This is a genomic window from Photobacterium kasasachensis (assembly GCF_050336885.1).
GTDB lineage: Bacteria > Pseudomonadota > Gammaproteobacteria > Enterobacterales > Vibrionaceae > Photobacterium > Photobacterium kasasachensis.
Window position 1 is genome coordinate 57,672 of the sequence record NZ_JAKJSH010000016.1, and the last position, 54,638, is coordinate 112,309.

The following is a 54,638-nucleotide window of genomic DNA, read 5'->3' on the forward strand; positions in this document are numbered from 1 at the left end:
GGTGCTGATTGAGAATACCAGTATGAAAGAGCTGCTGGGCAAGCTGGAGGTGGAGACCTTTATTCTTGATATCAAGCTGAACGGGAAGCGGCCGGTGCTTGACGATGTGATGTGGAAGATGCCGGACAACCATACCCTGGAAATCGATATTCCCAAGGGAACAGGGCTTAATACTGTGTTTAATCAGCTGACCAGCCAGGGGGTCGAGGTGCTATCGATGCGAAACAAAGCCAACCGCCTGGAGGAGCTGTTTGTCAATTTGGTCGCCGCCGAAAAAAGGGAGCAGGCATGAGACATCAATTTTGGATTGCCTTTAAAAGCTTGATCAACAAAGAAGTTAACCGCTTTGCCCGGATCTGGGTACAAACCCTGGTGCCGCCAGCAATCACCATGACCCTGTATTTCATTATCTTTGGCAGCCTGATCGGTAGCCGGATTGGCGAGATGGGCGGTTTTACCTATATGGAATACATCGTGCCGGGCTTGATCATGATGTCGGTGATCACCAACTCGTATTCCAATGTGGCGTCGTCGTTTTTCAGTGCCAAGCTGCAGCACAATATCGAGGAGTTGCTTGTCGCACCGGTGCCGAGCTATATCATCATTGCCGGTTATGTTGGTGGTGGTGTGCTGCGTGGACTGGCTGTCGGTTTTATCGTTTCGGTCGTCTCGTTGCTGTTTGTGGATTTGAATATTGCCCACTTTGGCGTGATTGTGGCGACGGTCGTGATGACTTCGATTGTGTTTGCGCTGGGTGGGCTGATCAATGCCGTGTATGCCAAGACGTTCGATGATATCAGTATTATTCCGACCTTCGTACTGACGCCGCTGACTTACCTTGGCGGGGTCTTCTATTCGCTGAGCCTGCTGCCTGAGTTCTGGCAGGGAGTCTCCAAGCTCAATCCGATCGTGTATATGGTGAATGCGTTCCGGTATGGTTTCCTCGGGGTGTCAGATGTCGGTATCGGGACATCCTTTGCAGTACTCGGGGTGTTCATTGCCGCGCTGTACGGGTTCGTCTATTACCTGATCTCGCGAGGGATTGGCTTACGTTCATAATCATATCGGCGTGCCTTTACGCTAAATCGTCAGCAACGCCCAGTTTGTCGCTGGGCTTTTTTGTGTGTTTGCTCTAACAAAAAGGCCCGGCATCATTGATGCCGGGCCTTGTACATTTCTGCTATGGGGATTATTCAGAAGCTTGCTGCGGTGCAGCCAGATCAACTACCTGGTTGTCGATCAGTCGTGCCTTGCCGAGGATGGCCGACATCAGGATCACTGCCTGCTGGGTCTCTTCGTCGATCAGCTGGAGGCTGACAGCATCGCGGATATAGATTTCGTCCGGCTGCAGGCCGGCAGCACGCAGCTGGTCGCTGGCGTCGACAACGATTTCGGCATAGTCGGTACGTCCGCCACGCATCTGGCTGTTGATCCAGCGCATGGTGCGTGCCAGTACAGGTGCGCGCTGACGTTCGTCGACAGTGAGGTAACCGTTGCGCGAGCTCATAGCCAGACCGTCCATTTCACGGACTGTCGGAACACCGATGATTTCGATATCCATGGCCATGTCGATAACCATCTGGCGGATAAGCGCCAGCTGCTGGTAGTCTTTCTCGCCAAAGCATGCGACGTCCGGCTGGACAATGTTAAACAGCTTGGTAACCACGGTAGAAACGCCACGGAAGTGGTTAGGGCGCAATGCTCCCTCAAGCATTGTCGATAGTTCAGGAACATCAACAAACGTCTGGCGATCCAGGCCTTTCGGGTACATGACATCCGGCGTCGGCGTAAAGACCATATCGACGGCTTCGCCATTTAGCTTGGCTAGGTCATCTTCCAGCGTGCGCGGGTAGTTGGCCAGATCATCGGCTTTGTCGAACTGCATCGGATTGACAAAGATGCTGACAACAACCACATCAGCGTGCTCACGGGCTTTGCGAACCAGCGTAAGGTGACCTTCATGCAGATTGCCCATGGTTGGAACAAAAGCGATACGGCGGCCTTCTCGGCGCCATACTCGAACTTGTTCGCGAATCGGAGCGATCTCAGCGAATGTTTGCATTTTTATTCCTTACTCAAAGGTATGTTCTGGGCCCGGGAATACACCGGCCTCGACATCTTCTAGGTATTTGGTGACTGCCGCGCGCATCTCGCCGGTTTCAGCCAGGTAGTTCTTTGAGAAACGTGGCATATAGTTAGCTGAGATCCCGAACATATCGTGCATGACTAGGATCTGGCCGTCGGTGACATTACCGGCACCGATACCAATAACAGGTACCTCGACGGCTTTGGTTATGCGCTCGGCAAGGCTGGCTGGTACGCACTCAAGTAAAATGATCTGGGCACCAGCGTTTTTCAACAGGATAGCATCTTTCACCATCTGCTCTGCGTGGTCAGAGTCACGTCCCTGAACTTTATAGCCACCAAAAATATTGACTGACTGAGGAGTTAGCCCCAGGTGAGCACAAACCGGTACGGCACGCTCGGTTAGTTTGGAGACCGTTTCGGCCAGCCAGGCTCCGCCTTCCAGCTTGACCATATTGGCTCCGGCTCGCATCAGCTCGGCAGCGCTTTCACAGGCCTGTTCTGGGGTGCCATAGCTCATAAATGGCATATCGGCCATTAGCAGTGCATTCGGGCTGCCAGCGCGGACACAGCGCGTGTGGTAGGCAATATCCTGAACACTGACTGGCAGGGTATCGGGTTTGCCCTGAAGGACCATACCCAGCGAATCGCCAACCAGCATGACCGGGACTTCCTGTTGCTCAAACAGCTGAGCAAAGCTTGCGTCATAGGCTGTGACAGACGCAAATTTACGACCTTCCTGCTTCCATTTCATCAGGTCGTTGATAGTAATCTTTTTCATAATTATCTCTCCCTAAAACAATGCCTTAAGCATGCCAAATGGCGAGGCCATTGCGATCTACCTGACGAAGCAGCGTCTGTAGTGCTGTCTGGTCAGGCAGGATTAAATCAGGGGCAATTTCTGCCAGCGGATAAAGTACAAATTCACGTACCTTCATCCCGTAGTGCGGAACGGTCAGCCGTTCACAGTTATGTACCAGATCACCGTACAGAATAATGTCGAGATCCAGTGTTCTCGGTCCCCAGCGCTCCGCCTTGCGAACCCGGCCATGTTCAAGCTCGATTGCCTGAGTGCGATCCAGCAGGTCAAGCGGGGACAGGGTGGTATCAATCGCCACCACCGCATTGATGTAGTCGGGCTGATCCTGAGGTCCCATCGGGGTACTGCTGTAGAGCGATGATTCTGCAACCACCTGGATTTCAGGAACCTCTTTCAGCGCTGCAATGGCTTTTTTCGCCTGGGCGACGGGATCGCCCAGGTTACTGCCGATCGCGATATAGGCTCGGATCATGACGATGACTTCACTTGCGGCTTTTTACGACGCTGAGGACGGCGACGGCGAGGACGGCGCTGACCACTCTCGTCGTTGATTTTCTGTACCATCTTGCTGCGTTTGTTTCGGTCGGCGGACTGGAATTCGTTCCACCAGCTGGCCAGCTCGGCAATGTCGGCGCTCTCGAAGTTGCCGCGCATTTCCAGAAAATCGTATGCCGCCCTGAATTTAGGGTGTTCCAGCATCTTGAAGGCACGCTTGCCGCTGCGGCGGCTAAAGCGCATCTGTTGCTGCCAGATATCGCGAACTGTGGTGGTAAAGCGACGCGGGATCGCAATTGACTTCACTTGCTCGTCGAGGACATCGTTCGAGGCAACCATAAAGGCATCATAGTATGACAGGCCGCTGGTAATCGAAATTTCCTCGGCCCGGGTCACCATCGGGTACCACAGCATCGCTGCATACATAAAGGCCGGATTGACACGCTTCTCATCGAGGATACGTTTATCGGTCGCAGCGAGAATGTGCTCAATCATTAATTCGGTTTGGCTGCCGTGATCCTCGGTAAAGTGTTCAGACAGTAGCGGGAACAGCTGCTGGAACAGGTTGTACTCGCGGAGCAGCTTATAGGTTGCCAGTCCGTTGCCTGATTGGAGTAGCTTCAGGCTTTCTTCAAACAGGCGGGCAGGCGGAATGTCCTGTAGCAAGGTGGCAAGCCCGTGGATAGGGTCGGCTGTCTTGCTTTCGATCGTCATGTCGAGCTTGGCTGCAAAACGGACTGCACGCAGCATGCGTACCGGATCTTCGCGGTAGCGGGTTTCCGGATCGCCGATCAGGCGAATAATGCGGTTCTCCAGATCGTGGACACCGTTGGCATAGTCGCTGACGGTAAAGTCTTTGATGCTGTAGTAAAGGGCATTGATCGTGAAGTCGCGGCGTTCGGCGTCTTCATCGATAGTGCCGTAGACATTGTCGCGCAGCAGCATGCCTTCCTGGTTTTGCGAGGCAATTGGTTGTTTGTCCCTTGGATTCGGCTTGGCATCGGCATGGTGGCCACGGAAAGTTGCCACTTCGATAACATCGCGGCCAAACAGAATATGTGCCAGGCGGAAGCGACGGCCGATTAGTCGACAGTTGCGAAAGAGCTTCTTGATCTCTTCCGGTGTGGCGTTAGTTGCGATATCAAAATCTTTCGGCTGTTTGTTTAGTAACAGATCGCGGACGCCGCCACCGACAAGGTAGGCGTCAAAACCGGCCTTATTGAGACGATAAAGTACCTTCAGCGCATTTTCGCTGATATCTTTACGTGAAATACCGTGCTCTTGGCGTTGAAAAATTTGCAAGGTTAGGTCCTCGGTAACGAGAGTACTACTGTCGCGATTCAATACCTTACGGCAAAAGCTGGCTACTCGATTAAAGATAATACACCTCATAAACGTGGATCGGGTTCAACAAACAGCCGCATATCATATATCACGGCGGGCCATTTTAGAATCCTAGTGTGATAGCTGTGGTTTGCGGCAGCCTGTCAACCTGCCAGTGCATGCAGCCCCAGCGGAGGATATCTTCCAGACTGGAGGCAGCCAAATCAGCAGGCGGCTGCATGCCGAGAAACATCATTGCCCTAATTAAAGCAGGCTTCGGGTTGGCCTTGTCGATTGCCGGGGCATGGTTCTGCTTCGATAGCTTGTTGCCGTTGTCGGTGACAGCCAGCGGCAGGTGCAGATAGCTGACTTCAGGCTGTCCTAACTGGCGATACAGGCCGATTTGTCTGCCCGTCGGCTCAATGAGATCTGCGCCGCGAACGATCTCGGTAACACCTTGTTCGATGTCATCCAGGACGACGGCGAGGTTGTAGGCATACAGTCCGTCACGGCGGTGGATAATGAAATCCTCCCGGGCCAGGGACTGCGGGATCTCAATGTGGCCGTGCAGCACATCATTAAAAAAGGTAACTGGTGTATTAACTTTAAGTCGAACGGCGCTGTTATTGGCGCTGCAGTTCAGTTCGCGGCAGGTTCCGGGATAAAATCCACCGGCAAGTTTGATTTGTTTACGGGTACATTGGCAATAGTAGGCTTCTCGGCTGTGGAGCCAGGCATTAATCTGGGCCTGGTAGGCGTCATGGCGCTGGCTCTGATACATGATGCTGCCGTCCCAGGTCAGCCCGTAGGCTTCCAGCGTATATAGGATATCGTCCGCGGCACCGGGCATTTCCCGGGGCGGATCGAGATCTTCCATACGTACCAGCCAGGCGCCCTGCCGGGATCTGGCCTGCAGGTAGCTGCCGAGGGCAGCGACAAGAGAGCCAAAGTGCAAGGGGCCTGACGGAGAGGGCGCAAAGCGGCCGATATAGTGGCTTTTTGTACTCATAAACAAATCATAAAAAATGAAAGAGGGAGCTGCTGCTCCCCCTTAAAACAGTTGATGTATAATACCGAAGTATTAGCCTGCCATCTGCTTTTCTTTGATTTCTGCAAGCGTTTTACAGTCGATACATAGTTCGGCTGTCGGGCGGGCTTCAAGGCGGCGGATGCCGATCTCGATACCGCAAGAGTCACAGAAGCCAAAGTCATCGTCTTCGATGCGCTGAAGCGTTTTTTCGATCTTCTTGATCAGTTTACGTTCGCGGTCACGGTTACGAAGCTCCAGGCTGAATTCTTCTTCCTGTGCAGCACGATCAACAGGATCAGGGAAATTTGCCGCTTCATCCTGCATGTGGTTAACGGTGCGATCAACTTCTTCACGAAGCTGGTTACGCCAAGCATCAAGAATTTTACGGAAGTGCTCTAGCTGAGCTTCACCCATGTATTCTTCGCCGGCTTTTTCCTGATATGGCTCTACCCCAGCAATAGCCAGGATGCCTAGCGATTTTTTAACGTTGCTCTCTGGCATATAGCATCTCCTAATATACCTAATAACCGTCACTGGTTAATTTTGGGCGGTATCTATAGCAGAAAGGGGTATGTGTGGCAATTGCTGCATATATTCAATTTTATACCAATGTGAAGAAAGCATCATTTTTCACAATTGTTGATGAAATTTTATACAGTTGTTTAAATAGAGTTCATCCTGGTTCAATACCGCTTTGTAACAGATGATCTCAACGCCTGCCCGTTCTGCCTGTTGAATTAAAGTATGATAGTCCGGGTCTATATGGTGTGCCGCGGATACATTTTCAATCCCTGAATGTAAAATAGCGAAAAAAAGTACGGCTCTGTCTCCGTTCTTAGCTACCTCCATCAGCTCCCGCAGGTGTTTCTGGCCCCGAGAGGTGACTGCGTCGGGGAAAAAGCCTTGTCCATCCTCCAGCAGGGTAACGCTCTTTACTTCAATATAGCACGGTGGTTTGTCACCGGCAGTCAGCAATATATCTATCCTGCTGTTTTCACAACCATACTTTACTTCAGTACGGAGTGATGAATAGCCTTGTAATTCTGTGATGACATTCTTGTTTATTGCTTCTTCGACCAGGCGGTTGGCCCGAGCCGTATTGACGCAAATCCAGTCTCCGTCAAGGGTGTGAGTAAGCTCCCAGCTGTTGGGGTATTTACGCTTCGGGTTATCTGATGTGGAGTACCACACCGTACTTCCTGGCTCGGCACAGCCGGTCATCGCACCGGTATTGGCACAGTGAATGGTGCGTACTTCGCCGTCTGGGAATTCAATGTCAGCGAGGAAGCGTTTATAGCGTCTGATTAATTTAGCAGCCTGTAGCGGTGGGTCAAATTTCATTCAAGATCCTGGTTGTCCGGTTGGGTTGGGGTCAGCGGCCACTGGCGAAGACACCTATATCGGACGCCGGAGCCACGGGCTGTGTTGACCTGCTCTGAAATATACAGCCCGAAGTGCTGGAAATAAAAGCTGAAATCCACATTTTCCGGCATCGGATCAGGTCGCTGTCGGACCTGTTTTTTGAGAGTGATGTGCGGTTTATAGCTTCGTTCTTCCTGTTCTAGCCCGGTTTGTATAGCCGCTTCTTTCAAATCGGAGGCCAGCTGCGCCAGCGGGACCGGGATGATATTGCCCCCTAGCCATATCAGCCGGTTTCGCTTGCGGTACTTCAGCACGGAGGCGTGGAAGGTAAACGACGGAACAGCGACTGCGTTAGTCAAATCAATGAGGTGCGCTTTCTGTTGTTCGTCGACAGGCCCGAGAAAGGCCAGGGTCAGGTGGAGGTTGCTGTCCGGCACCTGACGTCCCTCGCCGGGCAGGATCTGTGCCAATTGGCAAAGTTGCAGAAAAGCGCGCTGATTGGCCGGGGTATCCAGTGCCAAGGCAAAGAAAAGACGCTCTTGCTTATTCGCATTCATCGATAGTCGCCCCATAAAAACCGATTTTCACCTTAGTGAGCCCGCAGGATAAGGAGATGGCGGATAATTGTTCAGTTTGCCAAATGACTTTCTTGTACAATAGCTTTCAGCATAGTTTGAATATGACACAAGGTTTTCACATTGTCACAGCTGCCTATCGATACCGTTTTATCTCCGTTGCTTGATCAGCTCACGTCTTGCTCTCAGCTTATTTTGAAGGCACCGCCCGGGGCGGGTAAGTCGACCCGGCTACCCTTGGCGATTTTGCGGCAGGGCGGAATTGAGGGGCGAATCGTCATGCTGGAGCCGCGTCGTCTGGCGGCGCGCAATATTGCCGGTTACCTGGCTTCGCAGCTGGGGGAAAGTGTCGGACAGACCGTTGGCCTGAGGGTGCGGGGCGAGACTCGGGTCAGTGCGGCTACCCGGCTGGAGATTGTGACTGAAGGTGTGATGACCCGAATGCTGCAGCAGGATCCCGAGCTTGAGGGGATCGGGCTGCTGATTTTTGATGAATTCCACGAGCGAAGTATCCATGCCGATACGTCACTGGCACTGGCACTGGAGGTGCAGGAGGCCTTACGTGACGATCTCAAGTTGCTGGTGATGTCGGCGACGCTTGATGCCGAGGCGCTTACCTCCTTGCTACCCGATGCGGCATATATTGAATCCGAAGGGCGCTGTTTTCCGGTGGAGCACAGATACAAAACGGTCGCCGATAGCCAGCAGGTTGTCGACAGCGCTGCGCGGGAAGTGGTTCAGCTGCTCAATGGCGAGCAGGGCTCTATTTTGGTCTTTTTGCCGGGTGCTGGCGAGATCAAGCGCCTGGCAACATTGCTTGAAGAGAAAGTGGGGAGTGAGGTCGAGGTTTGTCCGCTCTACGGACAGCTGACGACAGCCCAGCAACAGCAGGCGATCACCCCGGCCCCGAAAGGCAAGCGAAAGGTGGTGTTGGCGACTAATATTGCCGAGACCAGTTTGACCATCGAGGGGATCCGGATCGTTGTTGACAGCGGGCTGGAGCGAATAGCACAGTGGGATCCCAAGACCGGGATCAGCCGGCTGGAGCTAGTCCGTATTGCCCGCTCGTCTGCCGAGCAGCGCGCCGGTCGTGCCGGACGTCTTGAGCCGGGGATCTGCCTGCGTTTATACAGTGAAGAGTTGCTGATCAGACAACCTGCCACACCGCAGCCCGAGATCCTGCGGGCCGATTTGACTGCGTTGGCGATGGAGCTGGCCCAGTGGGGCTGTATGGAGGCCGGGGAACTGCGTTGGCTGGATATTCCTCCAGTTCAGGCGCTTCGTCAGTCTCGAGGCCTTTTACAAAGCCTGGGGGCGCTGGATGCCGATAACAAGCTCACTGCCAGGGGCAAGCAAATTCAGCAGTTGGGCGCCGATCCGCGTCATGCCGCGATATTGATGATGGCTAAGGGCGAGAAGATGCCGGCAATGGCGACTGCCGCGATGCTGGTGGCGCTGCTGGAAGAGCCGCCACGGGGTATGAATAACCCGGATCTGCATTTTCAGCTCAACTTGCTGGAAGGCGGAAAGCTCCCGCGAAGCAGGCAGTATATGCAGCGTGCCAGGCATCATCTGAGTAAATTAACGACCACGGCAGCGGCAAGTTTACAGGTGGATGCCGAATGGATCGCTCCCTTGATGGCGGCGGGGTTCCCAGACCGTATAGCTCTGTCGCGCGGCAAGGACGGACGCTATCAGCTAGCCAATGGTCAGGGAGCGATGTTGTTGCCTGACGAGCCGATGGCGGATGAAGCCATGCTGGTGGTGGCTGATGTCGTCAAGACTCGACAGGGTGACAGCCGTATCTTCTCGGCGATTGCGGCAGATGCCGACCAGCTGCAACAGTTACTTCCACAGTTGTTCGATGAGCGTGAATGGCTGGACTGGGATGACAAAAAAGGACGTTTGAGTGCCGAGAAGCATTTGTGCTGCGGTCAGCTGATCCTGAAGCGCAGTCCGATGGCCGAGCCGGATCCGGCCAAGGCCAGCGAAGCCCTGCTCAATGCGATTATACGCAAGGGGGTGGGTGTACTGCCGTGGAATAAACGCGCGGAGAGTTTGCTCAACCGTGCTTGCTGTGCGGCCGAGTGGCTGCCTGAGCTGAATCTGCCGGCTATGGATGAGGAGAGCTTGCTTGCCGATGCCGAGCAGTGGCTGCTGCCGTTCATGAATGGTATAAAAACGCTTAAAGCGATTGATAGAATTGACCTGGTGGCGGCATTGGAAGCCCGTCTTGGCTGGGAGCAGGCGAAAGCATTGGACTCGATACTGCCCACGCATTATCAGGTGCCGACAGGATCGCGTTATCCGATCCGTTATCAGTTGGGTCATAAACCGGTACTGGCGGTACGAATGCAGGAAATGTTCGGAGAAAAATCCTCACCACTGATTGCCAACGGGAAGGTTGCTGTTGTACTGGAGCTGCTTTCCCCGGCGCAGCGACCGTTGCAGATCACCCAGGATTTGGCCGCTTTCTGGCAAGGCTCCTATCGGGAGGTCCAGAAAGAGATGAAAGGGCGCTATCCCAAACATGTGTGGCCGGATGACCCTGCAAACCATGCGCCAACCAAAAAAACCAAGAAGTATATGTAATTGTATTGTCAGCTGTCGCAAATTGTATGACAGCTGACAGAAGCCTTTTGATCCCGGTGTTCAGGCTATAGCCATACGGGGATTGAATTTCGGGAATGATGAACAGCATGAAGATTAAGTTGCCAGTTCGCCTTACAGCGCCAGCCCCAAAGAAACCGGGAGGCAAAAAGCCTGTGGCGAAGAAGCCTGCAGAGAAGAAAACCGGTACCCGGCGCAAGACAGCGGCCAAAGCCCCCGCTAAAAAAAGCACGGCTAAACCTCGCCGTAGCAAGAAAAAAACTACCAAGAAGCATTCCCGGTTACCGCGTTGGCTGAAATGGCTGATAGGGTTCGGGGTCAAAGTTGCTATTGCTGTAGTGGCTGTATTGCTGGTGGTCGGGATCTATCTGGACAATGTGGTACGGGATAAGTTTGATGGCCAGTTGTGGAACCTGCCGGCCGTTGTCTACGGGCGGGTGCTGACGTTGCAGCCAGAGCAGGCGACGACTTTGCAGGAAGTTCGTAGGGAGCTAGATCTGTTGCAGTACCACAAAGTCAAAACGCCGCAGCGGATTGGGGAGTATTCGTCATCGTCTACCCGTATTGAGCTTATCCGTCGGCCTTTTGAGTTCGAGGATGGCCACGAGGGCAAGCGGCATGTGATGTTGACTTTTGCCGACGGAACGCTGAGCAGGATCCACGAAGTTGGCAGCAAGCGTCAGCTGGGCTATCTGCGTATTGAGCCGAAAATGCTGGGGATGCTGGGTGCCAATGAAGGCGAGCAGCGAATTTTCCTGCCGCGTGAGCGCTTCCCAGAGGTGCTGGTTGATGCGTTGCTGGTGACCGAAGACCGTGATTTTTATCATCACGACGGTGTTTCCCCGCTGGCAATTGTCCGTGCTCTTTTCGTGAACCTGAAAGCCGGCAGGACAGTACAGGGGGGGAGTACCCTGACGCAGCAGCTGGCAAAAAATATTTTCCTTTCCCGCGAGCGTACTTTGCTGCGGAAACTGAGTGAGGCCTATATCGCCCTGATCATCGACTATCGTTACAGCAAAGATCGGGTCCTCGAAGCCTACCTCAATGAAATCTACCTTGGTCAGAACGGCGGCAAAGAGGTACACGGTTTTGCCCTGGGGGCACGACTGTACTTTGGCCGACCGCTGCAGGAACTGCGTATCGATCAGCAGGCATTGCTGGTCGGGCTGGCAAAGGGCCCGTCCTATTACAACCCGTGGCGTAACCCTGAGCGTGCCCGCCAGCGCCGGGATCTGATCCTGCGGCTGATGATGGACAACGGTATTTTGGACGGTGACCAATACGAGCAGGCAGCATCCCGTCCGCTGGATGTGCAGAGCCGTCCGATGATTGCCAGTCGCCAGCCAGCGTATTTCCAGCAGTTGCAGCGAGAGCTGAAGCAGAAAGTGGGTGATAACTTTACCCCGGGTGTGGGCCTGAGAGTGTTCAGTACCCTGGATCCGCTGTCGCAGCAAGAAGCCGAAAAAGCGGTGATGGCGATGGTGCCGAAGCTAAACAAGAAGGCTGGCGTAAAAGTCGAGACGGCCATCGTTGCCGTTGACCGCCGTAGCGGAGAGGTTCGTGCGATGGTCGGGGGCAGTAGGCCGGGCTATGCCGGATTCAACAGGGCGCTGGACGGAAGCCGTCAGATAGGCTCACTGGTGAAGCCTGCCGTGTATCTGGCTGCCCTTCGCAAGCCGGGACAATACTCTCTGGCGACGACGATTGACGATAAGCCCATTATGCTGAAAGGAAGCCGGGGAACCGCCTGGAAGCCGAGGAACTATGATCGCAAGTTCCGTGGCGAGGTACCGCTGTATTATGCGCTGGCGAAATCGCTGAATGTACCGACCGTGAACCTGGGGCTGCAAGTCGGCCTTGACCCGGTGATCGATACCATGGTGCAGCTCGGTGTCGACCGTAATGAGATCCCTAAATTGCCGTCGATTTTGCTCGGTGCTTTTACCCTGACGCCGTTTGAGGTCACCCAGATGTACCAGACGGTAACAAGCGGTGGACGCAAGGCAGAGCTAACTGCACTGCGAGCCGTCGTTGACCAGCAGGGCAGTATGCTTTACCAGAACTATCCCAAAGCAGCCCAGGCGGTACCGGAACAGGCGGCGTGGCTGACTACCTACGGAATGAAGAATGTGGTCAGCCAGGGGACTGCGCGCTTTCTGCAGCCGACCTTCGGCTGGGCGGCACTGGCTGGGAAAACCGGTACAACCGACAAAACCCGGGATAGCTGGTATGTCGGGGCCGATGGTCGCGAGGTGGTAACTGTCTGGGTCGGGAGGGATGATAACAAGCCCGTCAACCTGACCGGCTCGGCCGGGGCCCTGCGTTTGTATAGCGACTACCTTCAGCGTCGTCAGCCGGAGCCTTTGCGCCTGACCTGGCCCAAGAAGCTGACAACGATGAAATATAACCGCTTGTCCAATGGTACCCTGAGCCAGGACTGTAGCGGTCAGCAGTCCCTGCCTGTGTGGGACCGGGATGGTTCGCTGAAGGCACAATGCAGCGGCAATCAGCCGGCAGCCTGGATCAAAGACATGTTTAGTATGTAAGTACCCTGAAAAGCCGAGACCAAACGCAGTTGCTCGTCAGAGCAACTGCGGGTTAGTCGTTGGGATCGAAGTAGTAAGAGATCCTGATACGCGGGTTGAGATAGGTATAGACTTTCTCCGGCAGCTTGCTCGGAGGGATGGCCTGCTCAATGCGCAGATCGCTTTCTTCGAGATCGAGGATAGGTGCTTCGTTGGAAGGCACCGAGGGATCATAGAGCAAGACATTCGGAAACAGCAGACTTTCTGAATTAACCGAGATCACCAGCCCCAGCTGCTGATTGGAGAGCTGTACAACGCTACCCGGCGGGTAGACGCCCATCAAGCGGATCAGCAGCGCCATAAAGTCGCTGTTGTATTGCTCTTTCTTGTTTTTGAACAGGTAGGAGAGGGCGCTGTACGGAATACGCGCCTTGCTCGGATCCTGCGGGTGGCACAGGTTGTCATAGGCATTGACTACCGAGACAAGCTGGGCCTTCAGATCAATTTTTTTCGCCGAAAGCTGCTGCGGGTAGCCACTGCCGTCCAAAAGCTCATGATGCTGGCTCAAAATGGGCTTGGCGGCCGGAGGGAAGTCCTCTGCAATGTTTGCCAGCTCAAGGCTGTATTTGGTATGCAGCTTAAGGTAATTCTCTTCAGGGGCCGTCAGGGGCGTCGTCTTGCGGGTGATAGCCGTCGGCACCTTCAGTTTGCCCATGTCGTGAAACAAAGCCCCCAGGGCTATGGTTTTGATGTCACTGGCCGGCATACCGCTGGACTTGGCCAGCATCATTGACATGATGGCCACATTCAGGGAGTGGAAATAGATATCCTCAGACTCTTTGGCATCATTCATCAGATGGAGGGCAACGTTGTCGCTTTCCATTAACGCATCAACCATTTCCTCGACCAGACTTTCCGCTTCTTTGATTGCGGTGACAGGGCGGCTTTTAATTTTGCCGACAATCGAGCGTAGCTGAGACATCGAGCGATCAAAGTTCTTCTCGCAGCGTTGCAGCTTTCTTTTGTAGTTTTTTAGTTTTGTGATGCGACACTGCTTTTCCTGCCACAGCTTTTCAGCCTGCTTATCCAGAAACTGGCTTTCATCGTCGCTCATTTCTTCGACTGGCGTCTCCGGATCGAGTGGTTTGTTGTCACTTTTCTCCGGGATCAGGTAGACAAACTTCACCCCGAGATTCTTAATCAGGCGAATTTGCTGGTGATCTTTGATTTTGAAATGGTTCAGTAGAAAAGGATGATCAGTCCATTGCAATGGTAGCTTAATATATAAACCTTCGGTTAAGCGCTCTACTGAGAGTTTTATACTTGCCATTATATTTAGCGCAACCTGTTACTTTTTATGATTTTTTATACCTATGGGGCCGTTCCTTTCAAGCCAGTTAGTGGATATCAGCTGACGGCTGGAAAAATGATTGATAAGAATATTACTGTCATTTAATCAATGAAACTGATAGCACACTGTTTAATTATTAATATTGTAAACTATAACTGCCGAGTGACCCAATATGATACGGAATGTTTATGGCGGGGTTCAGACGAAAAAAAACCTCATCAAAAGATGAGGTTTCAAAGAGTGGTGCCGACTACCGGAGTCGAACTGGTGACCTACTGATTACAAGTCAGTTGCTCTACCTACTGAGCTAAGTCGGCACATGTGCAGTTATCTCGATAAAGATGAACTACTTATTTTTATTCTTTTCAAGCCGAAGCTTAAATCGAAGTTTGGCTCCCCCTGCGGGACTCGAACCTGCGACATACGGATTAACAGTCCGCCGTTCTACCAACTGAACTAAGGGGGAATTATATGGTGCTCGGGGACGGAATCGACCGCGCCCGGCTAGGGACCGACACATTACTGCAAAGCAGTAACAGGAATCAATCTCTAATTATATATGGTGCCTCGAGGCGGAATCGAACCACCGACACGAGGATTTTCAATCCTCTGCTCTACCGACTGAGCTATCGAGGCAAAAGTAAAAGCGGTTAGGCTTTAACTTTTGCAATGCTGCATACTGCAACAATTGCTAATAAATGGTGCCGACTACCGGAGTCGAACTGGTGACCTACTGATTACAAGTCAGTTGCTCTACCTACTGAGCTAAGTCGGCACACTAAATGTGGCTCCCCCTGCGGGACTCGAACCTGCGACATACGGATTAACAGTCCGCCGTTCTACCAACTGAACTAAGGGGGAATTATTCTTTGTCTAATACGAGATGCTCGTATCGGATGAATAATGGTGCCTCGAGGCGGAATCGAACCACCGACACGAGGATTTTCAATCCTCTGCTCTACCGACTGAGCTATCGAGGCAAAAGCAGGATGGTTAAGTCTCTGCTTTGCAATAAATGGTGCCGACTACCGGAGTCGAACTGGTGACCTACTGATTACAAGTCAGTTGCTCTACCTACTGAGCTAAGTCGGCACACTTATTCGTGTTGTTTTCAAGCCTGGGCTCAAAAACTAAATTTGGCTCCCCCTGCGGGACTCGAACCTGCGACATACGGATTAACAGTCCGCCGTTCTACCAACTGAACTAAGGGGGAATAGCTTTCGTTGCTTGCACCATTGTTCAAAAAAGAAGAATGGTGCCTCGAGGCGGAATCGAACCACCGACACGAGGATTTTCAATCCTCTGCTCTACCGACTGAGCTATCGAGGCAACGGAGCGCTATTAAACGGGTTTTCAGCCTGTTCGTCAACAACTTTTTTAATAAAAATGCCTGCTTGCTCGCTTTTTATACATGGGCGGCATTGGCGGCTATTTCATTGTCATCGCATCAGATTTTTCCCTGATTGAATTCCTTCTGGAAAGTCGTCACTTTCTGCAGATAACGCCTTGCCTCGGCTTTGGGATGCTTGTTGGTGAGCGCCCAGTAAACCTGGTTGGGTTTGAGGTTGTTGAGATCGTTCATTGCCCGCTTCCGATCACGGTGGAAGGTTTTTAAGACCCCGCCGGTACCACCGTTATAGGCCGAAATCATGCTGTAGTGCAGCGATAGCGGATCACGGACTTCCTTGAGGTAGCGGTTTCGCAGGATATAAAAATAGGCAGTACCGGTATCAATGTTCTTTGCCGGATCAAACAGGTATTCCGGCGAGGGCTTGCCTGATTTGTTTTTTACCAGCTTGAAAACATCGGCGCCCGCGGTGTTGGGAACGACCTGCATCAGGCCATAGGCATTGGCATGGCTGACGGCATAGGGGTTGAAGCTGCTCTCGGTCTTGATGATGGCATAGATCAGATCCTCGGGAATACCGTAGCGCCTTGAGGCATCACGAACAATACTGGCGTACTTGTAGCTTCGCTTGTTGGCGTGATCGGCAACCATTGGGATCTCGACATAATAAGCCTGCTGGTAACGAACCTTGCGCTTTTTCAGCCCGTTATTAATCAGGTAGTCGGCAAACTGGTTCGCTCGCCATGACCACTCGATAGGCTTGCCATCCTGATCCAGAACCTGGCCGTAGAGGAAAGGCTTGCCGTTGAAATCAATGCCCGAGTCTGAATATAAATCAACGCCGCCCGGGTTATCCGGGGTGAGTAGTGTGGTCGTTATGGCTTCTTTGAGATGGTTCTCCGGCTCTGTGGTGGCAACGGTCTCGACAATCACGACGCCGCGTACGAAATCAACATGGGCACGACTTTTGTAGCCGTCGGTATATTTGACGTACTGGCGCTTGCCGGCCACCAGGGAGTCGTTGTCCCCCCAGTAGCGTTTTACCTGGCCGCTGAAGTTGTTCATCAGGCGATCAAGGGCCGCTGCATCCTTGGTAAACTGGCCCGGCAACGGGGCGAGGTTTTTGGCAAAGCGGTTGGTTGTGGTGTAGTCGACGTCGTAAAATTTTTCGACAAATTCGCGACTGCATCCGCTCAGCAGCAGAAGTGACAGTATAAGAGCGCGTTTTTTCATAGTTTCCGGTAAAAAAAAGACATCACTTGTTTATTGGCAAATGATGTCATTATCTGGCACTCCGGGTAAGCTTTTTATCCCGGAGAAGCGATTATTCGTGAAGTCAGGGCGATTACTACTCGCTCGGCGGCGTATAACCGTCGATGATCACATCCTGACCTTCAAACAGGAAGTTAACCATTTCCGTTTCCAGCAGCTTGCGGTGCTCCGGATCCATCATGTTCAGTTTCTTCTCGTTGATCAGCATGGTTTGCTTACCTTGCCACTCCGTCCAGGCTTCTTTCGAAATATTGTCGAAAATACGTTTACCCAGCTCGCCCGGATAAAGTTGGAAATCCAAACCTTCCGCTTCTTTTTTCAGACGGGCACAAAATACAGTACGGCTCATCGAGTGGCTCCTTAATCCTAACCTTCATGAGTACGTTGCTAGTTATACCAGAGTGCAGCTTGCGCTTCTATATTTCACCGAGAAAGGGGCACTTAGCCCCTTCCTAGCTAGGGTTATTAGTGCTGTTTCAGCTCGTAATGCAAACTTTCCAGAATTTGCTGAACAGGCGCGGCCAGACCGACTTTGGGCGGCTGGTTGAGGTTGTACCACTGGCCCTTGCCGGACTCGCCAATCATATCTGGAATAGCACTGAGCGTGATTTTAACGGGCACGATATCGAGGTGATAGTGGCTGAAGGTATGGCGGAACGCATTGAGCTGCTCGGTGGCCTCGATGTTTTGGCCAGAAGAGCCAAGGCGCTGCTCGATAATACCGCCAAGATCCTGATGATCATTTTGCGGAAAACACCATAGTCCTCCCCAGATCCCGGCCGGTGGCCGTTGCTCGAGCCAGACTTCCTCGCCGCATTGAAAAATGGCAAACCAGGCCTGTTTTTCGGGCAGTGTTTTTTTCGGTTTCTTGCCGGGAAAGTCCATCTGGCGCTGCTGGGCCTTGGCCTGACACATTTCGGCTACTGGGCATAACTCGCATTTTGGTTTGCTGCGGGTGCAGATCATTGCGCCCATATCCATCATTGCCTGGTTATAGCGCTCGACACCTGCTGCCGGGGTGTTTTTCTCGGCAATTTCCCACAGGGCATTTTCAACCGGCTTTTTCCCTGGCCAGCCCTCAACGGTATAGCAGCGGGCCAGGGTGCGTTTTACATTACCGTCGAGGATAGGGTGGTGTTGGTTGAGTGACAGGGATAGCACGGCACCGGCGGTCGAGCGGCCGATCCCCGGTAGGGCGATAACACTGTCGATATCGGTCGGGAATTCCCCTTTGTGCTCGGTCACAATAACCTGTGCGGCTTTGTGAAGGTTGCGGGCACGGGCGTAGTAGCCGAGTCCGGTCCATAAATGCAGCACCTCATCCTGCTCTGCAGCAGCGAGATCCTGAACGGTCGGGAAACGGGCAATAAAACGTTCGAAATACGGGATCACCGTGGTGACCTGGGTTTGCTGGAGCATGATCTCCGACAGCCAGACTTTGTAAGGGGTTTTGTTGAGCTGCCAAGGCAACGTTTTGCGGCCGAATTTGTCGTACCACGTCAAAATGGCCTCAGAGAAGGTATTAGTCACAGAAATTCGCTCACTTTACTTGTAGTGTGTTCGCCTGGTGATGCTGACGGCCTGTATCGGTTAAAATTGAGTCAGATCTGGCAATCACTTATACTTCCTGACACCGTGCAGCTCGCACCGCGGCGAAAGTTATTATTGGGTTTTATTGAGCGAGATTGCACCACAATCTGGGTATTGTCGCAATCGATAGACTTGAACTTAGCCTATAACTTTGGATAATGCCGTTCCGTTTCTTTTTTGTTTGGATAGTAAGCATGAGCGAAGTTTCAAAAAAGTCAGGTGAAGTGACCATGACTGAATTTACCGAAGACGGCAAACTGGTACGAAAAATTCGTAGCTTTGTCCGTCGTGAAGGCCGTTTAACCAAGGGCCAGGAGCTGGCGATGGAAAACAACTGGCCGACAATGGGTATTGACTTCGCTCAGGAACTAATCAACTGGAAAGAAGTGTTTAACCGCGAAGCACCGGTCGTACTGGAAATTGGTTTTGGTATGGGGGCCTCTCTGGTTGAAATGGCGAAGAATGCGCCAGAGAAGAACTATGTCGGTATCGAAGTACACAGCCCGGGTGTCGGTGCCTGTTTGATGGCAGCAGAAGAAGCCGGCCTGACAAACCTGCGCGTTATGTGCCACGACGGTGTTGAAGTGTTTGATCATATGATCCCGGATGGCAGCCTGGACATGGTTCAGCTGTTCTTCCCAGACCCTTGGCACAAGGCGCGTCACCACAAGCGCCGTATTGTTCAGCCTGAATTTGCACAGATGTTGCGTAAGAAGCTAAAAATCGGCGGTATTTTCCATATGGCGACAGACTGGGAAAACTATGCCGAGCACATGGTTGAAGTGATGAACGCGGCGCCAGGCTACCGCAATACGGCAACTGACGGTGATTACATTCCGCGTCCGGAAGATCGCCCTCTGACTAAATTTGAAGCTCGCGGCCACCGTTTGGGCCACGGCGTATGGGATATGAAGTTCGAACGAACTGAATAATTTCCCCGTTGACGGTTCGGCATTCGAACCGGGAACAACGAAAATCCAATGCAATTGAAGAAAAAGCCAGCCTTGTGTTGGCTTTTTTATCCTTGGAGAAAAAAATAATGAAGCCAACAGAAACGTTGCTCAGTGAGATTTTAGACGAAGTCAGGCCATTGATTGGCCAGGGTAAGGTCGCTAACTATATCCCGGCATTGGCCAAAGTGCCGGCGGATAAGCTGGGGATTGCAGTCTGCTATAACGATGGTGAAATTATTCAGGCCGGTGACAGCGAGGAAGGCTTCTCGATCCAGTCTATCTCCAAGGTATTGAGCCTGACAATGGCAATGACCCTGTACGAGCCCGATGAGATCTGGCAGCGCGTCGGCAAGGAGCCCTCGGGGCACGCCTTCAATTCCATGATCCAGCTTGAGCTGGAAAACGGCATTCCGCGCAACCCGTTTATCAATGCCGGGGCTTTGGTGGTGTCGGATCTGCTGCATAGTCGGCTTTCTGCTCCCCAGTACCGGATGCTGGAGCAGGTACGCGAGCTGGCCTGCAATCCGCATATTGTCTATGACAAGGAGGTTGCGGGCTCCGAAATGCAGCACAGTGATCGCAATGCCTCTATTGCCTACCTGATGCGCTCGTTCGGCAACTTTGAAAACGAAGTGATGCCGGTGTTGACCAATTACTTCAGCTATTGCGCTTTGAAGATGAGTTGTGTTGATTTGGCGAGGACATTTAGCTATCTGGCCAATAAAGGGCTTCCTTTAGGCGCGAAAAAAACGATCATCAGCCAGACTCAGAGTAAGCAGACCAATGCCTTGCTTGCGACTTGCGGGTTATATGACGGTGCCGGTGAGTTTGCCTATCGGGTGGGCATGCCGGGCAAGTCCGGCGTCGGTGGCGGAATTATCGCGATCGTACCGGGTGAAATGTCGATTGCGGTATGGTCACCGGAGTTGGACCCTTCCGGAAACTCGCTGGCAGGTACCGCGGCACTGGAGTTGCTGGCAGAGAGAATTGGACGTTCTATTTTTTAACGGGTGATGGCGGCTTGCGATGAGCGGTGCATGCCCTGATTAATGGGGGATGCATATGCGTAAGAGCCATTGTCACACAATAAGTCCGTGGCTTATTTTGCTCGGTTTGTTAGCCAGCCCTAGCGTGATATCGGCGCCACTGTGCCAACCACAGTGGCATAATGCCATTACCTTGCAAGATAGCGAGATACGGCTTGAAAGTGGTGCTGATACGTTTCTGGTCAAACCGAGCGGGCAGCTATATTACGGGGTTCATAAAGTAAAACTCAATGACCAGCAGCTTGCTGTGCTGGCCTCCTACCATCGCATGATGACCGACGATCTGCCCTATGTGCTATCCCACTCCCAATTTATTGATCAGGAGCTGTGTGACCGGGTTGCCAGGCGCCAGAAAAAAGAACATGAGATCCAGTCTTTGATCCCGGCGCTGAGGCAATGGCAGAGCGTGACTCTGGAGTAAGTTACTCCTCGTCGACAAAGGCGGCCAGCAGGTCATTGAGGAACAGCTTGCCCTGCTTGGTGATCTGCCACTCGCTGCCGTTATCGGTCAGGTAGTTTTCCCCCAGAGCCCAGTCTATCGAAGACTGAATAGCGTCTAACGGCAGGCCGGTACGCTCGACAAAGTCCTGCTTCGGGCAGGATTCCAGCAGGCGGAAACGGTTCATAAAGAACTCAAATGGCCTTTCGCTATCCTCAACCTGTGTTTCCTGATCCAGATACGGTTTCTGCGGGTTCAGGTAGCCACGCGGGTGCTTGACCTTGACGGTTCGGGTTATTGTCCCGTCGGCAAAGCTGATCTTGCCATGGGCGCCGCAGCCAATTCCGAGGTAATCACCGAAGCGCCAGTAGTTGAGATTGTGACGGCATTGCAGGCCGGGTTTGCTATAGCCGGAAATCTCGTACTGGACATAACCCGCTTCGGTCAGTAGCTGGTGGCCCTGTTCGAAGATATCCCACAGGTCGTCGTCATCCGGCAGTGTCGGCGGCTTGGAGTAGAACAGGGTATTGGGCTCGATAGTTAGCTGGTACCAGGACAAGTGCGGTGGATTGAGGGCGATAGCCTGCTTGAGATCTGACAGGGCATCGTTAATCGACTGCTCAGGCAGCCCGTGCATCAGGTCAATGTTAAAGCTGTTCAACCCGGCGTTAGTTGCCAGGTTTGCAGCTTTGGTTGCTTCGTCGCTGCCATGGATACGGCCAAGGCGCTTTAGCTTCTCGTCCTGGAAGCTCTGGATCCCGATTGAGATCCGGTTGATACCGACCTTGCGGTAGGCAGTAAAACGCCCGGCTTCGACGGTACCCGGGTTGGCTTCCATGGTAATTTCAATATTCTCGCTGAACGGAATACGGGCCTCGATTGCCTTTAGCAGACGGCCGATCTCCTCGGGGGAGATCAGGCTCGGTGTACCACCGCCGATAAAAATTGAATGCAGCGAACGGCTGTCTTCTGTCAGCCGATAGGCGGCCAGATCGGTGTCCAGATCCTCGATGAGGGCATCGATATAATCGAGCTCGGGGATCTCCGCTTTCAGGGCGTGCGAGTTAAAGTCACAGTAGGGACATTTCTGTACACACCATGGAATGTGGACATACAGGCTGAGTGGCGGTGGAACTAGCATTAGGCGTCCTTCAGGGCAGCAAACAGTTTCTGCAGGGCTTTGCCGCGGTGTGAAAGCTGCTTCTTGCGGGTAGGTTCCAGCTCGGCGGAGGCGCACTGATCTTCCGGCACCCAGAATACGGGATCATAGCCGAAGCCGTTCTCGCCATGGGCCTCGCTTAGGATGCTGCCTTCCCAGCTGCCGTGGCAAACCAGTGGTGTCGGATCATTTTCGTGACGCATCATAACCAGTACGCAGTGGAAGCGGGCAGTACGCTGCTCGGCTGGAACGCCTTCCATCTCCTTCAGTAGCTTTTCCAGATTCTGCTGATCGCTGGCCTCTTCGCCGGCAAAGCGGGCTGAGTAGATACCCGGTGCGCCCTTGAGGTAATCCACTTCCAGGCCAGAGTCATCGGCAATTGCCGGCAGGCCTGTCTCCTTTGCCGCATGACGAGCTTTGATAATGGCATTTTCGATAAAGGTTGTGCCGGTTTCGGCAACCGAAGAGACGTTGTAGTCGCTCTGGGCGACGACATCAAACCCAAAGTCTGCAAGCAGGCTTGCCATTTCTTTTACTTTGCCCTGGTTGCCAGTGGCCAGTACTAGTTTGCTCATCGTTGTTCCTCGGTGAATTCGTGCGGACTGATAATAACGGGGCGCTATGATAATACCAATCTTGCTCTGTCACCACTCAATTGAGCCCGGACTGTTTTCTGATAGCTTTACTGCTTAGTTTTCTGATAATAAAAAAGGAGCCACTGGCTCCTTCCGAGTATGCGTGGCGGCTGCCTAGTCGACATAAAATGTTTGTTTGAATGCTATCTGGCCGCTGTTTCCGCCCTGGGAGACATCGATGGTAAAGCTGAAGCTCTCCTCGTTGGCATGGCTAAGCTCGGCAATGTAGTAGATGGCAGAGCCTTCGCGAACCTCGCGGAAGGAGAGTTTCTTGATTGAACCAAGCAGGTTCTTGGCCTGTCCGGACAAGACGGCAGTGACTGCCGGTTTGCCTTCCTGGGTTTTGTCCAGCACGGTGACATTGACAACGGCCGAGTAACGGCTGCGCTGAATGCGGTAGGTGTTGGCGACCTCGGGAGTCAGAAAGGTGGAAGGAAAGCTGGAGTAATGGACTTCAAGGTTACCGATATTGGTTAGCTGTTCAGCATTAACGGGAAGGGCGGTAAAGAGTAGTGCTGATAATAAACATAAAATTCGAGTCATGATTTTATCCTTTTGGATACTCACCGGTTATTTATACGACCCCTATAGCCTGGTGGGTATTTCATTCTTTTTAGTATAGTCAGCTGATGATTGTTGTAGCAGCCCAGCCAGTCGGCTGAGCTGTAGGTTTTTTGAGTGCTTGAGTCTGCGAATGTTTACAGCAGATCAGAAACGATTGTGGGCGTTTCCCGCGGGGCCTCGATACGTACCTGTTTGTGGCGGCCGAGCTCGCCTTTTTCAATCATTACCTGTCCCTTGGCAACCCGAAATTGCTTGGCAAGGAATTTGGTAAGATGAGCATTGGCCTTGCCGTCGATCGGCGGGGCGGTAATGGCAACTTTGAGCTCATCGCCATGAAGGCCGACGATTTGGTCCCGGCTGGCTTTGGGTTGAATATACAGCCGGATTACCAAATCGTCTCCGCTGCGAGTTATCGCATTCAGACTCATAGCTGGTGCCAGATCGGACCGATGATATCGCCCATCAGGAAGTTGGCAAACTGCAGGCCGATAAACAGAACCAGAACACTCAGATCCAGGCCGCCCATTGCCGGAATAATACGGCGGATAGGGGCTGTCATCGGCTCGGTCAGCTGGTGCATTACGTATTCAACCGGGCTGCGGCCCTGGCTGACCCAGCTCAGAATTGCGCGTAGCAGCAGTACCCAGAATAGCAGACCACCGGCAGCTTTTAGCAGCGCCAGGGCGCCAACCCACAAGAAGTCAGGGGTGAATGCCATGCCGCCACCAGTCAGTACCAGTTGGAGAATGACAAACTTGGCGATGCTAAGGACATAGGCAAACAGCAGCGTGGCAAGATCCAGCGAGCCAATCGACGGGATAATACGACGCAGCGGCGCGACAACCGGCTGGGTTGCCTTGACGATAAACTGGGAGAACGGGTTATAGAAATCTGCCCGAGCCCACTGGAGCCAGATCCGTAGCAATACAACCATGATGTAGAGGTCAAATAGGGTACTGACCAGAAAACCAATTGAATTCATAACTAAACCTTAAAATAATTTTTCCATTTCTTCAGCGCGGGAAATCGCAGCACGCATTGCTTTGGCTACGGTATCACTAAGTTGGTGCTCGTTAAACGTCCGCAGTGCTTCTGCCGTGGTTCCACCTTTGGATGTTACCTGCTCGCGCAAGGTTGCCAGCTCGGTATCTGGGTTGGCAACCACCATTTCTGCAGCTCCTGCTGCAGACTGCTGGACCAGCAGACGGGCTGTCTGCGGATCAAAGCCCTGCCTGATGGCTTCGGCCTGCATCGCTTCCATAAACAGGAAGAAGTAGGCAGGGGCACTTCCTGCTGCCGCTATAATACCGTTAATTCCCGATTCCTGCTCTACCCAGCACGCTTCGCCGACAGCTCGCATTAAGTTTTCTGCAAAGGCCTTGTCTGCTGTTGATACTGTGGTTGTGGCAAACATACCGCTCATGCCTTTTCCAATAAGCGATGGCGTATTGGGCATTACCCTGACGAGATTGAGCTCGGTGGCGAGCATTTCGTTGAGGCGCTGGGCTGATATTCCTGCCGCAATTGAGATCACCAGTTTACCGGACAGGTCGATGCCCTGTAGCGGACGGCAGACTTTTTCCATCAACTGTGGTTTGACTGCCAGCACGATCACCTCGGCCTGTTCGGCTGCCAGCAGGTTGTCGTCACCGGTGTGAATTCCGTAGTCGCGGGCAAGCGGTTCACGGCGAGCCGGGCCCGGTGCGGTGGCTGTGATCTTGTCGGCAGGGTAGCCGCTGCAAACCAGCCCGGCAATGATAGAGCGGGCCATATTGCCGGCACCGATAAAAGCGATTGAACGTTGTTCCATGTAGAGTCCTTGTCAAATAGTCCTAAGAGCCATTTACTGTTTAGTGCCGTAGTCACGCGCGCCGAAGATTGCGGTGCCGATACGGACAATGCTACTGCCTGCAGCGATGGCGGCTTCCATATCACCGCTCATGCCCATTGACAGGGTATCGAGCTGCGGATGCTTGCCTTGTAATGCCTTCTGGGCCTCGGCCAATGCATGAAATGCTGCATATTGGCTATCGTAGTCGTCCGCTTTTTGCGGAATTGACATCAGGCCGCGCAGCACGATGTTGGGCATTGCGGCAATTTCGTCGGCCAGTGTGGCTAACTCGTCAAAGGCGACGCCGGATTTGCTGGCTTCAGCGCTGGTATTGACCTGCAATAGTATATTTAATGGTGGCATATCTTCCGGGCGTTGCTCACTGAGACGACGGGCGATTTTTGCCCGGTCGACAGAGTGCACCCAGTCAAAATGCTCGGCAATCTGCCGGGTTTTGTTTGACTGGATAGGACCGATAAAATGCCAGCTAAGTTTGTCAGCCTGCGGGCTGGTGGCAAAATGCTGTACCTTTTCGACACCTTCCTGGACATAATTTTCGCCAAACGCAAATTGTCCCGCATCGATGGCTTCTTCGATAGCGGCAATAGGTTTGGTCTTGCTTACCGCCAGTAACTGCACGGAATCGGCTGTCCGGCCGCATTTTTCTGTTGCCGAGGTTATCTGGGAGATGACCTGCTCAATGTTTTGTTTGATACTACTCATAATCGATTCTGTGGGGAAAATTTATGGATATCACCGAACTACTGGACTTTAGTGTAAAGCATAATGCCTCTGATCTGCACCTTTCTGCGGGTGTTCCGCCAATGATCAGGGTTGACGGTGAAGTCAGAAAACTAAGCTTACCAGCATTGGAGCATGGAGAGGTACACCGGTTGGTGTTCGATATCATGACTGATGCCCAGCGCAGGGAGTACGAAGAGAAGCTGGAAGTGGACTTTTCGTTCGAGCTGCCGAAAGTCGGCCGTTTTCGTGTTAATGCGTTTCAGCAGTCCCGGGGAAGCGCGGCGGTATTTCGAACTATCCCAATTCATATTCCTTCGCTGGACTCGCTTAATGTGCCCGAGGTGTTTTACAAAATTGCCCAGTGCCAGCGGGGCCTGGTACTGGTGACCGGAGCCACAGGCTCGGGTAAGTCTACAACTATCGCGGCCTTGGTCGACTATATCAACGCCAACTACAACCGGCATATTCTGACGATTGAAGATCCGGTGGAGTTTGTCCATAGCGGTAAGCGCTGCCTGATCAACCAGCGCGAGGTTCACCGCGATACGCACAGCTTCCACAATGCGCTGCGGTCTTCATTGCGTGAAGATCCTGATGTTATTGTGGTCGGGGAACTGAGGGACAGGGAAACGATCAGCCTGGCGCTGACAGCCGCCGAAACCGGGCATTTGGTACTTGGGACCTTGCATACCAGTTCGGCGGCCAAGACGGTTGACCGGATCATTGATGTTTTCCCCGGTAATGACAAGGCGATGGTGCGTTCGATGCTGTCGGAGTCTCTGCGGGCGGTCGTATCGCAGAACCTGCTTAAGTGCGTCAGTGGCGGCCGGGTGGCAGCCCATGAGGTGATGATGGCGACGCCGGCGATTCGCAACCTGATCCGGGAAGACAAGGTTGCCCAGATGTACTCGATGATCCAGACTGGCTCTGCGATGGGGATGCAGACGATGGAGCAGAGTGTCAAAATGCTTGTTGCGCAGGGAATTGTAGAGTCTGAAGAAGGACGCCGTGTTGTCGACAGTAGTCTCGCCTAGCGCAGTCGTATTAGCGAAATAAAAGGAAAGGTAATGAACTTACAGCAGATCCTTGAGGAAGTGGTACGTTGCAAGGCCTCTGATCTCTACATTACGGTAGACTCCCCGTGCTTGCTGCGGGTGGACGGGAAACTTCAGCCTCTGGGAGAAAGCCTGGATCGCGACGCTGTTGATCGATTGTTTGACGAGGCGATGGATCCGGAACAGCGACAGGACTTCACCACTAGCCGGGAGGCAAATTTTGCTTTGGTACGTGGTGAGTGGCGCTTTCGTGTCAGTGCTTTTTGGCAGCGTGAGCTACCGGGTATGGTTGTGCGGCGGATAGAGACAGATATCCCTGATCTATTCTCACTGAACCTGCCGATGGATATGCAGAAAATGGCGCTGGCCAAGCGTGGCCTGGTCTTGGTTGTCGGTGCAACCGGATCGGGCAAGTCGACCTCGATGGCGGCGATGACTGGTTATCGTAATAAAAACCGCAGCGGGCATATATTGACTGTCGAGGATCCGATTGAGTTTGTCCATAAGCATGAACGCTGCATAGTGACCCAACGTGAAGTGGGGCTTGATACAGAAAGCTATGATGTCGCCTTGAAGAACTCTTTGCGCCAGGCGCCGGACATGATCCTGATCGGTGAAATCAGGACTCCCGAAACCATGGAATATGCGATGAACTTTGCCGAAACCGGGCACCTGTGTATGGCAACCTTGCATGCCAACAATGCCAACCAGGCCCTGGAGCGGATCCTGCATTTGGTGCCCAAGGAGCGTCGGGAACAGTTTTTGTTTGATCTGTCCCTGAACCTCAAGTGTATTCTTGCCCAGCAGTTGATCCCGGATGCCAAGGGTGTTGGCCGTCATGGTGCGTTTGAACTCTTGATCAATACTCCTCGGATTGCTGACTTGATCCGCCGGGGTGAATTGCATGAGATCAAAGAGGCGATGTCCAAGTCCAGTGAGTCCGGCATGATGACATTCGATCAGTCGCTGTACGAGTTGTTTAGAAAGGGCAAGATCACCGAGCAGGACGCGCTTCACCATGCCGACTCGGCCAACGATCTGCGTCTGATGATCAAGGTCGGCTGCAAGAACCAGCAGGGTAGTAATACCCTTGATGGGGTGACTGTCGATATGGGGTAACGCTTGGTAGCAAAAAGTACACCATATAGAAAAAGCGTTGGGGTTCCTGTGATCCTAACGCTTTTTTTACTGCACAAGTTCTCTACTTGTTTGATCTTAAAAACTTTTATGCTTGATAGGCCGTGTTGGTGTGCAGCTTGTTGAGCTTTTGGGTTCAAAGTGTCCAAAAGCTGTACAGGCTGATCAGGCCTTATTCAACGCGGGGTGAGATCTGGCCGGATCTTTTTCGTGCAGAAGGTGACAGTAATTTGGTGAATTGAGATAAAAAAGGTGTACAGGGGAAGAGTGCTGGGAAAAGCTCTCCCCGTGTAACGGGGAGAAGAGAGAGCGTTATCCGTACTGGCGCTCAAACCAGCTTTCGAGGATCACGACAGCTGACTGAGAGTCGATATTGCCTTTGCTGAGCGAGCGGTAACCGCCACGATCAAACAGCTCGGAACGGGCTTCAACGGTGCTCAGGCGCTCATCATGAAGTTCAACCTGGCAGCCGAAGCGACCATGAAGGCGGTTGGCGAACTTTTTCGCCCGTGGGGTGATGGCCTCAAGTTCGCCGCCTTCCAAATCTAGCGGTAGGCCGACGACAACCAGATCCGGTTGCCATTCGTTGAGGATCTTCTCGATAGCATCCCAGCTCGGGATACCGTCTTTGGCTTTTAGTGCGGCAAGGGGAGTGGCTGTGCCTGTCAGCTCCTGGCCAATCGCGACACCAATACTTTTGGTGCCATAGTCAAATGCTAATACGCTGCGTGAGTTACTCATGCATGTCCTGTATCAATAGAAAGGTGGGCCGAGTTTATGCCGAGCTGGGCAACAGCTTTGTCCCAGCGCTCGTTGACCGGGGTGTTGAAAACAACGTCCGGATCGGCTTCAGTGGTTAACCAGGTATTTTCAGCCAGCTCCTGCTCAAGCTGTCCGGCCGTCCATCCGGCATAGCCGAGTGCGACCAGAAACTTCTCCGGTGCCTCGCTGGTACCGAGTAGCGGCAAGATGTCCTTGGACGTGGTGACCGATACCTGTTCGGTAATGTTGATACTTGAGTCGAGCTGACCTTCTTGCAGGTGCAAGTGAAGGACGAAACCGCGATCGCCGGATACCGGGCCCCCATTGAATACGGGTTGTTCAAGGCTCGCCGGATTGTTTACCGGTAGCTCACGCTCAACTTCAATTTGCTCAAGCATATTGCCTACAGAAATATCGATAGGCAGGTTAATGACAATACCCATGGCCCCATCGTCATTATGTTCGCAGACATAGACAACGCTGCCCTTGAAATTCGGATCCTGCATGCTGGGCATGGCAACCAGAAAATGATTAGTCAGATTCATTCGTGTGCACCTACAACATATCCTGTTACTTACAGTATGCCGATAATTTGTTAGAAATGGTATTTACGTCTTGTACGTAACATGTCGGATACGTAAAAAACGCAGCCCAGTTTGTAGGCTGCGTTTATATTGTCGAGGTTAATTAAGCGTTTACACGGCGCTCAATGGCATCCATCAGCTTGCCGGTAATCGAGATATCAAAAGCAGCTTCGATTTCACGAATACACGTCGGACTGGTGACGTTGATCTCGGTAAGCTTGTCGCCGATGACATCAAGACCGACAAAGATCAGGCCTTTTTCTTTTAGTACCGGAGCAACGGTTTCCGCGATTTTTCGGTCTGTCTCGCTGATCGGACGGGCTTCGCCCCGGCCGCCTGCTGCCAGGTTGCCGCGGGTCTCGCCCTTGGCCGGGATCCGGGCCAGGCAATATGGCATTGGCTCGCCGTCGACCACCAGAATACGTTTGTCACCGTTGCTGATATCCGGCACAAAGGTTTGTGCCATGCAGTAGTTCTGGCCGTGGCTGGTCAGCGTCTCGATGATCACCGAGACATTCGGATCGTTTTTCATCACCCGGAAGACGGATGAGCCGCCCATACCGTCAAGGGGCTTCAGGATCACATCGCCGTGCTCCTGATGGAAAGCCTTGATCTTATCGGCACTGCGGGTAACGACGGTGGTCGGCGTCAGATCCGGGAACCAGGCCGTAAACAACTTTTCATTGCAGTCGCGCAGGCTGCGGGGCTCGTTGACGATCAGGGCGCCTTCGCTTTCGGCACGCTCAAGAATATAGGTCGCATAAATATATTCGGTATCAAAAGGCGGATCTTTGCGCATTAGTACGGCATCCAGCTCGGATAGGGAGATTTCCTGCTCGTTGTGAAATTCGTACCAGCCATTTGGATCTTCTTTCAGGCTAACCACACGGGTACGGGCAACGGCCTTGCCTTGTTCCAGTGAGAGGTCGTTCATTTCCATATAATGGATTTCCCAGCCACGACGCTGCGCTTCCATCATCATGGCAAAGCTGGAATCTTTTTTAATGTTGATGGATTCAATCGGATCCATCACGATACCCAGTTTGATCATTTCTTTCTCCTAGTCAGTCGTTGGCCTGGTTAGCCTAAGTCGCCAAAGCGGACTTGTAAGGCGGTGATTGCTGTCATCGCCGTAGTTTCGGTACGCAGAACTCGCGGGCCGAGTAATATTTCATCGAATTGGTACTGCTCTGTCATACCGATTTCTTCGGCCGACAGGCCACCTTCCGGCCCGATCAGCAATCGCACCTTGGTAACGGGTTCCGGCAAAGTGTTTATTGAGTAACTGGCACGAGGGTGCAGGTTCAGCTTGAGTCCGTCATAGTCTTCTGCACACCAGTCTTCCAGCTTCATGACCGGACGGATTTCCGGCACGGTATTGCGGCCGCACTGCTCACAGGCACTGACAGCGATTTTCTGCCATTGGGCCAGTTTTTTCTCAAAACGCTCGGCATTCAGCTTTACCCCGCAGCGCTCGGAAATCAGCGGAGTAATAGTCATTACACCCAGCTCGACCGACTTCTGGATGGTGAACTCCATTTTCTCACCCCGCGAGATAACCTGGCCAAGGTGGATATTCAACGGCGATTCAACACTGTTCTCGAGACGGCTTTGGATGTCGACTTCAACGCTTTTTTTGCTGGCGTTGGTGATCACTGCGGGAAACTCGGCATCACTGCCGTCAAACAGCAGCACTTCCTGGCCTGCCTGCATTCGCATGACACGGCCGACGTGGTTGGCGGCATCATCGCTGAGCATAACCTTTCCCTGTTCGGGAAGTCGCTCAGGGTGGTAAATACGTGGGATTCTCATGGCTATCTCAATAACCTGTTAGTTATTATCTCGCTGCATTATATCAACTCTTGTTGTGAATGCAGTTGTGAGTTCTGTGTCATTAAATAGTACATGGATGCCGGAAGGCGAAATTACAAGGCTGGGAAAGGATTTCGCCGGTAAAACAGTATTACCAGACGAGGGGTAATACTGTTTTTATCGATAAAGGAGTATGCGACTAAAGCCCTTGCTCCTGGCAGGCACGAAGCACATAAGGGTTGTTGTTATGCTGAATATCGGCAATTCTTCTGTCGCGCTCGCATTCCCAGGTCGTGACGGGATACTGCCTGTTCCAGGCTTCCATGAGTTGGCGTTGCTGGCTCGACAGGCGGAAGGGGTATTCGTCGCTCATATACAGGTAGATCCGCGCAATAGCCCCTCGTGTCGAAGCCGGAGGATCGGCTCGGCGGGCTTTAAAATCAACTTTCATTTCGCACTGACCGTAATGAGCGCCCTGTTGCCCGTTCCAGGGACGGAAGTTGTAGTTCGAGCGGTCGCCGTTGACCTCTCCGACGGTCGGCGTCAGGTTATGAAGGTCGGCTTCCATTACGCGGAATTTAGGATCCTTGTGGCAATTTCTGCGCCCGCCATCTTGCCAGCATTGTAGCTGGTGACCGAACTGCCAGGCCGGAACCACGTGCTCCCATTCTATACGGCTGGCTCGCTTTTGTTGTTTGCGTACCTGGTAGCCGCAGCTCTCCAGATCCGGAATGCCTTTTTTGCCGTGCCATTCGATATCGCAGCCGCAGTAGAAGCTGACTGGGTGATCCTGGTAAATACCGACCGCAATTTTCTTTGCTTTACTAAACGAAGAGGGGGGAGCTGCCAGAACGATGGCCGGAAACAGGAACCCGAGGCCGAGCCACTTAAAATTACACTGCATATGACGTCTTATTGTTAGAACTCTATCTGATAAGACTATCACTGAATGTGAGTTTTAGAAGTAGTTCACTCTTTATAAAAAGGAAAATTACATTTTTGTTTTGCAGCCGGTGTCGTCGTCAAACCGCCAGTAACGGCTGTTGGCAACGCCGGCAATGATAGGTCGCCTGCTTTCGCTGCACTTTGTTGTGGCGGCGAACGGTGAGCTGGTGTTCGCTGCAGTCGCACCGATACAGGTAGGTGGTGCCTTGCACCGAAGAGACATCAAAGCTGTGGGTTGTCCGGGCCGGGATCCTAAAGACCTCGGTCATGATGATTTGCCATTCGCGACCGTGCGGGCGCACTTTGCCAAACAATTTGAAGGTCACAAGATGGGCGACCTCGTGAGGGACGACCTCGTCGAGAAATGCCTGCGGGTTCTCTTCCAGTAACACGGAATTAAAACGCACTTCCCAGCCTTGCAGGCGGGCACTTCCGGCAATTTTACCCCGTTGCCTGAAACTGACTGCTGGCATTAGCAGGCGCTTGTTGAGTCGCTGGTTGGCATGTGCGATACACTGCTCGACTCTGGCGATAACTTGGGACTGGAGTGCTGACATGAATCGCTGTGCGTGGCTGGTGGAGTGGGAAGTATAAAGAGTTTGGGAGAGGGCGACAATAAGAGCATACCCCCCTCTAACTCCCCCTTGGAAATGGGGAGGGTTAGAGTGGTGTTCTACAGACAACAAAAAAGGAAGCCGAAGCTTCCTTTTTTAAACTGGTGCGTTGTCGCTTACTTAATGTTTGCGAAGTCGCGTAGCATTTCTGCTTTGTCAGTTGCTTCCCAAGGGAACTCTTCGCGACCAAAGTGGCCGTATGCTGCTGTCTTCTGGTAGATAGGCTGAAGCAGGTCAAGCATTTCGATCAGGCCGTACGGACGTAGGTCGAAGTGCTGGCGTACCGCTTCAACGATAACGTCGTGAGACACTTTTTCGGTACCGAACGTCTCAACCATGATTGATGTTGGATCAGCAACACCGATAGCGTATGAAAGCTGAATCTCACAACGCTCAGCTAGACCAGCAGCAACGATGTTCTTGGCAACATAACGTGCCGCGTATGCTGCAGAACGGTCAACTTTCGATGGATCTTTACCAGAGAATGCGCCGCCACCGTGACGCGCTGCACCACCGTAGGTATCAACAATGATCTTACGGCCAGTCAGGCCACAGTCACCCATTGGGCCACCGATAACAAAACGACCGGTTGGGTTGATAAAGAATTTGGTGTCTTTGTTCAGCCACTCAGAAGGCAGTACCGGCTTGATGATTTCTTCCATTACTGCTTCTTGCAGAACTGGAAGCTCGATGCTCTCGCAGTGCTGGGTAGAAAGAACAACGGCATCAATACCGACAATCTTACCTTGATCGTAAGCGAAAGTTACCTGGCTTTTTGCATCCGGACGAAGCCAAGGCAGGGTGCCGTTCTTACGGATTTTAGCCTGACGCTCTACAAGACGGTGAGCATAAGTTACCGGAGCAGGCATTAGTACATCAGTTTCGTTGGTCGCGTAGCCGAACATGATACCCTGGTCGCCCGCACCCAGCTCGCGTGGATCTTCTCGGTCAACGCCCTGGTTGATGTCCGGAGACTGCTTGCCGATAGCGCTTAGTACGGCACAAGAGTTGGCATCAAAGCCCATCTCTGAGTTGACATAGCCGATTTCACGAACGGTTTGACGTGTAATTTCTTCGATATCAACCCAGGCAGAGGTAGTAATTTCACCACCTACCATTACCATGCCGGTTTTCACGTAAGTCTCACACGCAACACGTGCTTTTGGGTCTTGTTCCAGGATCGCATCCAGGACTGCATCAGAAATCTGATCGGCAATTTTATCCGGATGACCTTCTGATACGGACTCAGAAGTAAACAGGTGCTTTGACATGCGTACACTCACTCTTATTTGGCTGTAGATTGATAACAAGGTGCTCTGAAATAAAAGGCTTTCATAAGAAAAACGCATATGGATATACGTTTGAATGTATAGAGCTACCTCCGTCTAGACGGCCATAATACCTATATCAGGCTTAAAATCAACACTGTGAATTGTAAGGTGATAGATGTATCGCAAAGGCAAACGTTTACCTTTCAGGGCCTTAACGGCAAAATTGCAAATGAGGGGGATGGCAGCTTATTGAAATAGTGCTCATTTTCTTCAGGAAAACGTTTGCAGTCCGGGGGCAGACTTTGCGACAATACCCGCCCGCCGAATCTAGGTTAATTTACCGCAGTTACAGATTGGTAAATAACTACAATACAACAGTCTACGAATTTCTGGAGCAGACATGTCTTCTCGTAAAGATCTTGCTAATGCAATCCGCGCCCTGAGCATGGATGGTGTTCAACAAGCCAACTCTGGCCACCCTGGTGCACCTATGGGGATGGCAGATATCGCTGAAGTCCTGTGGCGTGGCCACATGAACCACAACCCACAAAACCCACAGTGGGCTGATCGCGACCGTTTTGTTCTGTCGAACGGCCACGGTTCAATGCTGATTTATTCTCTGCTTCATCTGACAGGTTATGATTTGTCTATCGACGATCTGAAAAACTTCCGTCAACTGCATTCAAAAACACCGGGTCACCCAGAATACGGCTACGCGCCGGGTGTTGAAACGACAACGGGTCCTCTTGGCCAGGGTATTACTAACGGTGTTGGTATGGCGTTGGCTGAAAAAGCCCTGGCTGCACAATTCAACCGTGAAGGCCATGACATTGTTGACCACAACACTTACGTGTTCATGGGCGATGGCTGTCTGATGGAAGGTATCTCTCACGAAGCATGTTCACTGGCTGGCACACTGGGCCTGGGCAAGTTGATTGCATTCTGGGATGACAACGGTATCTCTATCGACGGTGAAGTGGAAGGTTGGTTCTCTGACGACACACCAAAACGTTTTGAAGCTTACGGCTGGCACGTAATTCCAGCAGTAGACGGTCACGATCCTGAAGCTATCAATGCAGCCATCGAAGCGGCGAAAGCAGACACAGGTCGTCCGACACTGATTTGTACCAAGACCATTATTGGTTTCGGTTCACCAAACAAAGCGGGCTCGCATGACTGCCACGGTGCGCCTCTTGGCCATGACGAAATTGCCGCGGCACGCGAATTCCTAGGCTGGAACCACGGTCCGTTTGAAATCCCGGCTGACATTGCGACACAGTGGGATGCCAAAGAAGCCGGTGCGGCGAAAGAAGCAGCATGGAACACGAAATTTGACGCGTACGCGGCAGCTCACCCAGAGCTAGCAGCGGAGTACAAGCGTCGTGTGAATGGCGAGCTGCCTTCTCAGTGGGAAGAAAAAGCCAGCCAAATCATCGCCGATCTTCAGGCAAATCCTGCGAACATTGCATCACGTAAAGCATCACAGAACGCTTTGGAAGCGTTCGGCCAGATGCTTCCTGAGTTCATGGGCGGCTCAGCTGACCTTGCTCCATCAAACCTGACTATGTGGTCTGGTTCTAAGTCGCTGACGGCTGAAGACGCATCGGGTAACTACATCCACTATGGTGTACGTGAGTTCGGTATGACAGCCATCATGAACGGTATTGCGCTGCACGGCGGCTTTGTACCATACGGCGCAACCTTCCTGATGTTCATGGAATACGCACGTAACGCAATGCGTATGGCGGCACTGATGAAAGTGCAAAACATCCAGGTTTACACGCACGATTCAATCGGTCTGGGTGAAGACGGTCCGACTCACCAGCCTGTTGAGCAAATTGCTTCTCTGCGTTTGACGCCAAATATGAGCACATGGCGTCCATGTGATCAGGTTGAATCTGCAGTGGCCTGGAAACTGGCTATCGAGCGTAAAGACGGCCCGTCATCACTGATCTTCTCGCGCCAGAATCTGGCTCAGCAGGAGCGTACCGCAGCACAGGTTGCTGACATCGCTAAGGGTGGCTACATCCTGAAAGACTGTGAAGGCAAGCCTGAGCTGATCCTGATTGCAACCGGTTCTGAAGTTGAGCTGGCAGTAGAAGCGGCAGCACAACTAACGGCTGAAGGTAAGCAAGTACGCGTTGTTTCTATGCCTGCAACAGATGTATTTGACAAGCAAGACGCAGCATACCGAGAAGCCGTACTGCCGGCAGATGTAACTGCACGTGTTGCTGTAGAAGCAGGCATTGCTGACTTCTGGTACAAGTACGTCGGTTTTGGTGGCAAGATCATCGGCATGACGACTTTCGGTGAATCTGCGCCGGCCGGTGAGCTGTTCAAGATGTTTGGCTTTACGGTCGACAACGTTGTTAATACAGCGAAAGAGCTATTGGCTTAACGAAAAAGTGACTAGCAAAATTTTTCGAGAAACTGTTTTGAGACAGAACGGTCGCTAAGATTAGTGATTTATTTCGAAGAATAAAAAAAAGGCCTCCTCAGGAGGTCTTTTTTGTGCCAAAAACAGGCGATAAATTCGATTAAACAGCAATTTTAGGTGCTTTTTTTTGGCTGTGTTTTTAAATATACCCATGATCTTGCAGTGTTTTTTGTCAGGGTGGTGATAGCTGTCACAATTAGGGTGATTCTGAGCTTTGCTTGGTATACACTAACGCGGCTTAGTAAATATGTAGCACGGATATGACACTTAAAGTCGCAATTAATGGATTTGGCCGTATCGGACGCAGTGTGCTTCGCGCATTGTACGAAAGCGGCAAACATCACCAGATCAAAGTCGTGGCAGTCAACGAGTTGGCTGAGCCTGAAGCTATGGCTCACCTGCTGCAATATGACACCAGCCATGGACGCTTTCACAAGCCTGTCACCCATGACCAGGAGCACCTGTTTATTGCCCATGAAAATGGTGAGCAGGACAGTATCCGAATCCTTCATCAACCCGAGATACACCTGTTACCGTGGCAAGATCTTGATGTCGATATCGTACTCGACTGTACCGGCTTCTATGGTTCCCGGGCTGACGGCGAGGCGCACATTAAAGCGGGTGCCCGCAAAGTGTTATTTTCCCATCCGGCTGGCAATGATATCGACAATACCATTATTTATGGTGTGAACCATGACACGCTCAAACCAGAGCATCGTATTGTCTCTAACGGTTCCTGTACGACCAACTGTATTGTTCCGGTTATCAAGGTTTTGGATGATGCCTTCGGCATTGAATCCGGTACTATTACAACTATCCACTCCGCAATGAATGATCAGCAGGTCATTGATGCCTACCACTCTGATTTACGCCGTACCCGCGCAGCCAGTCAGTCAATTATTCCGGTCGATACTAAACTTCATCTTGGTATTGGTCGTATTTTTCCGAAATTTTCTGACAAATTTGAAGCGATCTCTGTGCGCGTACCGACAATTAACGTCACAGCGATGGATTTAAGTGTCACAGTTAAAACAAATGTGAAAGTTAATGACGTAAATCAATCACTGGCAGAGGCGTCTCGTTGTACATTAACCAGTATCGTTGATTACACCGAAGCTCCGCTTGTCTCAATTGACTTCAATCACGATCCCCATAGCGCGATTGTTGATGGCACCCAGACCCGTGTCAGTAACCAGCATTTACTCAAGCTGCTGGTGTGGTGTGATAACGAATGGGGATTTGCCAACCGGATGCTAGACACCGCGTTGGCCATGCACGCAACAGAAAGTTGCGTAGCAACAGTACAAAAGCTGTAGAAATTATTGGGCTTGGCAGTGACGCCGGGCCGACAAAACTTTGACTTTAAATTAATCAATGTTGAGAGGACAAACCATGTCTGTAATCAAGATGACTGACCTGGAACTAGCAGGTAAACGCGTATTTATCCGTGCTGACCTGAACGTACCAGTAAAAGACGGTAAAGTAACTTCTGATGCACGTATTCTTGCATCTCTGCCAACTATCAAGCGCTGCCTAGAAGCTGGTGCTAAAGTAATGGTTACTTCTCACCTGGGTCGTCCGACTGAAGGCGAATATGCAGAAGAGTTCTCTCTAGCTCCTGTAGTTAACTACCTAAACGACGCACTGGACTGCGACGTTAAACTAGCGAAAGACTACCTAGACGGTCTAGAGCTAAATGCCGGTGAACTAGTTGTTCTTGAAAACGTTCGCTTCAACAAAGGCGAGAAGAAGAACGAAGAAGAGCTATCTAAGAAATACGCTGCGCTTTGTGACATCTTCGTAATGGATGCATTCGGTACTGCTCACCGTGCCCAGGCATCTACTCACGGTGTAGGTACGCACGCGCCTGTAGCATGTGCAGGTCCTCTACTTGCTGCTGAACTTGAAGCACTAGGTAAAGCAATGGACAACCCAGAGCGTCCATTAGTTGCTATCGTTGGTGGTTCAAAAGTATCAACTAAACTGACTGTTCTTGAGTCTCTATCTAAAGTTGCTGACCAACTGGTTGTTGGTGGCGGTATCGCGAACACTTTCATTGCAGCTGAAGGCCACAACGTTGGTAAATCACTGTACGAAGCAGACCTAGTTGAAACTGCTCAAAAACTAATGAAAGAATGCTCTATCCCAGTTGCAACTGATGTTGCATGTGCGAAAGCGTTCGACGAAAACGCAGAAGCTGAAATCAAGCACGTTTCTGAAGTACAAGACGACGACATGATCTTCGATCTAGGTCCAGATTCAACGGCTGCACTTGCTGAAATTATCGGTAACGCGAAAACGATTCTTTGGAATGGCCCAGTTGGCGTGTTCGAGTTCAAGAACTTCGAAGCAGGTACAGCGGGTATCTCTAAAGCAATTGCAGAATCTGAAGGTTTCTCTGTTGCGGGTGGTGGTGACACGCTAGCAGCTATCGATAAGTTCGGTATCAAAGCTGACGTTTCTTACATCTCTACTGGTGGCGGTGCGTTCCTTGAGTTCGTTGAAGGTAAAGTTCTACCTGCAGTTGCTATGCTAGAAGAGCGTGCAAAAGCGTAATTAATTTTGGGCGGGAGCGATGCTCCCGCCGATAAATGTTTGTGAATTAGATCAAGTTTTTATAGAATACTGGTCCAGTAGCAAACGTTTGCAAAGATTTATATTTAATACAGACAACAAGGTAAATAGGACTATTGTTATGTCTAAGATCTTCGATTTTGTAAAACCTGGTGTTATTTCTGGCGATGACGTACAGAAAGTATTTGAAGTAGCAAAAGAAAATAACTTTGCTCTTCCTGCGGTAAACGTAGTAAACACTGACTCAATCAACGGTGTTCTTGAAGCAGCAGCTAAAGTTAAAGCTCCAGTTGTTGTTCAGTTCTCTAACGGTGGTGCTGGTTTCTTCGCTGGTAAAGGCGTTAAACTTGAAGGTCAAGGTGCACAAATCCTTGGTGCTGTAGCTGGTGCAAAATACGTTCATGCTGTTGCTGCTTCTTACGGTGTTCCTGTGATTCTTCACACTGACCACGCGGCTAAGAAACTGCTTCCATGGATCGACGGTCTACTAGACGCTGGTGAAGAGTTCTTCGCAGAAACTGGCAAGCCACTATTCTCTTCTCACATGATTGACCTTTCTGAAGAGTCTCTAGAAGAGAACATCGAAATCTCAGGCAAGTACCTAGAGCGTATGGCTAAGATGGGTATGACACTAGAAATCGAACTAGGTTGTACTGGTGGTGAAGAAGACGGCGTTGATAACTCTGATATGGACGCTTCTGAGCTTTACACTTCTCCTGAAGATGTTGCATACGCATACGAGAAACTAATGGCTATCAGCCCACGTTTCACTATCGCTGCATCTTTCGGTAACGTACACGGTGTATACCAGGCAGGTAACGTTGTACTGACTCCAACTATCCTACGTGACTCTCAGGCATACTGTGCAGAGAAGTTCGGTATTGCACCTAACGCTCTAAACTTCGTATTCCACGGTGGTTCAGGTTCTTCAGAAGCTGAAATCCAAGAGTCTATCGGTTACGGTGTTATCAAAATGAACATCGATACTGATACCCAATGGGCAACTTGGGATGGTATCCGTACTTACGAAGCTGCAAACCGCGAATTCCTACAAGGTCAAATCGGTAACCCAACTGGCGAAGCTGCGCCAAACAAGAAGTACTATGATCCACGCGTATGGCTACGTGCTGGTCAGGCTTCTATGGTTACTCGTCTTGAGAAAGCCTTCGCTGACCTGAACGCAATCGACGTACTATAAGTTTACGTCTGACGATTAAGTCACAATGATTGAAAAGCCCGCATTAGCGGGCTTTTTTCGTTTTGAGGCTATTTTATTTCTCGCTGTATTTTTCTGTTGGTGTCTGACAACGGCAGGAGTATTATTCTGCCCGCAAATGATTGCCTTACACTAAAAGTCGCAGTTATAGTGATGATTGCATAGGGATTTGGTGTTTTTGGGGTATAAGTACATTTATGCATCCATGACTCATTGTGGAATAAGAAATAACATTAGCAGGAATAGATAAGTATGAGTGAAAGTGTGGCTGAAACCGTAACGGATACCGTTGTCGAAACCATTAAGGATAATGAGTTGACCAACGGTGTATTGAATGCGGGGACTTGGGTGGCTGATAACCAAGAGTTGCTGATCCAGTATGGGGTGAATATTCTTTCCGCACTATTGATTCTGTTCATTGGTAATATGGTCACGAAGGGGATCGCCAATGGCGTGGCTAAGGTGTTACGCAAGAAAGATATGGATGAAGCGGTTGTTGAGTTTCTGCACTCGCTAGTTCGTTATCTATTGTTTGTGATTGTTCTGATTGCAGCGCTTGGGCGAATAGGGGTGCAGACGGCTTCTGTTGTTGCTGTGATCGGTGCCGCCGGTCTTGCTGTCGGCCTGGCTCTGCAGGGGTCATTATCAAACTTTGCCGCGGGTGTGTTGATTGTTGCTTTCCGTCCATTCAAATCTGGTGACTATGTTGAAATCGGTGGTGTAGCAGGCTCGGTTGAATCGATTCAAATTTTTTCGACAGTCCTATGTACACCGGATAATAAAATGGTTGTAGTACCGAACGGCGCCGTAATTGGAAGTGCGATCACTAACTATTCACATCATAAAACACGTCGTATCGACTTTGTGATTGGTGTGTCTTACGATGCGGATCTGAAAAAAACCAAAGAAGTGCTGACCCGTGTGGTTAATGCTGAGTCGCGGGTGCTGAAAGATCCTGAATCTACCATTGGTGTCGTAGCCTTGGCTGACTCGTCGGTGAACTTTGTAGTTCGTCCATGGGTGAATACTGTTGATTATTGGGGCGTTTATTTTGATTTGCTACAGGCTATCAAAGAAGAGCTCGATAAAGAAAATATCGGCATTCCGTATCCGCAAATGGATGTTCATTTGAATAAGCTGGAAAGTTAAGGCCATCAATCAAACGAAAAATGGAAATGGAGCCAACAGGCTCCATTTCTTTATCCGCGTCTTTATCCGAGAAACTGCTAGTTATACCTGCTCGGATTCTCGCTCCGGTAACATGATAACCGTGTTTGGCAGTGCTTCCAGCAGCCTCATCAGGGATGAGGAATCAAAAGCAAAAGTGAAATCGGGTTTGCCCGGTGTGAACATCAGCTCCGGATAGCTGAACACAACCGGATCAACCAGGATCTTAACCTCTTCTGGCAGGGCGAAAGGACATACCGCTCCGGGTTCGCAGCCGATAGCTTCGATCATTTCTTCATTGTTGCAGACAGAAACCCGTTTACCCAGCAACTGCTTGACCAGTTTGCTGTCGAGCCGACTGTCACGATGAGTCAGCAGCAGGCAGAAGCCGCCCCCTTTGATTTTCATGAACAGGCTTTTGGTTGGCGCCGCGGTCCAGCCCAGCTCTTCGGCGATGCGGGCATCTTCCTCGAAGTCGAGGATAGGTGCATGTTGCCATGACTGATAGTTCACGCCAGTTTGACTGAACAAGGTTAAATTTTGCTGATAGATCGCTTCAAGGGAAGCGGCGGATGCGTTAGCCAAGGTAAGTCTCCCATAAACCGTGAGCCAGGTGGGCTGCAATAAAAAACATCATAGCGGCAACCAGACAGTCAATCGTCCGTTTTATCCGGGGCTTTGACAGTGTCGGCCCAAGCTTGGCGGCACCAATCGATAGGCTGTAGAACCAGACGAAGGACGCCATGATAGTGCCGGTGGCAAACGCGATGCGCTCTTGTCCCTCGAACTGGCCGCCGATAGACCCCAGTATAACCACAGTATCTAAGTACAAATGTGGGTTAAGTACCGTTACGGCAAGGGCACCAAGAATGACTCCTCGCCGGCCCCGGGCCATCACTTCAGCTTGCTTTTCCTGATGATCGGCTGATGCAAGGGCACTTTTTAGCGACATGGTGCCGTACAGCGTGAGAAAGGCTATGCCTCCTAAGGTGACACACAGTAACAAGGTTTCATTACTTGATAAAAGAGCTCCACCGCCAAAGATCCCCAAACTGATGAAGATGACATCGCAGATACTACAGACTGTTGCCGTTGTCAGGTGGTGGTTGCGTTTGATGCCTTGGTTTAACACATACGCGTTTTGTGCCCCGATCGGGATGATCATGCTCGCACCCAAGCCAAATCCTTGTAATAACACCCACATACTCATTTGTTCTTATTCCTAAAAAGATTAATCAATGGCGGTTTCTGATGGCGCAAGCTTACTCTTGGCAGTAGGATTAAGTACAACTAATAAAATTTATCTATTATTAGACTTTCTAATGAAGAGGGGGAGTGGCTATGCGTGGGTTGGATTACCGTTGGATCGAAGCCTTGGATGCAGTGATCTCACAGCGGGGCTTTGAGCGGGCGGCAGAGCACTTGTGTATTACCCAGTCGGCGGTATCTCAACGGATCAAGCAGTTAGAAAAGTTGATGGCCCAGCCGATGCTGGTGCGCGAGCAGCCGCCGAGACCGACACCGGCAGGGCAGAAAATGCTTGGCCTTTATCGCCGGGTACGGTTGCTGGAACAGGAGTTGTTGCCGGAGATCACTCCGGATGACAGCAGCCAGCCGTTGTCAGTCTCGCTGGCCACCAATGCTGATAGTCTGGCGACCTGGTTGTTACCTGCATTGAGTCCGCTGTTGAAATCGCGCCGGATAGCACTCAACTTGCTGGTGGAGGATGAGGCCAGAACCCTGGACAAACTTCGTAGCGGCGAGGTGGTCGGTGCGATCAGTATGGAGGCCAGCTCGCTGCCGGGCTGTATGGCCGATTACCTCGGTCGGGTCGATTTTCTGTGTGTGGCCAGCCCGGATTTTGCCAATAAATACTTTGCTGGCGGGGTAACCCGGGACAGGTTGCTGGCTGCGCCGGGAGTGGCCTTTGATCAGCACGATGACATGCATGAACGCTTCGTCCATCAGCATTTTAACTTGCCGCTTGGCAGCGTGGTGACGCACACGGTGAGATCGTCCGAGGCGTTTGTCAGAATGGCGGTAGAAGGAATTGCCTACTGCCTGATCCCGAGGATCCAGATCCAGCAAGAGCTGGATAGTGGCATGTTGGTCAATGTGACGCCGGAGATATTTCTGACCCGCCGTATGTACTGGCATCATTGGGCTCTGGAAAGCGGTGTATTGACCGAACTGTCGCAGCAGCTAACCGCGTGTGCCCGTAATGTACTGCCGCAGTAGATAGTTAGGAGCGGGTCAGGGGTGTTGATAAATATAAAAATAAAACAACGTACAAAATTTTTTGAGCTTTGGGGATATTTTTCCCCACCTTGTTGTCGAAACAGAACAACGGTCAGATTTGACGGTATAACTAACTAGGGTAGCCTTATGAAAAAGCAACTATTAGCGGTGGTATTAGGATGTAGTGCATTGGGTTTTGCTGGTACGGCGGCAGCCAATGTAACCGTGCCACACCTCGAAACAATAGGTAGTGGCGAGGTAACGGCACAACCTGATATGGCTGAATTTTCGGTTGCGGTTGAAGAGGTACGTGGCACAGCCAAAGAAGCCAAGCAAGCTGTCGATAAAGCCGTCACTGCATTTGTAGAGCGTTTGCAGTCCAAGGGCGTCGAGCGAAGCGATATTCAGAGCGCCAACATCAGTTTGCAGCCGCAATATCACTATCCGAAAGATAAAAAGCCTGAGCTTACCGGTTATCGTGCCAGCCGCCATATTACCGTTACGGTACGTGATCTTGAGCAGTTGAATACCTATCTTGATAACGCGCTGGGTGACGGTATCAACCGAATCAACAATATCCAGCTCAAAGTCAGCAACGAAGCTGAATATGTCGAGCAGGCGCGACAGGCGGCAATAAAAGACGCGATGGAGAAGGCGGAATCGTTGGCTAAAGGGTTTGGTGAAAAGATTGACGGAGTGTGGCGAATTACCTACCAGGTCAGTCACCCAAGGCCGGTAATGATGCGTATGGCGATGGATGCTGCGCCCGAAACCGCTGCGACCTATCAGGATGCGCAAATCACCATCCGAGATCGAGTCGAAGTCGTCTTTAAGCTGGAGGAATAAGTCCTTTCCTCTGTGTTTTGAGTAGCAAAAAGGAGAGCGAATGCTCTCCTTTTTCGTTATTGAAGCTGCGCTGTCATTATTAGTGCAGAAGACGTGCGCGGATCGTACCGTCGATGACCTTGAGCTTTGTCAGTGCTTCTTCGGCACGCTCTGTTTCTACATCGATAACCACGTAGCCGATTTCAGGGCCTGTCTGCAGGTACTGGGCGGCAATGTTGATACCTTCCGAGGCAAAGATAGTGGTGATCTGATTTAGAATGCCCGGGCGGTTTTCGTGGATGTGCAGTAGGCGGGAACAGTCGCGGTGTTCCGGCAGGGACACTTCCGGGAAGCCGACGGCTGATAGAGTTGAGCCGTTGTCAGAATATTTCGCCAGCTTGCCGGCCACTTCAACCCCGATGTTTTCCTGGGCTTCCTGGGTCGAACCACCGATGTGCGGTGTCAGCAGTACATTATCGAACTTCGCCAACGGTGACTCAAACGGGTCGCTATTGGTTTTCGGCTCGGTCGGGAACACATCGATTGCAGCACCGGCAATGTGCTTGCTTTCCAGCGCGCTGCAGAGCGAGTCAATTTCAACCACGGTACCACGGGCAGCATTGATGAAGATGGCACCGGGTTTCATGCGGGCAAATTCTTCGGCCCCCATCATATCCTGGGTTTCCGGTGTTTCCGGTACATGCAGGCTGATCACGTCACACTTGTTCAGTAGCTCGGTCATTGAGCGAACTTGGGTAGCGTTGCCCAGCGACAGCTTGTTCTCGATGTCATAGAAATAGACTTTCATACCGAGGTTTTCTGCCAGGATACCCAGCTGGGTACCGATGTGGCCATAGCCGATAATACCCAGGCGCTTGCCGCGGGCCTCGAAGGAATGGTCTGCTGATTTCTGCCACTCGCCACGGTGTGCTTTGGCGTTCTTTTCCGGGATTCCGCGAAGAAGCAGCAGGATTTCGCCCAGAACGAGCTCAGCAACACTACGGGTGTTCGAGAACGGGGCGTTGAAAACAGGGATCCCTCGCTTGGTTGCGGCTTTCAGGTCAACCTGGTTGGTTCCGATACAGAAACAACCCACGGCAATCAGTTTCTTTGCAGCACTAAAAACGTCTTCTGTCAGCTGAGTACGGGATCGAATGCCAACAAAGTGGGCATCTTTGATTGCTTCCAGCAGTTCTTCTCCCGCCAGAGAGCCTTTATGGTATTCGATATTGGTATAGCCAGCGTGCTGTAAAACTTCAATTGAAGAAGGGTGAACACCTTCTAACAAGAGAATTTTAATCTTTTCTTTATCCAGTGAAACTTTAGCCATTGGGTTCTCATCCTTAAAAACATGAGTCTAGGCATACAGGCGGGGAACCAGCTTTCTGGCAGGAAAGATGAAGTGAGGCTATTTTCCTGCATGCTGATAAGGCCTGGCGTTAACTCAAACGATTGCTACATGCTGATATTAAAGTATCAAAAAATAACCAGTAAGGGTAAGAATATTACAATATAGATAATAAAAAACGGCATAAATTATGCCGTTTTGTAATCAAATAACATAAACCAGCGAAGCAATTACGCTAACAGGTTTATTTTTCGAACTTTTTCACGCCGTCAGGAGAACCGACCAGCAGTGCGTCTGCACCACGGTGGGCGAACAAACCAACAGTGACTACGCCCGGAAGTGCATTGATCTGGTCTTCCAGCTCTTTGGGGTTGGTGATTTGCATGTTGTGTACATCCAGGATGATGTTGCCGTTATCGGTCACCACGCCTTCGCGATATACCGGATCACCACCCAGTTTCACCAGCTCGCGGCCAATGTATGAGCGGGCCATTGGGATCACTTCGACAGGTAGCGGGAACTGACCCAGCACGTCGACTTGCTTGGTATCATCAACAATACAGATAAACTTCTTGGCAATAGCGGCAACGATCTTTTCGCGAGTCAGGGCTGCACCGCCGCCTTTGATCATGTCGTACTCGCCGTTGATTTCGTCAGCACCATCGACATATACGTCTAGGCTGGAGACTTCGTTTGCATCCAGTACCGGAATGCCGATTTGCTCAAGGCGCTCAGTCGAAGCGACAGAGCTTGAAACTGCACCTTTGATTTCTTCTTTACGGGTTTCCAGAGCATCGATGAAGTGATTAACGGTTGAGCCTGTGCCTACACCTACAATGCTGCCTTTCTTTACGTAGTCCAGAGCAGCCCAGCCAGCAGCTTTTTTCATTTCATCTTGTGTCATGCCTTTCTCCTAGTGATGACAAACGTTTCGCGAAGCGCTGATTATAGCTAACTGGGCTTGCTGCGTCAGGCCAATTCTTTGACGAAGTTCGCTGTTCGTAACATCATAAAACATAAAGCTATTAATAACATAAGGTTAGCATTGATAGCTGTGGCACGTAAAAAGCCAAACGTTTGCGTGAGCAGGCGGCAGTTGCTGAAAAAGGCAGCAGCCTGTTAATTTTTCTGAAGGTATCGTCTACCAGGTAAAGTGGTAAGACGGGGTGAGAATTTCTGGCAGGGGGACATCCCAGGCTTCAAAGGGCAGATTGTTGACCTGCTGGCAGTCATGGGCCAAGCCTAGCGGGCGCGGACCCTGTTTTTCATAGTGCCAGCGGCTTAACGTGCGATCATAATAGCCGCCACCCATGCCCAGCCGTTGGCCAGTGTTGTCGAAAGCAACCAGCGGGGTACAGATCAGATCCAGTTCACTGACGGGTTTGACCAGGCGGATATCCAGCACGGGCTCTTGGATTTTATATTTGTTCAGCGCCATACGGGTGGCCGGGGTGTAATGGAGAAACAGCAGGTGTCCTTTGCTGAATGGGTGCAGGACGGGCAGGTAAACCTGCTTGCCGTGTTCCCACAGCCAGTTAATCAGGGGCTGGGTATCTATTTCGCCGTCATTGGATAAATACAGGGCGATATGGTGTGCATCAATAACCGTTTGGAGCTGCTGGAACCGGACGAGCAGTTCTTGGGCATCGTGTTGTTGCTGTTCAGGGCTTAGAGCACGGCGAAGTAAACGGACGTGTTGACGAATGTGCTGACGTGGAGATGATGGCTGAACAGGTAGTCTCATAGGTCATCCAATGACTGAGGGTGTTCTGAGTATAGAAGAAGCGAGTTGGTGACAGACGAGTTGCAGCTAACTCGATTCTTGAAGAAGGTATGCCCCAAGGTGCCGTTGCGAATTGTGGCCCTTGAACCAGACGTTCAAGGTGGATCAGCAACATTAACCGCAGGCTTCTCAGTACGGGCTGAGCATGCTCAATAGCTAATAAAAAGCTGATCCTGGGTATTTGCTTATCGGCTCGGGGACGTTAATTCACTGACGTACACCCCAGGGTCAATTTATTATCAACGCTTTGGTTGATTTTGCAATGCTTTATCCAAACTTTCTGCTAGTTCACTGATTCGATTGGATAAATTTGAATCAGTGCCTTGTTGTTCTTTACGTTCGCTGTGCAGCTCGTTACAGATATTCAGTCCGGTAAACATCAACAGCTGCTCGATGTTACTAATATTGGTTCGTTCGGAGAGATCCTTCAGGCGCTGGTCAAAATCTTTTGCCGCCTCGCGAAGCGCATCCTCCTGACCGGTCGGGCAGTTTACCCGTAGGATACGGCCCATTACTTGAATTTCAACTGCCTGAGTACTCATAAACTTCTAATCTGCTCCGTGCCAGATAGCTAATATGGCATTCCGCTTGCGATACGCGATAGGTGGCTAAATATAGAAAAAGCCTATTCAACATGCAAGCTTGCTCATCACGCTTTGCCGCAAATGGTTACTGACTAGCCAGATCATCACCAAGTGCACGTATAACGGGAAGCGATCTGGAACTGATATCGCGAAATGTCCGGCCCAAAACGCCAACCCGCGTTATCGTATCCAGTCGTCGGCATAGGCGATCTATTGAATTGTTATCAGGTTATTAGCCTGTTCGTAGGCTAAGTGTTAGCATAACACAATTGAGATTGGCACCAATGAAATTAAGGTGAAAGGCCCATGAGCGATGTTAAATTACCTGCATATAATGTTGTTGAAGCAGCACTGAAAGATCACGGTCTGGCAGTGACGCCATCAGAGCTTCACGGTTTGCTGAGCGGGATGGTCTGCGGCGGTATGGCGGTGGATGATGAAAGCTGGGTGGGACCGGTCTGTGACTACGCCAATGAGGGCGCACCTTTGACCGATGGTGCAAAAACGGCCGTTCGCGCCGTGTTTGATGCCGTGTCTGCCGAAATGGGGCAGTTGGCTAAAACCTTATTTACTTCAACGGCTGCGGAGCTGGCTGATGCCGAGTTTTCTGTCTCGCTGCTGCTCCCTGCTGGTGACGCTGAGCTGATGGTGCGTGCCGAGGCATTGAGCGAGTGGACAACCAATTTTATCTCGGGACTTGGATTGATGGGACTGGAGAAAGCCAAACTGTCACCTGAAGTTACCGAGGCGGTATCGGTATTGGAGGAGATCTCCCAGTTGGGTATCGACGAAGACGACGATATGTCGGAGCAGGCGCAGCTGTTTGATAACGTTGTTGCCTATGTACCTGAGTGTGTATTGACCTGCCTGGTTGAGCTTAGCCAACGACCAGGTGCGGTTGAAGAGCCGGCAATCCCGGGGATCGGCCAGGGTGATAAGCCAACACTGCATTAATTTGATACGCGAAGGGGCTGGATGTGAAGCAGTATGATGTGGTCATTGCTGGTGGGGCAATGGCTGGCGCAACACTGGCAATTGCACTTAATGCACTGAGCAAGGGTCAGCTGAAAATAGCAGTCGTCGAAGCGGTTGCACCTAAACTGGATCAACACCCGGGCTATGATGCCCGGAGCATCGCGCTATCGTTAGGATCGGCTAATATTCTGCAGGATATTGGTGTCTGGACGCCGATGGCTGAAGTCGCAACACCGATTTCGCATATTCATGTCTCTGATCAAGGGCATGCCGGTATAGTTCATGTCGATGCCGGCGAAGAAGCTGTGGATGCACTGGGTTACGTGATAGAGCTGGCAGATGCCGGTGCGTTACTGCACAAGCAGCTGGGTGAGCTGGAGCAGGTTGAATTGCTCTGCCCGGCGGTTATCACGGATATCAAGCGCAGTCTGGAGGCGGTTACGCTGACGCTGGATCAGGGCGATACAATCACGGGCAAATTGTTGGTTACGGCTGACGGCGCCCTGTCGGCGTGCTGTGACATGCTGGGGATCGGGCGTAGCGAGTATGACTTTGAGCAGGTTGCGGTTATTGCCAATATCACCACGGCGGAAGCCCATCAGGGTCGCGCGTTTGAGCGCTTTACGCCCTATGGGCCTGTTGCGTTGCTGCCTATGACGGAAGGGCGCAGTTCGCTGGTGTGGTGTATCCGCCCGGAGGATCAGCGCAAGGTCATGGACTGGAGCGATGAGCAGTTTTTGGCCGAGTTGCAGAAGGCCTTTGGCTGGCGGCTCGGACAGCTGGTCAAGACCGGTGTCCGCTGTGCCTATCCGCTCTTGCTGCGTCAGGCCCGTCAGCTCACCTCCCATCGCGTAGCCGTGGTAGGAAATGCCGCGCAAACACTCCATCCGATTGCCGGGCAGGGGTTTAATCTCGGCCTGCGTGATGTGATGACACTGGCCGAAGAGATCGCCAATGGCCTTGAGGCCGGGGAAGAGCCGGGCAGTGTGAAGATGTTGAGCCGATATCGCCAGCGCCGCACTCCGGACCGGGAAGCGACCGTCACTATGACGGCGGGCCTGGTCAGTCTTTTTGCCAACAGCAGTTTGCCTCTGGTTGTTGGGAGAAATAGCGGCCTGATGGCAATGAGCCTATGCAATACATTAAAAGCTCCGCTGGTACGGCGGGCTATGGGACAGGTAGAAAGATAAAATACCAAATCCATTAATTATCTGATTAATTCAGCGAGAGTTAAAATGCTTTTAGACAAGGAGATAAATTGAAAATCTAGTGGCTCTAAATTGAAATTTATTAACGCAGTATAAAAGTATTTTAAACTCGCCCAAAGGGAACACCACAGGAAGCCAATTTCTGTGTCTAGCGATTTCAAAAGAGAACCACTCTTCTATCAATCGCTATCCTTGAATTAGGTTCCCTGTGGTGTTCTGAATGGTTAGATAATTTATGGAATTGGTATAATGATGCAAAGTGTAGATGTTGCCATTATTGGCGGTGGAATGGTTGGCTTGACGCTGGCCGCTGCGCTCGCTGACACAGAGTTGCGAGTGGCGGTCATTGAAGGTCGCTTGCCGGAGCAGACGCTTGAACCATTACCGGATTTGCGTGTTTCAGCCCTCAGCCGGGCCAGTGAGCGTATTTTGCAACGCGTCGGGGCTTGGTCGGGGATTGAAGCACGTCGCCTGAGCCCGTATAGCAAGATGCAGGTGTGGGAGCAGGATAGCTTTGCCACCATCGACTTCGATGCCGAGCGTCTGGCCCAGCCGAACCTGGGGCATATCGTCGAGAACCGGGTGATTCAGCTGGCCTTGCTAGAACGAGTACAGCAGTTGCCGAATGTGACGGTACTGGCTCCCGAGCGCTGTCAGAATATTGCCTTTGGCGAAAGTGAAGCCTGGCTGAGTCTCGAGTCGGGCCAGAGCCTGACGGCCAAGCTGGTTGTCGGTGCCGACGGTGCCAATTCGTGGCTGCGGCAGCAGCTCGATATTCCATTGACTCACTGGGACTATGGCCACAGTGCCATTGTTGCCAATATTCGATGTTCAGAACCCCATGAGCAAACGGCTCGTCAGATCTTCCGTCCACAGGGACCATTAGCCTTTCTGCCGTTGCCGGACAGTGATTTGTGTTCGATTGTCTGGTCAGTGTCCCCACAGGATGCCGAGCAGCTTTGTGCGCTGCCTGATGAGGAGTTTAACAAGACTTTGACCGCCGCCTTCGATCACCGGTTAGGCTTGTGCAGCGTTGAAGGAGATCGTCAGGCCTTCCCGCTGAAAATGCGCTATGCCCGCGACTTTGTTCGCGAACGGGTGGCGTTGGTCGGTGACGCGGCCCATACCATTCACCCATTGGCCGGGCAGGGAGTCAACCTGGGCTTGCTTGATGCAGCCAGTCTGGCGCAAGAACTGAAGGCACTGTGGTTGCAAGAGCAGGATATCGGCAAGAAAGCGAACCTGCGTCAGTACGAGCGTTGGCGCAAGGCCGAGGCGGCGAAAATGATCACCGCGATGCAGACTTTCCGCGATCTGTTTGATGGCAATAATCCTGCCAAAAAACTGGTGCGTGACATCGGTATGCTAATCGCCGATAAAGCGCCGGGGGTGAAAGATGAATTTATGCGCCGGGCGCTGGGATTATCCGGAGAGTTACCGGATTTAGCCAGGCACTAACTGATTACATGCCGGTATTGCTAGCAGAATAAACCGTCTCGTTTGAGGCGGTTTTTTGTTTGTCGCTAATTCGTAGGGATTTTTTTGATCACATTTTGATTTTTTCTCCTACAGTAAATAACAGGAATTTGAATACAAATTCGAGACTGACGGCAGCCATGTTAGTTGAAGTGCTGTACCTGGGTTTTAACTTATCTGCTTTGTCGCATTGAGTTAAAGGCGATAGGCAGGCTTTCAAAAGGAAGTATCACCATGAGCTATATTCCCTCTGAGTTGAAGTTTACCAATACCCATGAGTGGGTACGTCCGGAAGGTGAGGGTGTCTATACCGTAGGTCTTACTGATCATGCCCAGTCGATGCTGGGTGATATGGTTTTTGTTGATTTGCCAGAACTCGATGCCGCCACAGAGGCCGGGGAAGACTGTGCCGTTGCAGAGTCAGTCAAGGCGGCGTCAGACATCTATGCCCCTTTGACTGGGTTTGTCGTTGCCATTAACGAAGAGCTGGAAAGCTCGCCGGAGCTGGTCAATAGCGATCCCTACGGCGATGGCTGGCTATTTCAGATAAAAGTCGAAGATGAGAGCGAATTTGCGGATCTGCTGGATGCGGATAACTATCTGGACTTGATTGATGAATCGGAATAGCAAGCCACCAAGGCAATAAAGCCCACGCGAGGGTGGGCTTTTGGGCTATCCGGGCAGCTATTATCAGCGGCTTGCTATAACGAGCATTCTTTTAGGCGCTTTATTTCCTGATTTACCTCGTTCACGGTCTGAAAATGCCGTTGCTGGGCTTTTATGGGCACAAGCAACATTCCATTGTTGAATTCATAGCCTCCTCGGCCATCAATATAGATCCTTCCACTAAATAAACGACTTACGTGTTTTGCTATTAATTTTGGCACGTAGCGTTTGAACATGCGCATATAAAGCCAACCTTCTATGGGTTCCTAACGGCGGGAATTATAAAATAGAGGCTATGAAAGTTTTGTGATGTTTACAGCATAATAATAATGTTAAATCTAACTGAGCGATGTATTTTTTTGTGCTACTACTATTTTTTTAGATGATTATTCTATTTGTTTGTATCAATAAATAAGTGCGTTGAATTGTAAAATTTTATGAACTCAGCAATTGCTGCTAATTATTGTTTGTATATTATGGTGTTACAGATCTCCCTTATATGCATCAATATGCTTTGTTGAGTGTTTTGTGTCATTTTTTATCCGCGGTTCTAGGCGGAGAACAGTTTCTCCTACAGCTAATTTAGTGTTTTGTGCTAAATCCTCTTGCTGGTCTGAGTTGTTTGCTGTTTTCTTCCGTTTTCTGCTCAGGATCAAAGTTTGATTTTTAGCATATGCCAATAATATATCCATTGTTGGCATATGCCAGAAATGAGGACGTCATGCCCAGACCAAAAATACATCGCCGGATCGGTTGTCGCCCGGCCTACAGTTGTTTTAAACCTAACGGTGTGCCGATGTCGCAGCTGGAAAGTATTGCGCTAGCACCGGATGAGCTTGAAGCTATCAGGCTAGTGGATCTCGACGGCCTGCAACAGCAGGCTGCTGCCGAGAAGCTCGGTGTTTCACGGCAAACGCTAGGCAATATTGTTGCTCGGGCGCGGCATAAAGTCGCACTTGCCCTGGTAAAAGGGAAAGCGCTGGAGCTTCAGCCGGACTCATCATCATCTAACATTTCACAGCCGGTTGATAATAAGCGGCAGGACAAAGAAAAGGAGCGTTAATATGTCGCGAGCAATTGCGGTTACGCCACGTAATGAAGTGGCCGGGCATTTTGGTAAAGCTGCTGCTTTTCTGGTCTTTGATGAGCAAGGGCAACTGGTTACGACACTGGAAAATACCGGGAGCCGCGAGATCGGCTGCAAACACAAAAAGCGTCTTCAGCGTCAGCTTAGCGATCTGGGCGTGAGCGAAATAACACTGGGAAATATTGGCAAGCGCTCACTGGCCAGATTGCTGCAGGCTGGTTTCTCGGTAACCCGTGTGCCTGTCCGCAGTCAGGTCTCTGCGGTGCTGGGCGGTGGTATTGTCGGAGAGCTACTGACATCGCCTGAGCAGGGGCGGCCGTGCAAGCGGGAGAAAGGAGATTGTGGCTGCGGTTGTGGCAGCAAGAAAAAAGCGGTACCAGCTAAGATTGGTACAGCAATGAATACTAAACTGTCATTGTCGGGTCTGACTAAGGTAGGAGGACTAAAGATATGACTTTTTTGCTGACAGTAATGATTTTTCTGCTGGTTATTGCTGCCATGGCGATAGGCTGGATTGTGAAGAAGAAAACCATTAAGGGCAGTTGTGGCGGCCTGGCCGGAGTCGGGGTCGAAAAGGAATGTAACTGCGACGAGACGTGTGATAGCCACAGGCTGTATCAGATCAGCGAGCCTGAGAAAAAGTGATCCCGGCCGGGATCACTTAACTGTGCTGTCGCAGCACGGCAACGCGTTTGGTGATGGTCTCGCTGACTATCTGACGTAGCCATTCGACTCTCGGGTGGCTGCCATTTCGGCGCAGCCACAACATGTTGATATCAAAATCAGGGATCTTCACCGGTGGCGGACACTGGGTGAGGTTATCATGAAAAATATCGACACGAGCCATCAGGGTCGATACGACACATAGCAAATTCCGTCCTGTTAGTAAGTGACGAATTGTCATGAAGTTACTCGAGCCGACAGCAATATGGCGGCTAACTCCCTGTTGTTGCAGCTGATTATCAACAGCACTGGCGAGCTTGCCGTCGGGAGTCACAAGCGCCTGCGGCGTTGCGATGTAATGGGCCAGATCGACAGGCACAGATAACCCCGTGGCCTGACTGTCGAACAGGCAGACATGATCTTCGGTATAGAGATACTGGCTGTCGAACTCCCT

The 54,638-nt window shown here is 51.4% G+C and carries 58 protein-coding genes, 9 tRNA genes and 1 other RNA gene (2 of these 68 cut by a window edge); 23 read left to right on the forward strand and 45 right to left on the reverse strand.

What is annotated here, in order from left to right; translation table 11 throughout:
• Positions 1-292, forward strand: partial view of an ABC transporter ATP-binding protein gene (locus L4D19_RS20955; RefSeq protein ID WP_428454103.1) — the final stretch only. The gene continues 632 nt to the left of window position 1, outside the view; 292 of the gene's 924 nt are visible here — the last part of the coding sequence; its start codon lies off the left edge, out of view; its stop codon occupies positions 290-292.
• Positions 289-1,059: an ABC transporter permease gene (locus L4D19_RS20960; protein WP_428454104.1), complete on the forward strand. Its 771-nt coding sequence runs from the start codon at positions 289-291 to the stop codon at positions 1,057-1,059. Before L4D19_RS20955 ends, L4D19_RS20960 begins: the two co-directional genes overlap by 4 nt.
• Positions 1,060-1,189: 130 nt before the next feature.
• On the opposite strand, the gene panC is transcribed toward L4D19_RS20960, so the two are convergent.
• The 8 genes from panC to thpR form a co-directional block, all read right to left on the reverse strand.
• The gene (gene panC / locus L4D19_RS20965; RefSeq protein ID WP_428454105.1) at positions 1,190-2,062 is read right to left on the reverse strand and encodes a pantoate--beta-alanine ligase; all 873 of its coding nucleotides are present in this window, start codon (positions 2,060-2,062) and stop codon (positions 1,190-1,192) included.
• A 9-nt stretch (positions 2,063-2,071) separates the two neighbouring features.
• Positions 2,072-2,866: a 3-methyl-2-oxobutanoate hydroxymethyltransferase gene (gene panB / locus L4D19_RS20970; RefSeq protein ID WP_160652101.1), complete on the reverse strand. Its 795-nt coding sequence runs from the start codon at positions 2,864-2,866 to the stop codon at positions 2,072-2,074.
• A 25-nt stretch (positions 2,867-2,891) separates the two neighbouring features.
• Positions 2,892-3,377, reverse strand: coding sequence for a 2-amino-4-hydroxy-6-hydroxymethyldihydropteridine diphosphokinase (gene folK, locus L4D19_RS20975; protein ID WP_428454106.1), 486 nt, complete (start codon positions 3,375-3,377; stop codon positions 2,892-2,894).
• A complete protein-coding gene (gene pcnB, locus L4D19_RS20980; RefSeq protein WP_428454178.1) occupies positions 3,374-4,744 on the reverse strand; it encodes a polynucleotide adenylyltransferase PcnB in 1,371 nt (456 codons plus the stop codon). The genes folK and pcnB overlap by 4 nt, the downstream gene beginning before the upstream one ends.
• A 103-nt stretch (positions 4,745-4,847) precedes the next feature.
• Positions 4,848-5,732, reverse strand: coding sequence for a tRNA glutamyl-Q(34) synthetase GluQRS (gene gluQRS, locus L4D19_RS20985; RefSeq protein WP_428454107.1), 885 nt, complete (start codon positions 5,730-5,732; stop codon positions 4,848-4,850).
• Between the two features lie 72 nt (positions 5,733-5,804).
• Positions 5,805-6,254 (reverse strand): RNA polymerase-binding protein DksA, encoded by a 450-nt coding sequence (dksA, locus tag L4D19_RS20990; protein WP_075762320.1) that lies wholly within the window; start codon positions 6,252-6,254, stop codon positions 5,805-5,807.
• Positions 6,255-6,383: 129 nt separating this feature from the next.
• The gene (gene sfsA / locus L4D19_RS20995) at positions 6,384-7,094 is read right to left on the reverse strand and encodes a DNA/RNA nuclease SfsA (protein ID WP_160652091.1); all 711 of its coding nucleotides are present in this window, start codon (positions 7,092-7,094) and stop codon (positions 6,384-6,386) included.
• Positions 7,091-7,672 (reverse strand): RNA 2',3'-cyclic phosphodiesterase, encoded by a 582-nt coding sequence (gene thpR, locus L4D19_RS21000; RefSeq protein WP_428454108.1) that lies wholly within the window; start codon positions 7,670-7,672, stop codon positions 7,091-7,093. The genes sfsA and thpR overlap by 4 nt, the downstream gene beginning before the upstream one ends.
• A gap of 141 nt (positions 7,673-7,813) precedes the next feature.
• Here thpR and hrpB point away from each other — a divergent pair, with 141 nt between their 5' ends.
• Entirely contained in the window at positions 7,814-10,282 is a 2,469-nt protein-coding gene (gene hrpB / locus L4D19_RS21005; RefSeq protein WP_428454109.1) for an ATP-dependent helicase HrpB, read from the forward strand.
• Between the two features lie 98 nt (positions 10,283-10,380).
• On the forward strand, positions 10,381-12,846 hold the full coding sequence (gene mrcB / locus L4D19_RS21010; RefSeq protein WP_428454179.1) for a penicillin-binding protein 1B: 2,466 nt from the start codon (positions 10,381-10,383) through the stop codon (positions 12,844-12,846).
• A gap of 52 nt (positions 12,847-12,898) precedes the next feature.
• On the opposite strand, the gene L4D19_RS21015 is transcribed toward mrcB, so the two are convergent.
• From L4D19_RS21015 to mutY, 13 genes are all read right to left on the reverse strand, one after another.
• Entirely contained in the window at positions 12,899-14,155 is a 1,257-nt protein-coding gene (locus tag L4D19_RS21015; RefSeq protein ID WP_428454110.1) for a cyclic di-GMP phosphodiesterase, read from the reverse strand.
• Between the two features lie 262 nt (positions 14,156-14,417).
• Positions 14,418-14,493: transfer RNA gene (locus tag L4D19_RS21020), tRNA-Thr, on the reverse strand.
• 73 nt (positions 14,494-14,566) lie between these two features.
• Positions 14,567-14,642 (reverse strand) — tRNA-Asn (locus L4D19_RS21025).
• A gap of 94 nt (positions 14,643-14,736) precedes the next feature.
• Positions 14,737-14,812: transfer RNA gene (locus tag L4D19_RS21030), tRNA-Phe, on the reverse strand.
• Positions 14,813-14,875: 63 nt separating this feature from the next.
• Positions 14,876-14,951: transfer RNA gene (locus L4D19_RS21035), tRNA-Thr, on the reverse strand.
• A gap of 10 nt (positions 14,952-14,961) precedes the next feature.
• Positions 14,962-15,037, reverse strand: a tRNA-Asn gene (locus L4D19_RS21040).
• 43 nt (positions 15,038-15,080) lie between these two features.
• Positions 15,081-15,156, reverse strand: a tRNA-Phe gene (locus tag L4D19_RS21045).
• A 36-nt stretch (positions 15,157-15,192) separates the two neighbouring features.
• Positions 15,193-15,268, reverse strand: a tRNA-Thr gene (locus L4D19_RS21050).
• A gap of 45 nt (positions 15,269-15,313) precedes the next feature.
• A tRNA-Asn gene (locus tag L4D19_RS21055) sits at positions 15,314-15,389 on the reverse strand.
• A gap of 40 nt (positions 15,390-15,429) precedes the next feature.
• Positions 15,430-15,505 (reverse strand) — tRNA-Phe (locus tag L4D19_RS21060).
• 118 nt (positions 15,506-15,623) lie between these two features.
• A complete protein-coding gene (gene mltC, locus L4D19_RS21065; RefSeq protein ID WP_428454111.1) occupies positions 15,624-16,757 on the reverse strand; it encodes a membrane-bound lytic murein transglycosylase MltC in 1,134 nt (377 codons plus the stop codon).
• Between the two features lie 115 nt (positions 16,758-16,872).
• Entirely contained in the window at positions 16,873-17,145 is a 273-nt protein-coding gene (locus L4D19_RS21070; protein WP_428454112.1) for an oxidative damage protection protein, read from the reverse strand.
• Positions 17,146-17,261: 116 nt separating this feature from the next.
• A complete protein-coding gene (gene mutY / locus L4D19_RS21075; protein ID WP_428454113.1) occupies positions 17,262-18,326 on the reverse strand; it encodes an A/G-specific adenine glycosylase in 1,065 nt (354 codons plus the stop codon).
• Positions 18,327-18,580: 254 nt separating this feature from the next.
• Between mutY and trmB the strand changes: the two genes are divergently transcribed.
• From trmB to L4D19_RS21090, 3 genes are all read left to right on the forward strand, one after another.
• A complete protein-coding gene (gene trmB, locus L4D19_RS21080; protein WP_160654300.1) occupies positions 18,581-19,318 on the forward strand; it encodes a tRNA (guanosine(46)-N7)-methyltransferase TrmB in 738 nt (245 codons plus the stop codon).
• A 107-nt stretch (positions 19,319-19,425) separates the two neighbouring features.
• Positions 19,426-20,346, forward strand: a complete 921-nt coding sequence (glsB, locus tag L4D19_RS21085) for a glutaminase B (protein WP_075763166.1) — start codon at positions 19,426-19,428, stop codon at positions 20,344-20,346.
• Between the two features lie 55 nt (positions 20,347-20,401).
• Complete coding sequence (locus L4D19_RS21090; protein ID WP_428454114.1) at positions 20,402-20,806, forward strand: YggN family protein; 405 nt, start codon at positions 20,402-20,404, stop codon at positions 20,804-20,806.
• Position 20,807: 1 nt separating this feature from the next.
• On the opposite strand, the gene hemW is transcribed toward L4D19_RS21090, so the two are convergent.
• From hemW to L4D19_RS21125, 7 genes are all read right to left on the reverse strand, one after another.
• Positions 20,808-21,965, reverse strand: coding sequence for a radical SAM family heme chaperone HemW (hemW, locus tag L4D19_RS21095; RefSeq protein WP_428454115.1), 1,158 nt, complete (start codon positions 21,963-21,965; stop codon positions 20,808-20,810).
• Positions 21,965-22,558 (reverse strand): XTP/dITP diphosphatase, encoded by a 594-nt coding sequence (locus tag L4D19_RS21100; protein WP_428454116.1) that lies wholly within the window; start codon positions 22,556-22,558, stop codon positions 21,965-21,967. The genes hemW and L4D19_RS21100 overlap by 1 nt, the downstream gene beginning before the upstream one ends.
• Before the next feature lie 174 nt (positions 22,559-22,732).
• On the reverse strand, positions 22,733-23,161 hold the full coding sequence (locus L4D19_RS21105) for a DUF4426 domain-containing protein (RefSeq protein WP_160654288.1): 429 nt from the start codon (positions 23,159-23,161) through the stop codon (positions 22,733-22,735).
• 155 nt (positions 23,162-23,316) lie between these two features.
• On the reverse strand, positions 23,317-23,610 hold the full coding sequence (gene yggU, locus L4D19_RS21110; protein WP_428454117.1) for a DUF167 family protein YggU: 294 nt from the start codon (positions 23,608-23,610) through the stop codon (positions 23,317-23,319).
• Positions 23,607-24,164, reverse strand: a complete 558-nt coding sequence (locus tag L4D19_RS21115; protein ID WP_075763149.1) for a YggT family protein — start codon at positions 24,162-24,164, stop codon at positions 23,607-23,609. Before L4D19_RS21115 ends, yggU begins: the two co-directional genes overlap by 4 nt.
• 9 nt (positions 24,165-24,173) lie before the next feature.
• Positions 24,174-24,992, reverse strand: coding sequence for a pyrroline-5-carboxylate reductase (gene proC / locus L4D19_RS21120; protein ID WP_428454118.1), 819 nt, complete (start codon positions 24,990-24,992; stop codon positions 24,174-24,176).
• 33 nt (positions 24,993-25,025) lie between these two features.
• Entirely contained in the window at positions 25,026-25,736 is a 711-nt protein-coding gene (locus tag L4D19_RS21125; RefSeq protein WP_428454119.1) for a YggS family pyridoxal phosphate-dependent enzyme, read from the reverse strand.
• Positions 25,737-25,759: 23 nt separating this feature from the next.
• Between L4D19_RS21125 and L4D19_RS21130 the strand changes: the two genes are divergently transcribed.
• Both L4D19_RS21130 and L4D19_RS21135 read left to right on the forward strand, forming a co-directional pair.
• Positions 25,760-26,791: a type IV pilus twitching motility protein PilT gene (locus L4D19_RS21130; protein WP_075763146.1), complete on the forward strand. Its 1,032-nt coding sequence runs from the start codon at positions 25,760-25,762 to the stop codon at positions 26,789-26,791.
• 33 nt (positions 26,792-26,824) lie between these two features.
• Positions 26,825-27,931, forward strand: a complete 1,107-nt coding sequence (locus L4D19_RS21135; protein WP_428454120.1) for a PilT/PilU family type 4a pilus ATPase — start codon at positions 26,825-26,827, stop codon at positions 27,929-27,931.
• Between the two features lie 330 nt (positions 27,932-28,261).
• Here L4D19_RS21135 and ruvX read toward each other — a convergent pair whose 3' ends face one another.
• The 7 genes from ruvX to metK all read right to left on the reverse strand — a co-directional run bounded on the left by ruvX (position 28,262) and on the right by metK (position 33,937).
• Positions 28,262-28,690 carry a Holliday junction resolvase RuvX gene (ruvX, locus tag L4D19_RS21140; protein ID WP_075763144.1) on the reverse strand — a complete coding sequence of 143 codons (429 nt, stop codon included), beginning with the start codon at positions 28,688-28,690 and terminating at the stop codon, positions 28,262-28,264.
• Positions 28,687-29,256: a YqgE/AlgH family protein gene (locus tag L4D19_RS21145; protein WP_428454121.1), complete on the reverse strand. Its 570-nt coding sequence runs from the start codon at positions 29,254-29,256 to the stop codon at positions 28,687-28,689. Before L4D19_RS21145 ends, ruvX begins: the two co-directional genes overlap by 4 nt.
• Before the next feature lie 142 nt (positions 29,257-29,398).
• Positions 29,399-30,346 (reverse strand): glutathione synthase, encoded by a 948-nt coding sequence (gshB, locus tag L4D19_RS21150; protein WP_428454122.1) that lies wholly within the window; start codon positions 30,344-30,346, stop codon positions 29,399-29,401.
• A gap of 29 nt (positions 30,347-30,375) precedes the next feature.
• Entirely contained in the window at positions 30,376-31,107 is a 732-nt protein-coding gene (rsmE, locus tag L4D19_RS21155; protein WP_428454123.1) for a 16S rRNA (uracil(1498)-N(3))-methyltransferase, read from the reverse strand.
• 199 nt (positions 31,108-31,306) lie between these two features.
• A complete protein-coding gene (endA, locus tag L4D19_RS21160; RefSeq protein WP_428454124.1) occupies positions 31,307-32,011 on the reverse strand; it encodes a deoxyribonuclease I in 705 nt (234 codons plus the stop codon).
• A 118-nt stretch (positions 32,012-32,129) separates the two neighbouring features.
• Positions 32,130-32,609, reverse strand: coding sequence for a SprT family zinc-dependent metalloprotease (locus L4D19_RS21165; RefSeq protein WP_428454125.1), 480 nt, complete (start codon positions 32,607-32,609; stop codon positions 32,130-32,132).
• Between the two features lie 173 nt (positions 32,610-32,782).
• A complete protein-coding gene (gene metK, locus L4D19_RS21170) occupies positions 32,783-33,937 on the reverse strand; it encodes a methionine adenosyltransferase (RefSeq protein ID WP_428454126.1) in 1,155 nt (384 codons plus the stop codon).
• Between the two features lie 400 nt (positions 33,938-34,337).
• On the opposite strand from metK, the gene tkt reads away from it, so the two are divergent.
• The 5 genes from tkt to mscS all read left to right on the forward strand — a co-directional run bounded on the left by tkt (position 34,338) and on the right by mscS (position 41,313).
• Entirely contained in the window at positions 34,338-36,335 is a 1,998-nt protein-coding gene (tkt, locus tag L4D19_RS21175) for a transketolase (protein ID WP_428454127.1), read from the forward strand.
• Positions 36,336-36,634: 299 nt separating this feature from the next.
• Positions 36,635-37,690 (forward strand): erythrose-4-phosphate dehydrogenase, encoded by a 1,056-nt coding sequence (gene epd / locus L4D19_RS21180; protein ID WP_428454128.1) that lies wholly within the window; start codon positions 36,635-36,637, stop codon positions 37,688-37,690.
• A gap of 76 nt (positions 37,691-37,766) precedes the next feature.
• Positions 37,767-38,930 carry a phosphoglycerate kinase gene (locus L4D19_RS21185; RefSeq protein WP_428454129.1) on the forward strand — a complete coding sequence of 388 codons (1,164 nt, stop codon included), beginning with the start codon at positions 37,767-37,769 and terminating at the stop codon, positions 38,928-38,930.
• A 139-nt stretch (positions 38,931-39,069) separates the two neighbouring features.
• Positions 39,070-40,146: a class II fructose-bisphosphate aldolase gene (gene fbaA / locus L4D19_RS21190; protein ID WP_428454130.1), complete on the forward strand. Its 1,077-nt coding sequence runs from the start codon at positions 39,070-39,072 to the stop codon at positions 40,144-40,146.
• Between the two features lie 270 nt (positions 40,147-40,416).
• Entirely contained in the window at positions 40,417-41,313 is an 897-nt protein-coding gene (mscS, locus tag L4D19_RS21195) for a small-conductance mechanosensitive channel MscS (protein WP_428454131.1), read from the forward strand.
• A gap of 81 nt (positions 41,314-41,394) precedes the next feature.
• Here the strand turns inward: mscS and L4D19_RS21200 are convergent, their stop codons facing one another.
• Together L4D19_RS21200 and L4D19_RS21205 are read right to left on the reverse strand one after the other, a co-directional pair.
• Entirely contained in the window at positions 41,395-41,916 is a 522-nt protein-coding gene (locus L4D19_RS21200) for a YbaK/EbsC family protein (protein ID WP_428454132.1), read from the reverse strand.
• Positions 41,909-42,541 (reverse strand): LysE/ArgO family amino acid transporter, encoded by a 633-nt coding sequence (locus L4D19_RS21205; protein WP_428454133.1) that lies wholly within the window; start codon positions 42,539-42,541, stop codon positions 41,909-41,911. Before L4D19_RS21205 ends, L4D19_RS21200 begins: the two co-directional genes overlap by 8 nt.
• A gap of 131 nt (positions 42,542-42,672) precedes the next feature.
• Between L4D19_RS21205 and L4D19_RS21210 the strand changes: the two genes are divergently transcribed.
• A complete protein-coding gene (locus L4D19_RS21210; RefSeq protein WP_428454134.1) occupies positions 42,673-43,569 on the forward strand; it encodes a LysR family transcriptional regulator ArgP in 897 nt (298 codons plus the stop codon).
• A gap of 147 nt (positions 43,570-43,716) precedes the next feature.
• A complete protein-coding gene (locus L4D19_RS21215; RefSeq protein ID WP_428454135.1) occupies positions 43,717-44,415 on the forward strand; it encodes an oxidative stress defense protein in 699 nt (232 codons plus the stop codon).
• A 79-nt stretch (positions 44,416-44,494) separates the two neighbouring features.
• On the opposite strand, the gene serA is transcribed toward L4D19_RS21215, so the two are convergent.
• The 5 genes from serA to zapA form a co-directional block, all read right to left on the reverse strand.
• On the reverse strand, positions 44,495-45,724 hold the full coding sequence (gene serA / locus L4D19_RS21220; protein WP_160654228.1) for a phosphoglycerate dehydrogenase: 1,230 nt from the start codon (positions 45,722-45,724) through the stop codon (positions 44,495-44,497).
• 262 nt (positions 45,725-45,986) lie between these two features.
• Entirely contained in the window at positions 45,987-46,646 is a 660-nt protein-coding gene (gene rpiA, locus L4D19_RS21225; RefSeq protein ID WP_075763128.1) for a ribose-5-phosphate isomerase RpiA, read from the reverse strand.
• A 237-nt stretch (positions 46,647-46,883) separates the two neighbouring features.
• Positions 46,884-47,486, reverse strand: a complete 603-nt coding sequence (locus L4D19_RS21230) for a 5-formyltetrahydrofolate cyclo-ligase (protein WP_428454136.1) — start codon at positions 47,484-47,486, stop codon at positions 46,884-46,886.
• 87 nt (positions 47,487-47,573) lie between these two features.
• Positions 47,574-47,757: non-coding RNA, 6S RNA (ssrS, locus tag L4D19_RS21235), on the reverse strand.
• Positions 47,758-47,764: 7 nt separating this feature from the next.
• Positions 47,765-48,067 carry a cell division protein ZapA gene (zapA, locus tag L4D19_RS21240; protein WP_075763126.1) on the reverse strand — a complete coding sequence of 101 codons (303 nt, stop codon included), beginning with the start codon at positions 48,065-48,067 and terminating at the stop codon, positions 47,765-47,767.
• Positions 48,068-48,415: 348 nt separating this feature from the next.
• Between zapA and L4D19_RS21245 the strand changes: the two genes are divergently transcribed.
• From L4D19_RS21245 to gcvH, 4 genes are all read left to right on the forward strand, one after another.
• Entirely contained in the window at positions 48,416-49,063 is a 648-nt protein-coding gene (locus L4D19_RS21245; RefSeq protein WP_428454137.1) for a UPF0149 family protein, read from the forward strand.
• A gap of 23 nt (positions 49,064-49,086) precedes the next feature.
• Entirely contained in the window at positions 49,087-50,274 is a 1,188-nt protein-coding gene (gene ubiH, locus L4D19_RS21250; protein WP_428454138.1) for a 2-octaprenyl-6-methoxyphenyl hydroxylase, read from the forward strand.
• A 267-nt stretch (positions 50,275-50,541) separates the two neighbouring features.
• Complete coding sequence (locus L4D19_RS21255; protein ID WP_428454139.1) at positions 50,542-51,750, forward strand: FAD-dependent 2-octaprenylphenol hydroxylase; 1,209 nt, start codon at positions 50,542-50,544, stop codon at positions 51,748-51,750.
• A 261-nt stretch (positions 51,751-52,011) separates the two neighbouring features.
• Positions 52,012-52,395, forward strand: coding sequence for a glycine cleavage system protein GcvH (gene gcvH, locus L4D19_RS21260; RefSeq protein WP_338046931.1), 384 nt, complete (start codon positions 52,012-52,014; stop codon positions 52,393-52,395).
• Between the two features lie 74 nt (positions 52,396-52,469).
• Here the strand turns inward: gcvH and L4D19_RS21265 are convergent, their stop codons facing one another.
• Both L4D19_RS21265 and L4D19_RS21270 read right to left on the reverse strand, forming a co-directional pair.
• The gene (locus L4D19_RS21265) at positions 52,470-52,676 is read right to left on the reverse strand and encodes a DUF1107 domain-containing protein (protein WP_075763121.1); all 207 of its coding nucleotides are present in this window, start codon (positions 52,674-52,676) and stop codon (positions 52,470-52,472) included.
• 240 nt (positions 52,677-52,916) lie between these two features.
• The gene (locus tag L4D19_RS21270) at positions 52,917-53,114 is read right to left on the reverse strand and encodes a hypothetical protein (protein WP_428454140.1); all 198 of its coding nucleotides are present in this window, start codon (positions 53,112-53,114) and stop codon (positions 52,917-52,919) included.
• A gap of 41 nt (positions 53,115-53,155) precedes the next feature.
• Between L4D19_RS21270 and L4D19_RS21275 the strand changes: the two genes are divergently transcribed.
• The 3 genes from L4D19_RS21275 to nqrM are packed head-to-tail and all read left to right on the forward strand — an operon-like array spanning position 53,156 to position 54,166.
• Positions 53,156-53,497, forward strand: coding sequence for a DUF134 domain-containing protein (locus L4D19_RS21275; RefSeq protein WP_428454141.1), 342 nt, complete (start codon positions 53,156-53,158; stop codon positions 53,495-53,497).
• Between the two features lies 1 nt (position 53,498).
• On the forward strand, positions 53,499-53,975 hold the full coding sequence (locus L4D19_RS21280) for a NifB/NifX family molybdenum-iron cluster-binding protein (RefSeq protein ID WP_428454142.1): 477 nt from the start codon (positions 53,499-53,501) through the stop codon (positions 53,973-53,975).
• Positions 53,972-54,166 (forward strand): (Na+)-NQR maturation NqrM, encoded by a 195-nt coding sequence (nqrM, locus tag L4D19_RS21285; RefSeq protein ID WP_428454143.1) that lies wholly within the window; start codon positions 53,972-53,974, stop codon positions 54,164-54,166. The genes L4D19_RS21280 and nqrM overlap by 4 nt, the downstream gene beginning before the upstream one ends.
• Before the next feature lie 16 nt (positions 54,167-54,182).
• On the opposite strand, the gene L4D19_RS21290 is transcribed toward nqrM, so the two are convergent.
• A protein-coding gene (locus tag L4D19_RS21290) for a LysR substrate-binding domain-containing protein (RefSeq protein WP_428454144.1) crosses the window boundary here: on the reverse strand, positions 54,183-54,638 show its final stretch. The gene runs 483 nt beyond the window's last position; only the last 456 of its 939 coding nucleotides appear in the window; its start codon lies off the right edge, out of view; it ends in the stop codon at positions 54,183-54,185.

Excerpts from the sequence above, each read along its gene's own strand:
- L4D19_RS20960 (WP_428454104.1), top strand. The coding sequence starts at position 289 with ATGAGACATCAATTTTGGATTGCCTTTAAAAGCTTGATCAACAAAGAA.
- panC (WP_428454105.1), bottom strand. The coding sequence starts at position 2,062 with ATGCAAACATTCGCTGAGATCGCTCCGATTCGCGAACAAGTTCGAGTA.
- panB (WP_160652101.1), bottom strand. The coding sequence starts at position 2,866 with ATGAAAAAGATTACTATCAACGACCTGATGAAATGGAAGCAGGAAGGT.
- folK (WP_428454106.1), bottom strand. The coding sequence starts at position 3,377 with ATGATCCGAGCCTATATCGCGATCGGCAGTAACCTGGGCGATCCCGTC.
- gluQRS (WP_428454107.1), bottom strand. The coding sequence starts at position 5,732 with ATGAGTACAAAAAGCCACTATATCGGCCGCTTTGCGCCCTCTCCGTCA.
- dksA (WP_075762320.1), bottom strand. The coding sequence starts at position 6,254 with ATGCCAGAGAGCAACGTTAAAAAATCGCTAGGCATCCTGGCTATTGCT.
- sfsA (WP_160652091.1), bottom strand. The coding sequence starts at position 7,094 with ATGAAATTTGACCCACCGCTACAGGCTGCTAAATTAATCAGACGCTAT.
- thpR (WP_428454108.1), bottom strand. The coding sequence starts at position 7,672 with ATGAATGCGAATAAGCAAGAGCGTCTTTTCTTTGCCTTGGCACTGGAT.
- mrcB (WP_428454179.1), top strand. The coding sequence starts at position 10,381 with ATGAACAGCATGAAGATTAAGTTGCCAGTTCGCCTTACAGCGCCAGCC.
- L4D19_RS21015 (WP_428454110.1), bottom strand. The coding sequence starts at position 14,155 with ATGGCAAGTATAAAACTCTCAGTAGAGCGCTTAACCGAAGGTTTATAT.
- mltC (WP_428454111.1), bottom strand. The coding sequence starts at position 16,757 with ATGAAAAAACGCGCTCTTATACTGTCACTTCTGCTGCTGAGCGGATGC.
- L4D19_RS21070 (WP_428454112.1), bottom strand. The coding sequence starts at position 17,145 with ATGAGCCGTACTGTATTTTGTGCCCGTCTGAAAAAAGAAGCGGAAGGT.
- trmB (WP_160654300.1), top strand. The coding sequence starts at position 18,581 with ATGAGCGAAGTTTCAAAAAAGTCAGGTGAAGTGACCATGACTGAATTT.
- glsB (WP_075763166.1), top strand. The coding sequence starts at position 19,426 with ATGAAGCCAACAGAAACGTTGCTCAGTGAGATTTTAGACGAAGTCAGG.
- L4D19_RS21090 (WP_428454114.1), top strand. The coding sequence starts at position 20,402 with ATGCGTAAGAGCCATTGTCACACAATAAGTCCGTGGCTTATTTTGCTC.
- hemW (WP_428454115.1), bottom strand. The coding sequence starts at position 21,965 with ATGCTAGTTCCACCGCCACTCAGCCTGTATGTCCACATTCCATGGTGT.
- L4D19_RS21100 (WP_428454116.1), bottom strand. The coding sequence starts at position 22,558 with ATGAGCAAACTAGTACTGGCCACTGGCAACCAGGGCAAAGTAAAAGAA.
- L4D19_RS21105 (WP_160654288.1), bottom strand. The coding sequence starts at position 23,161 with ATGACTCGAATTTTATGTTTATTATCAGCACTACTCTTTACCGCCCTT.
- yggU (WP_428454117.1), bottom strand. The coding sequence starts at position 23,610 with ATGAGTCTGAATGCGATAACTCGCAGCGGAGACGATTTGGTAATCCGG.
- L4D19_RS21115 (WP_075763149.1), bottom strand. The coding sequence starts at position 24,164 with ATGAATTCAATTGGTTTTCTGGTCAGTACCCTATTTGACCTCTACATC.
- proC (WP_428454118.1), bottom strand. The coding sequence starts at position 24,992 with ATGGAACAACGTTCAATCGCTTTTATCGGTGCCGGCAATATGGCCCGC.
- L4D19_RS21125 (WP_428454119.1), bottom strand. The coding sequence starts at position 25,736 with ATGAGTAGTATCAAACAAAACATTGAGCAGGTCATCTCCCAGATAACC.
- L4D19_RS21130 (WP_075763146.1), top strand. The coding sequence starts at position 25,760 with ATGGATATCACCGAACTACTGGACTTTAGTGTAAAGCATAATGCCTCT.
- L4D19_RS21135 (WP_428454120.1), top strand. The coding sequence starts at position 26,825 with ATGAACTTACAGCAGATCCTTGAGGAAGTGGTACGTTGCAAGGCCTCT.
- ruvX (WP_075763144.1), bottom strand. The coding sequence starts at position 28,690 with ATGAGTAACTCACGCAGCGTATTAGCATTTGACTATGGCACCAAAAGT.
- L4D19_RS21145 (WP_428454121.1), bottom strand. The coding sequence starts at position 29,256 with ATGAATCTGACTAATCATTTTCTGGTTGCCATGCCCAGCATGCAGGAT.
- gshB (WP_428454122.1), bottom strand. The coding sequence starts at position 30,346 with ATGATCAAACTGGGTATCGTGATGGATCCGATTGAATCCATCAACATT.
- rsmE (WP_428454123.1), bottom strand. The coding sequence starts at position 31,107 with ATGAGAATCCCACGTATTTACCACCCTGAGCGACTTCCCGAACAGGGA.
- endA (WP_428454124.1), bottom strand. The coding sequence starts at position 32,011 with ATGCAGTGTAATTTTAAGTGGCTCGGCCTCGGGTTCCTGTTTCCGGCC.
- L4D19_RS21165 (WP_428454125.1), bottom strand. The coding sequence starts at position 32,609 with ATGTCAGCACTCCAGTCCCAAGTTATCGCCAGAGTCGAGCAGTGTATC.
- metK (WP_428454126.1), bottom strand. The coding sequence starts at position 33,937 with ATGTCAAAGCACCTGTTTACTTCTGAGTCCGTATCAGAAGGTCATCCG.
- tkt (WP_428454127.1), top strand. The coding sequence starts at position 34,338 with ATGTCTTCTCGTAAAGATCTTGCTAATGCAATCCGCGCCCTGAGCATG.
- epd (WP_428454128.1), top strand. The coding sequence starts at position 36,635 with ATGACACTTAAAGTCGCAATTAATGGATTTGGCCGTATCGGACGCAGT.
- L4D19_RS21185 (WP_428454129.1), top strand. The coding sequence starts at position 37,767 with ATGTCTGTAATCAAGATGACTGACCTGGAACTAGCAGGTAAACGCGTA.
- fbaA (WP_428454130.1), top strand. The coding sequence starts at position 39,070 with ATGTCTAAGATCTTCGATTTTGTAAAACCTGGTGTTATTTCTGGCGAT.
- mscS (WP_428454131.1), top strand. The coding sequence starts at position 40,417 with ATGAGTGAAAGTGTGGCTGAAACCGTAACGGATACCGTTGTCGAAACC.
- L4D19_RS21205 (WP_428454133.1), bottom strand. The coding sequence starts at position 42,541 with ATGAGTATGTGGGTGTTATTACAAGGATTTGGCTTGGGTGCGAGCATG.
- L4D19_RS21210 (WP_428454134.1), top strand. The coding sequence starts at position 42,673 with ATGCGTGGGTTGGATTACCGTTGGATCGAAGCCTTGGATGCAGTGATC.
- L4D19_RS21215 (WP_428454135.1), top strand. The coding sequence starts at position 43,717 with ATGAAAAAGCAACTATTAGCGGTGGTATTAGGATGTAGTGCATTGGGT.
- serA (WP_160654228.1), bottom strand. The coding sequence starts at position 45,724 with ATGGCTAAAGTTTCACTGGATAAAGAAAAGATTAAAATTCTCTTGTTA.
- rpiA (WP_075763128.1), bottom strand. The coding sequence starts at position 46,646 with ATGACACAAGATGAAATGAAAAAAGCTGCTGGCTGGGCTGCTCTGGAC.
- L4D19_RS21230 (WP_428454136.1), bottom strand. The coding sequence starts at position 47,486 with ATGAGACTACCTGTTCAGCCATCATCTCCACGTCAGCACATTCGTCAA.
- zapA (WP_075763126.1), bottom strand. The coding sequence starts at position 48,067 with ATGAGTACTCAGGCAGTTGAAATTCAAGTAATGGGCCGTATCCTACGG.
- L4D19_RS21245 (WP_428454137.1), top strand. The coding sequence starts at position 48,416 with ATGAGCGATGTTAAATTACCTGCATATAATGTTGTTGAAGCAGCACTG.
- L4D19_RS21255 (WP_428454139.1), top strand. The coding sequence starts at position 50,542 with ATGATGCAAAGTGTAGATGTTGCCATTATTGGCGGTGGAATGGTTGGC.
- L4D19_RS21265 (WP_075763121.1), bottom strand. The coding sequence starts at position 52,676 with ATGCGCATGTTCAAACGCTACGTGCCAAAATTAATAGCAAAACACGTA.
- L4D19_RS21275 (WP_428454141.1), top strand. The coding sequence starts at position 53,156 with ATGCCCAGACCAAAAATACATCGCCGGATCGGTTGTCGCCCGGCCTAC.
- L4D19_RS21280 (WP_428454142.1), top strand. The coding sequence starts at position 53,499 with ATGTCGCGAGCAATTGCGGTTACGCCACGTAATGAAGTGGCCGGGCAT.
- nqrM (WP_428454143.1), top strand. The coding sequence starts at position 53,972 with ATGACTTTTTTGCTGACAGTAATGATTTTTCTGCTGGTTATTGCTGCC.